The sequence below is a fragment of the Streptomyces sp. NPDC030798 genome, assembly GCF_055572275.1.
The window spans coordinates 1-57,671 of sequence record NZ_JBVIDR010000025.1 but is presented as its reverse complement, the minus strand read 5'-3'; the positions used below and the strand labels follow the sequence as shown (position 1 = coordinate 57,671).

50 protein-coding genes and 1 rRNA gene (1 of these 51 running past the window's edge) are annotated in these 57,671 nt (G+C 72.7%); 13 read left to right on the top strand and 38 right to left on the bottom strand.

The genetic code is table 11. The features are described from left to right. The 4 genes from ACZ404_RS36065 to ACZ404_RS36050 form a co-directional block, all read right to left on the bottom strand. Positions 1–2,223 carry the 5' portion of a DNA polymerase III subunit alpha gene (locus ACZ404_RS36065; RefSeq protein WP_468447475.1) on the bottom strand. It extends 1,281 nt beyond the left edge of the window, so only the first 2,223 of its 3,504 coding nucleotides appear in the window; the start codon lies at positions 2,221–2,223; its stop codon lies beyond the left edge, outside the window. A gap of 193 nt (positions 2,224–2,416) precedes the next feature. Beyond that, positions 2,417–3,499: a S1 family peptidase gene (locus tag ACZ404_RS36060; RefSeq protein ID WP_468447473.1), complete on the bottom strand. Its 1,083-nt coding sequence runs from the start codon at positions 3,497–3,499 to the stop codon at positions 2,417–2,419. Positions 3,500–3,865: 366 nt separating this feature from the next. After that, the gene (locus tag ACZ404_RS36055; RefSeq protein WP_468447471.1) at positions 3,866–4,765 is read right to left on the bottom strand and encodes a S1 family peptidase; all 900 of its coding nucleotides are present in this window, start codon (positions 4,763–4,765) and stop codon (positions 3,866–3,868) included. 238 nt (positions 4,766–5,003) lie between these two features. After that, the gene (locus ACZ404_RS36050) at positions 5,004–6,179 is read right to left on the bottom strand and encodes a DUF5685 family protein (RefSeq protein WP_468447493.1); all 1,176 of its coding nucleotides are present in this window, start codon (positions 6,177–6,179) and stop codon (positions 5,004–5,006) included. Between the two features lie 252 nt (positions 6,180–6,431). Between ACZ404_RS36050 and ACZ404_RS36045 the strand changes: the two genes are divergently transcribed. Further along, the gene (locus ACZ404_RS36045; protein ID WP_468447469.1) at positions 6,432–6,869 is read left to right on the top strand and encodes a cell division protein SepF; all 438 of its coding nucleotides are present in this window, start codon (positions 6,432–6,434) and stop codon (positions 6,867–6,869) included. A gap of 37 nt (positions 6,870–6,906) precedes the next feature. Here ACZ404_RS36045 and ACZ404_RS36040 read toward each other — a convergent pair whose 3' ends face one another. Continuing rightward, the gene (locus ACZ404_RS36040) at positions 6,907–8,097 is read right to left on the bottom strand and encodes an acyl-CoA dehydrogenase family protein (RefSeq protein ID WP_468447467.1); all 1,191 of its coding nucleotides are present in this window, start codon (positions 8,095–8,097) and stop codon (positions 6,907–6,909) included. Between the two features lie 118 nt (positions 8,098–8,215). Beyond that, positions 8,216–9,823: an MFS transporter gene (locus ACZ404_RS36035; protein WP_468447465.1), complete on the bottom strand. Its 1,608-nt coding sequence runs from the start codon at positions 9,821–9,823 to the stop codon at positions 8,216–8,218. Between the two features lie 260 nt (positions 9,824–10,083). Between ACZ404_RS36035 and ACZ404_RS36030 the strand changes: the two genes are divergently transcribed. Together ACZ404_RS36030 and ACZ404_RS36025 are read left to right on the top strand one after the other, a co-directional pair. Beyond that, entirely contained in the window at positions 10,084–11,361 is a 1,278-nt protein-coding gene (locus ACZ404_RS36030) for a glycosyltransferase family 39 protein (protein WP_468447463.1), read from the top strand. A gap of 249 nt (positions 11,362–11,610) precedes the next feature. Next, complete coding sequence (locus ACZ404_RS36025) at positions 11,611–12,633, top strand: phosphatase PAP2 family protein (protein WP_468447461.1); 1,023 nt, start codon at positions 11,611–11,613, stop codon at positions 12,631–12,633. Positions 12,634–12,749: 116 nt separating this feature from the next. Here the strand turns inward: ACZ404_RS36025 and ACZ404_RS36020 are convergent, their stop codons facing one another. After that, a complete protein-coding gene (locus ACZ404_RS36020; protein WP_468447459.1) occupies positions 12,750–12,965 on the bottom strand; it encodes an I78 family peptidase inhibitor in 216 nt (71 codons plus the stop codon). 427 nt (positions 12,966–13,392) lie between these two features. Here ACZ404_RS36020 and ctaD point away from each other — a divergent pair, with 427 nt between their 5' ends. Continuing rightward, a complete protein-coding gene (ctaD, locus tag ACZ404_RS36015; RefSeq protein ID WP_468447457.1) occupies positions 13,393–15,087 on the top strand; it encodes an aa3-type cytochrome oxidase subunit I in 1,695 nt (564 codons plus the stop codon). Here the strand turns inward: ctaD and ACZ404_RS36010 are convergent. After that, positions 14,969–16,009 (bottom strand): helix-turn-helix transcriptional regulator, encoded by a 1,041-nt coding sequence (locus tag ACZ404_RS36010; protein WP_468447455.1) that lies wholly within the window; start codon positions 16,007–16,009, stop codon positions 14,969–14,971. The two genes, ctaD and ACZ404_RS36010, sit on opposite strands and share 119 nt — an antisense overlap. 80 nt (positions 16,010–16,089) lie before the next feature. Further along, positions 16,090–16,755: a transglycosylase family protein gene (locus tag ACZ404_RS36005; protein WP_468447453.1), complete on the bottom strand. Its 666-nt coding sequence runs from the start codon at positions 16,753–16,755 to the stop codon at positions 16,090–16,092. Positions 16,756–17,295: 540 nt separating this feature from the next. Here ACZ404_RS36005 and ACZ404_RS36000 point away from each other — a divergent pair. Together ACZ404_RS36000 and ACZ404_RS35995 are read left to right on the top strand one after the other, a co-directional pair. Further along, entirely contained in the window at positions 17,296–18,081 is a 786-nt protein-coding gene (locus tag ACZ404_RS36000) for a hypothetical protein (protein ID WP_468447451.1), read from the top strand. Between the two features lie 73 nt (positions 18,082–18,154). Continuing rightward, positions 18,155–18,550, top strand: coding sequence for a hypothetical protein (locus tag ACZ404_RS35995; protein ID WP_468447449.1), 396 nt, complete (start codon positions 18,155–18,157; stop codon positions 18,548–18,550). 51 nt (positions 18,551–18,601) lie between these two features. On the opposite strand, the gene der is transcribed toward ACZ404_RS35995, so the two are convergent. From der to aroH, 5 genes are all read right to left on the bottom strand, one after another. Then, positions 18,602–20,083 (bottom strand): ribosome biogenesis GTPase Der, encoded by a 1,482-nt coding sequence (der, locus tag ACZ404_RS35990; protein ID WP_468447447.1) that lies wholly within the window; start codon positions 20,081–20,083, stop codon positions 18,602–18,604. A gap of 65 nt (positions 20,084–20,148) precedes the next feature. Next, entirely contained in the window at positions 20,149–20,748 is a 600-nt protein-coding gene (locus ACZ404_RS35985) for a lysophospholipid acyltransferase family protein (RefSeq protein WP_468447491.1), read from the bottom strand. A gap of 62 nt (positions 20,749–20,810) precedes the next feature. Next, positions 20,811–21,506, bottom strand: a complete 696-nt coding sequence (gene cmk / locus ACZ404_RS35980; RefSeq protein WP_468447445.1) for a (d)CMP kinase — start codon at positions 21,504–21,506, stop codon at positions 20,811–20,813. Positions 21,507–21,624: 118 nt separating this feature from the next. Continuing rightward, positions 21,625–22,710, bottom strand: a complete 1,086-nt coding sequence (locus ACZ404_RS35975) for a prephenate dehydrogenase (RefSeq protein WP_468447443.1) — start codon at positions 22,708–22,710, stop codon at positions 21,625–21,627. Continuing rightward, complete coding sequence (gene aroH, locus ACZ404_RS35970) at positions 22,707–23,069, bottom strand: chorismate mutase (protein ID WP_468447441.1); 363 nt, start codon at positions 23,067–23,069, stop codon at positions 22,707–22,709. The genes ACZ404_RS35975 and aroH overlap by 4 nt, the downstream gene beginning before the upstream one ends. Before the next feature lie 160 nt (positions 23,070–23,229). Between aroH and ACZ404_RS35965 the strand changes: the two genes are divergently transcribed. Next, entirely contained in the window at positions 23,230–23,658 is a 429-nt protein-coding gene (locus ACZ404_RS35965) for a Rieske (2Fe-2S) protein (protein WP_468447439.1), read from the top strand. Positions 23,659–23,680: 22 nt separating this feature from the next. Next, a complete protein-coding gene (locus ACZ404_RS35960; RefSeq protein WP_468447437.1) occupies positions 23,681–24,406 on the top strand; it encodes a nucleotidyltransferase domain-containing protein in 726 nt (241 codons plus the stop codon). A 52-nt stretch (positions 24,407–24,458) separates the two neighbouring features. Here ACZ404_RS35960 and ACZ404_RS35955 read toward each other — a convergent pair whose 3' ends face one another. From ACZ404_RS35955 to ACZ404_RS35900, 12 genes are all read right to left on the bottom strand, one after another. Further along, positions 24,459–25,205, bottom strand: coding sequence for a nucleotidyltransferase domain-containing protein (locus tag ACZ404_RS35955; RefSeq protein ID WP_468447435.1), 747 nt, complete (start codon positions 25,203–25,205; stop codon positions 24,459–24,461). A 3-nt stretch (positions 25,206–25,208) separates the two neighbouring features. Beyond that, positions 25,209–26,231: an ADP-ribosylglycohydrolase family protein gene (locus ACZ404_RS35950; protein ID WP_468447433.1), complete on the bottom strand. Its 1,023-nt coding sequence runs from the start codon at positions 26,229–26,231 to the stop codon at positions 25,209–25,211. Further along, on the bottom strand, positions 26,228–26,956 hold the full coding sequence (locus ACZ404_RS35945) for an NUDIX hydrolase (RefSeq protein ID WP_468447431.1): 729 nt from the start codon (positions 26,954–26,956) through the stop codon (positions 26,228–26,230). Before ACZ404_RS35945 ends, ACZ404_RS35950 begins: the two co-directional genes overlap by 4 nt. A 53-nt stretch (positions 26,957–27,009) precedes the next feature. Beyond that, positions 27,010–28,071 (bottom strand): pseudouridine synthase, encoded by a 1,062-nt coding sequence (locus tag ACZ404_RS35940; RefSeq protein ID WP_468447429.1) that lies wholly within the window; start codon positions 28,069–28,071, stop codon positions 27,010–27,012. A gap of 12 nt (positions 28,072–28,083) precedes the next feature. Next, positions 28,084–28,734 (bottom strand): SMC-Scp complex subunit ScpB, encoded by a 651-nt coding sequence (scpB, locus tag ACZ404_RS35935; RefSeq protein ID WP_468447427.1) that lies wholly within the window; start codon positions 28,732–28,734, stop codon positions 28,084–28,086. Positions 28,735–28,747: 13 nt separating this feature from the next. Beyond that, positions 28,748–29,914 (bottom strand): segregation and condensation protein A, encoded by a 1,167-nt coding sequence (locus ACZ404_RS35930; protein WP_468447489.1) that lies wholly within the window; start codon positions 29,912–29,914, stop codon positions 28,748–28,750. A gap of 480 nt (positions 29,915–30,394) precedes the next feature. Then, positions 30,395–30,949: a hypothetical protein gene (locus tag ACZ404_RS35925; RefSeq protein WP_468447425.1), complete on the bottom strand. Its 555-nt coding sequence runs from the start codon at positions 30,947–30,949 to the stop codon at positions 30,395–30,397. Then, positions 30,934–32,067, bottom strand: a complete 1,134-nt coding sequence (locus ACZ404_RS35920) for a ParA family protein (RefSeq protein ID WP_468447423.1) — start codon at positions 32,065–32,067, stop codon at positions 30,934–30,936. The genes ACZ404_RS35925 and ACZ404_RS35920 overlap by 16 nt, the downstream gene beginning before the upstream one ends. Positions 32,068–32,479: 412 nt before the next feature. Beyond that, positions 32,480–33,604, bottom strand: a complete 1,125-nt coding sequence (gene ald, locus ACZ404_RS35915; RefSeq protein ID WP_468447421.1) for an alanine dehydrogenase — start codon at positions 33,602–33,604, stop codon at positions 32,480–32,482. A gap of 139 nt (positions 33,605–33,743) precedes the next feature. Next, positions 33,744–35,804: a tetratricopeptide repeat protein gene (locus ACZ404_RS35910; protein ID WP_468447419.1), complete on the bottom strand. Its 2,061-nt coding sequence runs from the start codon at positions 35,802–35,804 to the stop codon at positions 33,744–33,746. 249 nt (positions 35,805–36,053) lie between these two features. Next, positions 36,054–36,680 (bottom strand): NUDIX domain-containing protein, encoded by a 627-nt coding sequence (locus tag ACZ404_RS35905; protein WP_468447417.1) that lies wholly within the window; start codon positions 36,678–36,680, stop codon positions 36,054–36,056. A gap of 135 nt (positions 36,681–36,815) precedes the next feature. After that, positions 36,816–38,483: a CTP synthase gene (locus ACZ404_RS35900; protein ID WP_468447415.1), complete on the bottom strand. Its 1,668-nt coding sequence runs from the start codon at positions 38,481–38,483 to the stop codon at positions 36,816–36,818. Between the two features lie 506 nt (positions 38,484–38,989). Between ACZ404_RS35900 and ACZ404_RS35895 the strand changes: the two genes are divergently transcribed. The 3 genes from ACZ404_RS35895 to ACZ404_RS35885 all read left to right on the top strand — a co-directional run bounded on the left by ACZ404_RS35895 (position 38,990) and on the right by ACZ404_RS35885 (position 44,283). Continuing rightward, positions 38,990–40,792 (top strand): glycoside hydrolase family 15 protein, encoded by a 1,803-nt coding sequence (locus tag ACZ404_RS35895; protein WP_468447413.1) that lies wholly within the window; start codon positions 38,990–38,992, stop codon positions 40,790–40,792. Positions 40,793–41,130: 338 nt separating this feature from the next. Continuing rightward, positions 41,131–42,513 (top strand): FAD-binding protein, encoded by a 1,383-nt coding sequence (locus tag ACZ404_RS35890; RefSeq protein WP_468447411.1) that lies wholly within the window; start codon positions 41,131–41,133, stop codon positions 42,511–42,513. 126 nt (positions 42,514–42,639) lie between these two features. Then, positions 42,640–44,283 carry a PucR family transcriptional regulator gene (locus ACZ404_RS35885; RefSeq protein WP_468447409.1) on the top strand — a complete coding sequence of 548 codons (1,644 nt, stop codon included), beginning with the start codon at positions 42,640–42,642 and terminating at the stop codon, positions 44,281–44,283. Positions 44,284–44,322: 39 nt separating this feature from the next. On the opposite strand, the gene ACZ404_RS35880 is transcribed toward ACZ404_RS35885, so the two are convergent. The 5 genes from ACZ404_RS35880 to ACZ404_RS35860 form a co-directional block, all read right to left on the bottom strand. Next, positions 44,323–45,459, bottom strand: coding sequence for a glycosyltransferase family 4 protein (locus ACZ404_RS35880; RefSeq protein WP_468447407.1), 1,137 nt, complete (start codon positions 45,457–45,459; stop codon positions 44,323–44,325). Positions 45,460–45,934: 475 nt separating this feature from the next. Then, positions 45,935–47,677 (bottom strand): DNA repair protein RecN, encoded by a 1,743-nt coding sequence (gene recN, locus ACZ404_RS35875; protein ID WP_468447405.1) that lies wholly within the window; start codon positions 47,675–47,677, stop codon positions 45,935–45,937. 39 nt (positions 47,678–47,716) lie between these two features. Further along, entirely contained in the window at positions 47,717–48,634 is a 918-nt protein-coding gene (locus ACZ404_RS35870) for an NAD kinase (RefSeq protein ID WP_468447403.1), read from the bottom strand. Next, positions 48,631–49,446, bottom strand: a complete 816-nt coding sequence (locus ACZ404_RS35865) for a TlyA family RNA methyltransferase (protein WP_468447401.1) — start codon at positions 49,444–49,446, stop codon at positions 48,631–48,633. The genes ACZ404_RS35870 and ACZ404_RS35865 overlap by 4 nt, the downstream gene beginning before the upstream one ends. A gap of 7 nt (positions 49,447–49,453) precedes the next feature. Further along, positions 49,454–49,762, bottom strand: a complete 309-nt coding sequence (locus ACZ404_RS35860; RefSeq protein ID WP_468447399.1) for a hypothetical protein — start codon at positions 49,760–49,762, stop codon at positions 49,454–49,456. 42 nt (positions 49,763–49,804) lie between these two features. Here ACZ404_RS35860 and ACZ404_RS35855 point away from each other — a divergent pair, with 42 nt between their 5' ends. Further along, positions 49,805–50,152: a sterol-binding protein gene (locus ACZ404_RS35855; RefSeq protein WP_468447397.1), complete on the top strand. Its 348-nt coding sequence runs from the start codon at positions 49,805–49,807 to the stop codon at positions 50,150–50,152. Here the strand turns inward: ACZ404_RS35855 and ACZ404_RS35850 are convergent. From ACZ404_RS35850 to ACZ404_RS35835, 4 genes are all read right to left on the bottom strand, one after another. After that, entirely contained in the window at positions 50,136–50,939 is an 804-nt protein-coding gene (locus ACZ404_RS35850; protein WP_468447395.1) for an ABC transporter ATP-binding protein, read from the bottom strand. The two genes, ACZ404_RS35855 and ACZ404_RS35850, sit on opposite strands and share 17 nt — an antisense overlap. Before the next feature lie 35 nt (positions 50,940–50,974). Beyond that, complete coding sequence (locus ACZ404_RS35845) at positions 50,975–52,021, bottom strand: FecCD family ABC transporter permease (protein ID WP_468447393.1); 1,047 nt, start codon at positions 52,019–52,021, stop codon at positions 50,975–50,977. Further along, on the bottom strand, positions 52,018–53,061 hold the full coding sequence (locus tag ACZ404_RS35840; RefSeq protein ID WP_468447391.1) for a FecCD family ABC transporter permease: 1,044 nt from the start codon (positions 53,059–53,061) through the stop codon (positions 52,018–52,020). The genes ACZ404_RS35845 and ACZ404_RS35840 overlap by 4 nt, the downstream gene beginning before the upstream one ends. 70 nt (positions 53,062–53,131) lie before the next feature. Beyond that, positions 53,132–54,160, bottom strand: a complete 1,029-nt coding sequence (locus tag ACZ404_RS35835; protein ID WP_468447389.1) for an HAD hydrolase-like protein — start codon at positions 54,158–54,160, stop codon at positions 53,132–53,134. Between the two features lie 73 nt (positions 54,161–54,233). Here ACZ404_RS35835 and ACZ404_RS35830 point away from each other — a divergent pair, with 73 nt between their 5' ends. Continuing rightward, positions 54,234–55,517 (top strand): DUF1015 domain-containing protein, encoded by a 1,284-nt coding sequence (locus ACZ404_RS35830; protein ID WP_468447387.1) that lies wholly within the window; start codon positions 54,234–54,236, stop codon positions 55,515–55,517. Positions 55,518–55,573: 56 nt separating this feature from the next. On the opposite strand, the gene ACZ404_RS35825 is transcribed toward ACZ404_RS35830, so the two are convergent. The 3 genes from ACZ404_RS35825 to rrf all read right to left on the bottom strand — a co-directional run. Then, the gene (locus tag ACZ404_RS35825) at positions 55,574–56,407 is read right to left on the bottom strand and encodes a tetratricopeptide repeat protein (RefSeq protein WP_468447487.1); all 834 of its coding nucleotides are present in this window, start codon (positions 56,405–56,407) and stop codon (positions 55,574–55,576) included. Then, positions 56,299–57,408 carry a hypothetical protein gene (locus tag ACZ404_RS35820; RefSeq protein WP_468447485.1) on the bottom strand — a complete coding sequence of 370 codons (1,110 nt, stop codon included), beginning with the start codon at positions 57,406–57,408 and terminating at the stop codon, positions 56,299–56,301. The genes ACZ404_RS35825 and ACZ404_RS35820 overlap by 109 nt, the downstream gene beginning before the upstream one ends. Positions 57,409–57,566: 158 nt before the next feature. Further along, positions 57,567–57,671, bottom strand: a 5S ribosomal RNA gene (rrf, locus tag ACZ404_RS35815); the annotation flags it as partial.

Here is a 57,671-nt window from a genome sequence, read left to right as displayed (position 1 = left end):
GTTCGCCGCCGCGGCCTGCGCGAACCACACCTTGATCCGACCCTGGGACTCCGGGTCGGACAGCCCCCGCCGCACCCGGTCCGCCTCGCCGCGCCCGCAGCCGGTCAGGACGGCGACGATGTCGATGACCTGCTCGTGGAAGACGACGACCCCGTACGTCTCCTTCAACGGCCGCTCCAGGTCCGGGTGCGGGTAGCGGACGGGTGCCCGCCCGTGCCGGGCCTCGATGAATGGTCGCACCATGTCGGCGGCGACCGGCCCGGGACGGAACAGGGAGATGTCGACGACCAGGTCGTGGAAGGTGCTCGGCTGCAGCCGCCCCACCAGGTCCCGCTGGCCCGGCGACTCGATCTGGAAGCAGCCCAGCGTCTCGGCGGACCGGATGAGCCGGTACGTCGCCGGGTCGCCCGGCGCCACCGCGTCCAGGTCGACCCGCTCCCCCGTCACCCGCTCCACCTCGGCGACCGCGTGCGCCATCGCCGACTGCATCCGCACGCCCAGCACGTCCAGTTTGAGCAGCCCGAGGTCCTCCACGTCCTCCTTGTCGAACTGCGACATCGGCAGCCCCTCGCCGCTGGTCGGCACCACCGGCGTACGGGCGAGCAGCGAGGCGTCCGACAGCAGCACCCCGCACGGGTGCATGGCGACGCCGCGCGGCAGCGCGTCGAGCGCCTCGACCAGCTCCCAGAGCCTGCCGTACTTCTCCTTCTCCCCGGCGAGCCGCCTCAGCTCGGGCAGCTCCTCCAGCGCGGCGCGGGCGTCCCGGGCCCGGATGTGCGGGAAGGACTTGGCCACGCGGTCGATCTCGGCCGGGTCCATGGACAGGGCGGCGCCCACGTCCCGCACGGCGTGCCGGACCCGGTAGGTCTCGGGCATGGAGACGGTGGCCACCCGCTCGGTGCCGAACCGGTCGATGATCGCCCGGTAGACCTCGAGGCGGCGCGCGGACTCCACGTCGATGTCGATGTCCGGCAGCACCACCCGCTCCTTGGACAGGAACCGCTCCATCAGCAGCCCGTGCTCGATCGGGTCGGCGTGCGCGATGCCGAGGAGGTGGTTGACCAGCGACCCGGCGCCGGACCCGCGGGCGGCCACCCGGATGCCCATCTTCCGTACGTCGTCGACGACCTGGGCGACGGTCAGGAAGTACGAGGCGAAGCCGTGGTGGGCGATGATGTCCAGCTCGTGGTGCATCCGCTCCCAGTAGGCGCGCCGGCCGCCGTGGCCGAGCCGCACCATCCCCGCCGCGGCCCGCGAGGCGAGTGCCCGCTGGGCGGTGCGGCGGCCCGCGCCGACGAGGTGCGCCTCGGGGAAGTGGACCGTGCCGATGCCGAGGTCGTCCTCGGGGTCGACCAGGCACTCGGCGGCCGTGGCCCCGGTCTGCTCCAGCAGCCGGTGGGCGGTGTCGCGCCGGTAGCCGGCCGCCTCCACGATCCGCTCGGCGACCCGCAGCATGGCCTGGGCGTCCTTCAGCCAGGCCTCGCCGGAGTCCAGTTCCTTGCGCGGGTCGATCGGCACCAGCCGGCGGGCGGCGTCCAGGACGTCGGCGACCGGACCCTGGCCCGGGTCGGCGTAGCGGACGGCGTTGCTGAGCACCGGCCGGACGCACTGCTCGGCGGCGAAGCCGACGGTGCGGGCGGCCAGCCGCAGGGAGCCGGGGCCCGTGCCCTCGCGCCCGTGCCAGACGGCCTCCAGCCGCAGCGCGTCGCCGTAGACCTCGCGCCAGGGGGCGAGCAGCTTCGCGGCCCGGTCGGGGCGCCCCGCGGCGAGGGCGCGCCCCACGTCGGACCCCGGCCCGAGCAGTACGGTCAGGCCGTCGCCGCTGTTGCCGGACCAGGGAAGCAGGGGCGGGCCCTCGCCCGCGTGCGCCGCCGTGACGAGCCGGCACAGATCGGCCCAGCCCCGGGCGCCGTCCCGGGCGAGGAAGGTCACCCGGGGGGTCGACTCGTCGACGAAGGCACCGCCGCGCACCGGGGTGCGGCGCCTCTCACGGTGCGGCAGCTCCGCCTCCGCCACCGCCAGGTCCACCCCGAACAGCGGACGGACGCCGGACCCGGCGCAGGCCTTGGCGAAGCGGACGGCGCCGGCGAGGGTGTCGCGGTCGGTCAGGGCCAGGGCGTCCATGCCCCGCTCGGAGGCGCGCTCGGCCAGCCGCTCCGGGTGCGAGGCGCCGTACCTCAGGGAGAACCCGGAGACGGTGTGCAGATGCGCGAAGCCCGGCAACGCACCTCCCGTTCTCGTGAGCCCCGACCGGCTCTCGAACATCAGTTCCCAATTTCCCCACCCCCACCATACCCCCATTCTCGAACATCCGTACGACACCCGCGCGGCAGTCACTGACCTGCGCAAACACCGGAAAGCCCCGCCCCTGGGACCCGGGGCGGGGCTTCCTTGTGCGAAGGGCGGAGCCGGAGACTCAGCCGATCTGCGTACCTGTGGCCGACAGCGCCTCGGTGACCGGCTGGAAGAAGGTCTCCCCGCCCAAGGTGCAGTCGCCACTGCCACCGGAGGTCAGGCCGACGGCCTGGTCGCCCGAGAAGAGCGAGCCGCCGCTGTCGCCGGGCTCGGCGCACACATCGGTCTGGATCAGTCCGCTGACCGTGCCCTCCGAGTAGTTCACGGTGGCGTTCAGACCGGTGACCGTGCCGTCGTGCACCCGGGTGGTGGAGCCGCTGCGGGTGACCTTCATGCCGACCGTGGCCTCGGTCGCACCGGTGATCTTCTGGGCGGAGCCGTTGTAGAGGTCGACCTCGCTCGGGTGGGCGGTGTCGCCGGTGTACTTCACCAGGCCGAAGTCGTTGCCCGGGAAGCTGGACTGCTCGTTCCTGCCGATGACGCCGCCCGAGGAGTCCGACCAGGTGGAGATGGCCTGGGTGCAGTGCCCCGCGGTCAGGAAGTACGGCCGGCCGCCCTTGACCACGTTGAAGCCGAGCGAGCAGCGCCCGCCCGAGCCGGTGATGGCGTCACCGCCGGCGATGAAGGGCTTGAACTCCCCCGGGGACCGCTTCAGTTCGGCCTTGCCGCCGAGCCCGTCGACGACCTTGCTCAGCCTGCTCCACTCGTTCCCGGACACCGTCCGGTCGGCGGTGACGACGACCTTGTCGGTGACCGGATCGGTCGCCCACGAGGTGCCGGGGATGGTGGCGTCCTGCTTCAGCGTCGTGCGGGCGCTGTCGAGTTCGGCGAGCGAGTGGGCGACGACTCTCGCCTTCGCTCCGGCCGCCTCGACGGTCCTCGCGGCGGTGGCGTCGAGCACGTTCACGACGAGGCTTCTGGCCCGGGCGTCGTAGTAGCTGCCGGCCGCGTCCGGACCGAGGCTCTCGATGAGCGTCGAGGCGAGCTTTCCGGCCGCCGGGGCGGACAGGACCCGCGGCTGGGCCGTGCTCGCGCCGGGCTCGCTGGCGTTCGCATTCTGCAAGGTGACCCCCGCGGCGACCAGCGCGGCGATTCCCGCGCCGGCCACGGCGACCCGGCGCCGGGGTATGCGTCGGTGCTTCAACTCACGTCCTCCTGTGGGGGGTCGGCCCGCGAGTTGTGGGGACTGCGCGGACCGGAAGGCTGGTTGACGGGCGCCCACTCTTCCGAACCGCACAGGGAGCACACAAGGTCGACTTCAGGACGCGCGTGGAGAGGGCTTGCGCGCTCCTTCCGCGCCCCTCCCCTCTTGACCGTTCGCAGTCATCCCAGGGAATTCGCACCGCAAATACTACGGGCGAGTAGCCTTCTGCGGACGGTGACGGCGTCCGCTGGCTTGATCTCGCCCCTGACGCCCCGCCAGAACTCTTTCGCACCAGGGGCGGCGGAAGGCCCCCGCACGCAGCTCGCGTGCGGGGGCCCCGCTCATGCGTCGCCCGGAAGGGAGATCTCAGCCGACGCTCACGCCGTACGCGCTCAGCGCCTCGGTGACCGGCTGGAAGAACGTCGTACCGCCGCTGCTGCAGTTGCCGCTGCCGCCGGAGGTCAGGCCGTAGGCCGTGGTGCCGGAGTACAGCGGGCCGCCGCTGTCGCCGCCCTCGGCGCAGACGGTGGTCTGGATCAGGCCGTAGACGATGTCACCGCCGCCGTAGTTGACGGTGGCGTTCAGCGCGGTGACCCGGCCACTGTGCGTGCCCGTGGTGGAGCCGCGGCGGTAGACGGTCGTGCCCACGGACGGGGTGGCGGCCCGGGTGATGGTCTGGCTGCCGACCGCGCTCGGGTGCGCGACGGAGGAGTTGGTGTACCGCACCAGGGCGTAGTCGTTGCCCGGGAAGCTGTAGCTGACGTTCGTGCCCAGCACGGTGGTGTGGTTGGAATTGCTGTACCACGTGGAGGCCACCTGGCCGCAGTGGCCGGCGGTCAGGAAGTAGTACGTGCTGCCGCTGTGCACGTTGAAGCCGAGCGAGCAGCGGTACTGGCCGCCGTAGATGGCGTCGCCGCCGGTGATCAGCTTGTTGAACTTGCCGGGGGTGTGCTTGATGGTGAGCGCGCCGGCGGTGGTGCCGGCCTGCTGCTTGATCCGGGCGATCTCGGCCTTGGAGACCGTGCTGTCGACGGTGACGACGACCCGGTTCGTCCGGCTGTCCACGGCCCAGGCCGTGCCGGGTACGTCGGCCTTCAGGACGGAGTCGCTGGCCCTGGTGAGCTGGTTGGCGCTGAACGCGGCGCCGTCGCTCGCGTTCGCGGTGGGGGCGGCGAACGCTGCCGCGGCGAGGAATCCGGTGGCCACGGCGATCAGCCGGGTCCGTCTTGCGGTGCCGCTGCGGGGAGTGGTGCGCTTGATCCTCACTTTTCGTTCCCTCCCAGGGGAAGTCGGGGGCCCGCGTGGGGTCGGGGCCCGTGAGGCGCAGCCAGGGAACGCGCCGGGGATTCCCGAACACTCATGCCCCTGACAAGCGCTGAGGGGGAGTATTCGGCCGAACGGCCGGTCGGCACAAGGGCGCCTTTCGGCCGTCAAGCTTTGAACCACCCGGACGCAGCAGCGCCTGACACCGGATCAGGCACTCGCGCGTGACGGCGGGAGCCGCTCAGCAGCCGTCGCACGGACAGCAGCAGCAGTCGCAGCCGTCGCAGCCGTCGCACGGACAGTCGCAGTCGCAGTCGGAGCAGCAGCCCTCCCGCTTCTTCCGGGACCACGGGCCCTCGTACTCGTCCGCGCAGCACATCCGGCACGTGCAGCACAGCGCGAGGAACGCCCCGCAGCCGGCCAGGAACCCGCGCGGCGCCTTGGGCTTCTGCGGCGCGTACGGCCCGTACGGGCCACTCGGTCCGTAGGGGCCCGGCGCCTGGGGTCCCGTTCCGTACAGCCCCGGCTCCTGGGGCCCCGGCCGGTGCGCCGCGCACGTCGGCAGGGTGCCGAACGCCCGGTCCACCGAGCGCCGCAGTTCGTGCGCGAGCAGCAGATGGACCAGCCGGCCGTCGGCGAACTCCGCCTCGCGCAGCGCGAGCCGGATGCCGTGCAGGGCGTCGTCGGCGAGCCGGCGGGCCTCGGTGAGCGGGGTGCCCGTGGCGGTGAGGGGGTTCCAGGCTCCCGAGAGCGCGTCGGCGTGCCGGTCCTCCACGGCGTCCAGGAGGTGCGCGAGGCGCCCGAAGAGGCGGCCGGCCTCCGCGAGCGGTTCGGCGTTGTCCGGCCGCCCGGCCAGCACCGCCGTGTGCGCGAACGCGGCCGCGGTGGCCGTCTCGGTCGGCTCGGTGACGGTCAGCAGCGGGGTGCCCGGTCCGGCCAGGGCCTCGATGCCGGTCTGCCGGTCGACGGCGTCGACGAGGACACCGGTGTCGAAGCCGACGGCGGAGCCGCTGTGCGCGCCGGCCCGCCCCCAGCCCGCCGCGACCCGGCGCGCCGCGGCGGCCACCGGCCGGCGGGCCATCAGTCCGTCGCGGTCGGCGACATGGTCGCGCACCTTGGCGGAGGCGAGGACCAGGGAGACGGCGGCGGCGAGCCGGGCGCCCTCACCCTGGGCGACGGACGCCGTCCGCATCCCGCGCAGGGCGCACGGCCCGGCGGTGCGCCGGGCTCCGCCCACCATGCCCGCCTGAGCCTCCGTCAATACCGATATGAGAAGTCCGTCGTAATTCGTTACGATACGAGCGAACTGTCCGTGATCCCGGCGCAGGGCGAGACACAGCCCGCACAAGTGGGCCATCCACTGGGCTTTGAGGCTCTCCCCGAGCCGATGACCGCACGGTCTGACGATTCCGAACACGTCGATCCCCCGTGGCGGATTCACCCGGACGCCCCGTGCGTCACCCATCCGCCGATGACTATCATATTTCACTCTCAGTCAGCAGCTGTATGAGTTGCGGCCCTTGGGGCACAAGGACTCTCGACGGATCGGCTGTGCACCAGTACCGTCACAAACCCCCCGCGCGGCGTCTATTCACTTGGCGCGCCGTCCGCATCATGGATGACCATAGGGATGCGGAAGCAAGAAAGACCGCTGTGAGAGGAGGCGTCCATGGGATCGGTACGCAAGGCGAGTGCGTGGCTCGGCCTCGTCGACGACAACGATGACGAGCGCTACTACGACGACGACTACTCCGAGGGCACCGAGTCCGGGGACGCCTGGGTCACGGACCCCCGGGTGAAGGTGGCCACGGACACCGCCGAGGAGAAGGGCCGCCGGATCGGCACGGTCACCCCGGACAGCTTCCGGGACGCCCGCGCGATCGGCGAGCTGTTCCGGGACGGCGTCCCGGTCATCGTGAACCTCACGGCGATGGAGCCCGCCGACGCCAAGCGCGTCGTGGACTTCGCGGCCGGACTGACCTTCGGCCTGCGCGGCACGATCGAGCGGGTCGCGAACCGGGTCTTCCTGCTGACGCCGTCCAACACGGAGATCGTGAGCGGCGAGCCCGCCTCCCGCCGCGAGGACGGCTTCTTCAACCAGAGCTGAGGCAGGGCCGCGCACCGGCCCTGCCTTCGCCCGGTGCTCACCGGAAGGCGTCGAGCCCGGTGAGCGCCTTGCCCAGCACGAGCTGGTGCATCTCGACGGTGCCCTCGTAGGTGAGCACCGACTCGAGGTTGGTCGCGTGCCGCATCACGGGGTATTCGAGGGAGATCCCGTTGGCACCGAGGATCGTCCGCGCCGTACGGCAGATCTCGATCGCCTCGCGGACGTTGTTGAGCTTGCCGAAGCTGACCTGCTCGGGACGCAGGCGGCCGGCGTCCATCCGCCGCCCCAGATGATGGGCGAGCAGGATTCCCTTGTGCAGTTCGACCGCCATGTCGGCGAGCTTGGCCTGGGTGAGCTGGAAGCCGCCGATGGGCCGCCCGAACTGCTCCCTGGTCCTCGCGTAGTCCAGCGCCGCCTCGAAGCTGCTGCGCGCGGCACCCATCGCGCCCCAGACGATGCCGTAGCGGGCGTGCGAGAGACAGCTCAGCGGTCCGCGCAGGCCGGCGCCCTCCGGCAGGACGGCGGTGGCGGGCAGCCGTACGTCGTCCAGGACCAGCTCGCTGGTGACGGAGGCGCGCAGCGACCACTTGTGCTTGATCTCGGGGGCCGAGAACCCGGGGCTGTCGGTGGGGACGACGAAGCCGCGAATCCCCTCCTCCGTCTGCGCCCAGACGACGGCCACCCCGGCGACCGATCCATTGGTGATCCACATCTTGCGGCCGTTCAGCACCCAGTCGTCGCCGTCGCGCTTGGCGTGGGTGCGCATGGAGGCGGGGTCGGAGCCGTGGTCGGGCTCGGTGAGGCCGAAGCAGCCGATCACCTCGCCGGCGGCCATGCGCGGCAGCCACTGCTGCTTCTGCTCCTCGCTGCCGAACCGGTGGATCGCGTACATGGCGAGGGATCCCTGCACCGAGACGAGCGAGCGGATGCCCGAGTCGGCGGCCTCCAGCTCCAGACAGGCCAGGCCGTACTGCACGGCCGTGGCGCCCGCGCAGCCGTACCCGGTGAGCGACATGCCGAGGGCACCGATGCCGCCGAGCTCCCGCGCGAGGTCCCTGATGCCGGGCAGCTCGCCCTTCTCGTACCAGTCGGCGACGTACGGCAGCACGCGGTCGGCAGCCCAGCCGCGGACCGTGTCCCGGATCGCCAGGTCCTCCGCATCCAGCAGGTCGTCGAGCCCGAGCGGGTCGGCGGCGTCGAACGGGGGCAACTTCGCGGACGCGGACATGGAACACCCTCCGGAACACGGCTACTGGCGTTGCGGGCGCCGCCAATAAATTAGCAGCGCTAGTTACGATTCTGCGGCCGACGTTACGGTGCGGTGCGCCGCACGTCCAGAGCGGGGGTCAGGCCGAGACCCTCGGCTTCTCGGCCTCGCGCGGGGAGGGCACGCCCACCTCGAGGGGCTCCTCGCCGCAGCTCATGACCCGGGGCAGCCGCAGTGCCATCGCCGCGCCCAGCAGCAACAGGCCGGCGCTCACCAGCAGGGTCACGTGCAGCCCGTGCACGAAGGACTCACGGGCGGCCCGGCGCAGTGCGGCGCCGGGGGCTCCGCCCAGCCGCCCGGCGACCTCGTAGGCCTCGCCGAGCGAGTGGCCCGCCGCCGCCGACGCGCCCGAGGGGACGCCCGGCACCCCGGCGAGACCCGGCGCGTAGGCCGCGTTCATCACACTGCCGAGCAGCGCGATCCCGATCCCGGCGCCGAGCTGGTACGAGGTCTCGCCGATCGCCGCCGCCCCGCCGGCCTGGCCCGCGGGGGCCTCGCTCAGCATCGACTCGTAGGCCCCGAAGAGGGTGGTCTCCAGGCCGAAGCCGAGCAGCACGAAGCCGGCGAGCAGCAGGGGCGGGTCGTCGGCAGCGCCCATCGCGGTCAGCGTGACGACCGCCGCGGCGGTGAGGCAGAAGCCGAAGCAGACCATGCGGCGCGGCCCGAACCGGCGCAGCATCCGCGCGCCCGCGAGGCCCGCCGCCATCGCCGCGATGGTCAGGGGCAGCAGTCTGAGGCCCGTCTCCAGCGGGGAGAGTCCGAGGACGAGCTGCAGGTACTGCGCGGCGATCAGTTCCAGGCCCACCAGCGCGAGCATCGCCAGCACGATGCAGCCCACCGAGGTGCTGAACGCCGGCCGGCGGAACATGCTCAGGTCCACCAGGGGGTGCGGGCGCCCGCCCTGCCGCCGGACGAAGAGGACGAGCAGTGCCGCGCCCACCAGCAGCGGAACCAGGGTCAGCGGGCTCGCCACCGGCTCGGCCCCGCCGAGCCGCTTCACCCCGAAGACCACGCCGAACAGGCCGCCGGCCGCCATCAGCGCACCGGCCACGTCCCAGGGACCGTCGCCCTCGCCCCGCGACTCGGGCAGCAGCATCCGCCCGACCGGCAGGCTGACCAGCATCAGCGGGATGTTGACGAGGAAGACCGCGCCCCACCAGAAGTGCTCCAGAAGGAAGCCGCCGAGCAGTGGCCCGACCGCGGCGCCCACGGCGGCGACGGCGCTCCAGATCCCGATGGCCAGCGCGCGCTCGCGCCGGTCGGGGAAGACCTGGCGGAGGATGGACAGGGTCGCCGGCATGATCATCGCACCGCCGACGCCGAGCAGCGCGCGGGCGAAGATCAGCATCTCGGCGGACTGCGCGAAGGCGGCCACGGCGGAGGCGACGCCGAAGAGCGCGTACCCGAGCAGCAGGATGCGTCTGCGGCCGACCCGGTCGCCGAGCGTGCCGAAGAGGATCAGCAGCGAGGCGCAGACCAGCGGGTAGGTGTCGACGATCCAGAGCAGTTCTATGGCGCCGGGCCGGAGGTCCTCCGTGACGGCGGGGACCGCCACGTGCAGCACGGTCGCGTCGACGGCGACGAGCAGCAGGCTGACGCACAGGACGACGAGCACGACCCAGCGGTTGGCACCGGCCCCGGCCGCCCGACGGCGCAGCCGAACGGCAGCCGTGGTCGTCCCGGACATGTACGTACCTCCCAGATGATCCCTCGCGTGCGGCGGATCGGCGGGGTGGGGACTCCCCGTCGTACGGCCGGAGAGGAGCGGCGTCTCCGGCCCGCGCAAACCCACGCGGGTGACTCGTCAGCGTACGCGAGTTCGCCGCGCGGACGCGTGGCGGACCTCTCACACGCGGGACCGAACCCGTGTGGCGTACGCCACTTCGTCCGTCCTCGACCACGCCCCGGCGACCTGCCCGGTTCCCGCTCCTGTCGATAATCGAGCCCGTGACCGACCTTGCGACGCGCGTGGCAGCACCCCGCGCCCCCCTTCTGCGCCGGGCGGCCCCGGCCCTTCTCGGGTACGCGGCCGTCCGTGCGCTGGGCCTGGCCGTGCTGGCCGTGTGGAGCGCCGCGCGCGGCAAGAGCGCGTACACGCTGCTGACCGCGCGGTGGGACTCCCTCTGGTATGCGCGCGTCGCCGGCCCGGGCTATGGCTACGAGGTGCGGCTGCCGAACGGCGACGTCCATTCCGACCTGGCCTTCTTTCCGCTGCTGCCGTGGCTGGAGCGGCTGCTGCACGCGGTCGCGCCGCTGTCGTACGCGGACGCCGGCTTCGTCGTCAGCCTGCTCGCCTCGCTCGCGGCGGCCGGGGGGATCTTCGCGGTCGCGGAGCGGCTGTACGGGCACCGGACGGGCCTGTTCGCGGTACTGCTCTGGGCGGCGCTGCCGGTGGGGATCGTGCAGTCGATGGCCTACAGCGAGTCCTTGTTCACGGCGCTGGCCGCGTGGTCGCTGTACGCGGTGCTGAGCGGCCGGTGGCTCGGCGCGGGACTGCTGGCGGCCCTGGCGGGACTGACCCGGCCCGTGGGGCTCGCGGTGGTCGCGGCGGTGGGGGTGACGGGCGTGCTCTCTTTCGTGCACGACCGACGCACGCAGGGCGCGGAGGGCGCTCACGAGCCAACTGGCGCCCCCGAGTCGCCCGATGGCGCCCCCCTAGCCTCATCGGCCTCAGGCGCCCTTTTGTCATCACGCGCCCCAGAAGCGAACAGCGCGCCGGGTGCCCCCGCTTGGCGCCGGGCGCTCGGGCTGCTGCTCGCTCCCCTGGGCGCGGCCGGCTATGTGCTGTGGGTCGGGTGGCACACGGGCAGGGGGCCGCTGGGATATCTGGACGTGCAGGCCGGATGGCGCAACGGGTTCGACGGCGGGTACGCCTTCGCCCGCTTCGTGGCCGCCATGTTCACGTCCTTTCCGTCGGCTCTCGCCGGCGCCGGCCTGATCCTCGGCGTGGCGCTGCTGATCCGGCTGTACGTCACCGGAGTACGGCAGCGTCAGCCTCTGGCGCTGCTGGTGTACACGGGTGTCGTCCTCGCCCTCGCCCTGTGCGCGTCGAGTTACTTCGGCTCGAAACCGCGGCTGCTGATGCCGGCCTTCCCGGTGCTCTTCCCGCTCGCCCGCGCCCTGGCCCGGCTGCGGACGCCGCGATCGGCGCTGGTCACCGCGGGTGTGGCGGTGGCGTCGGCGGTGTACGGGGCGTTCTGGCTGAACGGCTCCGGGCCGCCGTGAGCCGCGCCGTCGGCCGCTCCCACGGCCGATGACGCTCCGGATAATTCCAACCCATGCACCGGTGAACGCATTCATAAGGCCGATATAAACAACACCCGGCATGATCAAAGGAATTGCATCAAGCAGCTTCACAGGATTGTGGAATCCCGGTAATTCTGGCCACTCCTGAGAGGTTTCCCACATCACATCGTCATCACAAAGCCGCTGTTTCGACCGGGAACTGAGCTCACTCGCTGTAACGTCGATTGGGTGCGTACCGAACGAAACCTCACCCGGCGTCTGGACCGGGTGTTCGCCAGACTGGACCGTGAGCCGGAACGACCGGCTCACATCGATGTGCCCAGGATGAGCCGGCACCGGGTCGTGCTGTTCACCGCGACCCTCGCCTTCTACCTGGCGATCGTGTGGGCCGTGGTGATCACCTCCTGGCTGGTCCGGCTCGACTGGCAGGTCATGTTCTTCCGGCCGTACCAGCAGTGGCCGCAGATCCACGCCTTCCTCGACTACTACGTGGTGCTGGGCCAGCGCGGCCCCACCGCCGTGATGGTCGCGGCCTGGCTCGGCTGGCGCTCCTGGCGGCAGCACACCCTGCGTCCCCTGCTGACCCTGGCCGCCTCGCTGCTGCTGCTGAACATCACGGTCGGTGCCGCCAAGTACGGCATGGGACGGCTCGGTCCGCACTACGCGACGGCGATCGGCTCGAACGAGATGGGGATGGGCGGGGATATATTTCCCAGCGGCCACACCGCCAACGCCGTGGTGACCTGGGGGATTCTGGCGTATCTGGCCTCCACCCCGCGGGCCCGCCGCTGGCTGTCCGCGATCTCGGCGGTCACCTCGCTCGGCGTCGGCCTCACCACCGTCTACCTCGGTACGCACTGGCTGAGCGACGTGCTGCTGGGCTGGGCCGCGGGCCTGCTGATCCTGCTCGCCCTGCCCTGGTGCGAGCCACTGATCGCCAGGGCCGAGACCGCGCTGTTCGACCTGCGCGACCGCTGGCGCTCCCGCCGCGGCCGTACGGTGCCGGCGCCGGCCGTGCCCGTCACCCCGGTGGTCCTCAAGCCCCGCGCGGTGCCCGCCGAGCAGCGGCACACCCCGGCGCGCGAGCCGGTGTCGCCGGGGCGCGGCACCCGGGCACCGGTCCATCTGGCGCCCGGTTCGCGCGCGGTCCGTTCCGAGCGCACCCCGGTCACCCCGGTGGGCAGCCGCCGCCCGCCGCACGCCGACCGGCTGCCCCGCGGCGCCTCCCAGCCGGCCCGTCCACTGACCTGACGGTCCGCCACCGGACGGGGCCCCGGTACGCACATCCCGGCCCCCGCAGTCCGAAGGCCCCGCATCCCGGTCCAGGGAGCGGGGCCTTCGGACTGCACGGAGCCGATCCGCCGGGGTCAGCCCTTCCAGGCGCGGGCCACCCGGCCGTCCCGTACCTCGAAGTTGAGCCGCCCCACCCGGTATTCCATGGTGATGATCGCGCCCGGTGGCAGCGACCGTACCGTCGACCACCCGCGCTCCCGGGCGAGCCGCTCGGCATGCGGGGCGTCGAGGCCGACGTACCCCTCCGGACTGTCCTTCGGCTCCGCTGACGGAGTGGGAATGGGTGCCATGCGGCCACGCTAGGCGCAGGCGGGCGACGACGGAAGCCGGACCCTGCGGCGCACCCGCCGGGTTCCTCTCCGGTCACACTTCTGTCACAGGTTCCCGACACGCGAGGGCACCGAACTCCTCACTCGCTCGTGGGTTTCCGGACGACTCGCCGGGGTAATCGAACAGAATTCCCGCGGGTCGGAGCACCCCTTCGAATTTCTGGCCGGAAAACGCGCCCCAGGAGAGCCGGTGGTCGGATTCCGCGCGGAATCCGGAGCGCCCCCGGGCCGGCTGACGCCGCATGGGAAATTCACCGATTCAGCACACAATCGCCGTATCCCCCTGGTGCGCCGCGCGCCCCGGCGCGCATCATGGGCGTCAGCTCGCGGGTACGCGTGCCGCGGGCTGCAGCGGGCCCGGGGCGCGAGGTGCGAAGGGCGGCGAGCGATGGGGACCGAGACCGTACGGGCGACGTCAGCGGGAGTCCACGGCGGGCGGCGGGTCGGCCGGCTGGTGGTGGTATGGCTCACCACCACGGACCACAAGAAGATCGGCCACCTGTATCTGATCACCTCTTTCGCCTTCTTCCTTGCGGGCGGAATCATGGCGCTGCTGATGCGCGCCGAACTCGCCCGGCCGGGGCTGCAGATCATCAGCAACAACCAGTTCAACCAGTTGTTCACGCTGCACGGCACGATCATGCTGCTGCTCTTCGCCACCCCGAGTTTCGCGGGGTTCGCCAACGAGCTGATGCCGCTGCAGATCGGCGCCCCGGACGTGGCCTTCCCGCGGCTGAACATGCTGTCGTACTGGCTGTTCCTGTTCGGCGGGCTGATCGTGCTGGGCTCGCTGCTCACGCCCGACGGCCCGGCCGCCTTCGGCTGGTTCGCCTACGCGCCGCTCAACAACACCGCGCACTCCCCCGGCATCGGCCCCGACCTGTGGATCATGGGGCTCGCGCTGTCCGGCTTCGGGACGATCCTCGGCGCGGTCAACTTCGTCACCACGATCATCGGCATGCGCGCGCCGGGCATGACGATGTTCCGGATGCCGATCTTCACCTGGAACACCCTGTTCACCTCGATCCTCATCCTGCTGGCGTTCCCGGTGCTGGCGGCGGCGCTGCTGGTGCTGGAGGCGGACCGGCGGCTCGGCTCGCAGGTGTTCGAGGCGGCCAACGGCGGGGCGCTGCTGTGGCAGCACCTGTTCTGGTTCTTCGGGCATCCCGAGGTGTACATCATCGCGCTGCCGTTCTTCGGGATCATCACGGAGATCATCCCGGTGTTCAGCCGCAAGCCGATCTTCGGTTATCTGACCCTGGTCGGCGCGACGATGGCGATCACGGGACTGTCGATGGTGGTGTGGGCGCACCACATGTTCGCCACCGGAGCGGTGCTGCTGCCGTTCTTCTCCTTCATGTCGTTCCTGATCGCGGTACCGACGGGCGTGAAGTTCTTCAACTGGACCGGGACGATGATCAGGGGCTCGCTGTCGTTCGAGACGCCGATGCTGTGGTCGACGGGCTTCCTGGTGACGTTCCTGTTCGGCGGTCTGACCGGGGTGATCCTGGCCTCGCCGCCGCTGGACTTCCACGTCACGGACACCTACTTCGTCGTCGCCCACTTCCACTACGTCGTCTTCGGCACCGTGGTCTTCGCGGTCTTCGCCGGCTTCTACTTCTGGTGGCCGAAGTTCACCGGGAGGATGCTGGACGAGCGGATCGGCAAGATCCACTTCTGGACGCTGTTCGTCGGCTTCCACACCACGTTCCTGGTGCAGCACTGGCTGGGCGCCGAGGGCATGCCCCGCCGGTACGCCGACTATCTCGCCGCCGACGGGTTCACCGCGCTCAACACCGTCTCCACCATCGGCGCCTTCCTGCTCGGGCTGTCGACCCTGCCGTTCCTCTACAACGTCTGGAAGACCGCGCACCACGGCGCGAAGGTCGAGGTGGACGACCCCTGGGGCTACGGCCGCTCCCTGGAGTGGGCGACCTCCTGCCCACCGCCCCGGCACAACTTCGTCACCCTGCCCCGGATCCGCTCCGAGGCGCCGGCGTTCGACCTGCACCACCCGAAGTACGCGGCGCAGGTGCCGCAGCCCGAGCCAAAGCGGCATCAAGCCGGTCCCGAACGGTCCTGATCGTCTCGGTCAGCTCGACGGGCTCCAGCACCTCGAACGGGAAGCCCATCATCATGATGTGCACGACCATCACCTCGAGGTTCCCGGCGCCGCTGCGCAGGACGCACGCGTGGTCGCCGTCGGCCTCGAGCGTCCCGGCGGAGGGTGAGACGCGCTCGGCGGCCTCGTGCAGCGGCACCAGCAGGCGGACGGCGGAGTGCGTGGCGTACGCCTGCGTGGAGACGCCCTTCGAGACATAAGCGGCCAGGTCCTCGGCGGGCGGCTCGCGCGGGGTGAAGCGGGGGCCGTGCGGCGGCCTGGGCGTGATGCGGTCGACGCGGAACGTGCGCCAGTCCTCCCGGTCCACGTCCCAGGCGACCAGGTACCAGCGCCGCTCGGTGCACACCAGCCGGTGCGGTTCGACGGTACGGCGGCTCTCCGTGCCCTCGTGGCTCCGGTACGCGAAGCGCAGCCGCTCGGCGTCCCGGCACAGGTGGGCGAGTTCGGTGAGCAGGGCCGGGTCGACGGCGCCGGCCGGCGGACCGCCGCGCAGCATCGGCACGGTGAAGGCGTTGAGGGCGCCCACCCGGCGGCGCAGCCGGTCCGGCAGCACCTGCTCCAGCTTGGCGAGGGCCCGTACGGAGGTCTCGCCGATGCCCTCGATGCCCTGTCCGGCGGCGGTGCGCAGGCCCACGGCGACGGCGACGGCCTCGTCGTCGTCCAGCAGCAGCGGGGGCAGTTCGGCGCCCGCGCCCAGCTGGTAGCCGCCACCGGTGCCGGGGCTGGCGTTGACCGGGTAGCCGAGCTCGCGCAGCCGGTCCACGTCCCGCCGTACGGTGCGCGGGGTGACGCCGAGCCGCTCGGCGAGTTCGGAGCCGGACCACTCGCGGTGGGCCTGGAGCAGCGAGAGCAGACGCAGCAGACGTGCCGAGGTCTCCAACATGGGGCGAGTCTGCCAGGGGATGCGGACAGCCGCTGTCCTGAACTGCGGACAGCGGCTGTCGCCGGCGCGAGGGCCGTCGCTCAGAGCGCGAGACGCTGGCCGGGCACGATCAGGTTCGGGTCGTCGCCGATGACCTTCTTGTTGGCGGCGTAGATCCGCTGCCAGGTGGTGCCGTGCCGGGCGGCGACGAGGCTCAGGGTGTCGCCCTCGCGGACGGTGTAGTCGCCGCGGGTGGCGCTGCGGTTGGTGTGGGTCGCCGGGCGTTCCGGCGCCTTGGGCGCGGACTTCGCCGGGGCGGACTTCGTCGTCGCGCCGCTCTTGGCCGCCGTGCCGGAGGCATCGGCCGCGGGCGCGGCCCCGGTGGCTCCGGCGCGGGCCGAGCAGACCGGCCAGGCGCCCCAGCCCTGGGCGCGCTGGACCTTGGTGGCGACGGCGATCTGGGCGCCGCGCGAGGCCTGGTCGGCCGTCGGGGCGTAGGCGGTGCCGCCGTACGCGCGCCAGGTGCCGGCGGAGAACTGGAGCCCGCCGTAGTAGCCGTTGCCGGTGTTGATGTGCCAGTTGCCGCCGCTCTCGCACTGGGCGATGCGGTCCCACACCCCGGTGTCCGCCGCGGCGGCGTTGCCGGTCGCGGCCAGCAGCCCCAGCGGGGCCAGCAGCGCGGCTCCGGCGAGGACGGCCGTCGTACGGCCCTTGCGGGCGCTGTCGTCGGACGGGGTGCTGCGGGTGGTATCGGCACACTCGGACATGTAGTTCCCTCTCCACGAACCCGGGCTCCCCCGGACGGGACGCGCCTTCCCACGCAGGCCGTGGTGCGGTCGCGCCCGCCCCGTCCGCCGCGGCCGGTGCGGCGATCGTGCGATGCCTGTGCCGGCCGGCGGACGTACCCGAGCGGTGCTCGTTGCACACGGCGGAGGAATCTAGGGAGGTGGGGCGTCCGGCAGCAACCAACTGCCCGTCGCTCCAGGCCAGTTCGCGGTTACCTCAGGTATCGGCGATTTTCGGCCAGCCTTTTCATGCCCTGATTTCACGATTTTTCGACCACTCGTCCGGCCGATCTGTGACTCACTTCACCCATTCAAGTTCCTTGACTGCGCGCGTACTTGACCGTGAGTGGCCGATTCCGCACCGATCGTGACCCTGTGCGGTGGATGGTTCGATTCCGTTCGCCTCGGGGCGTGACCCCCACCACAGGACGTCCGTTGTCTTCTTCATGAGCCCGAAAACCCGGGGGCTCATCGGCCGGGAGCCACCCGGCCGATCCAGCACCGCATTCCGAGGGAGCCACCGTGCCGCGCATGCTCGACGTCAGTGACGCCGTACGCGCCGAGATCGGCGACGAAGAAGCCGACCGGCTGCTCGCCGGAGAGAACGCCCCGGGCAGTTACGACTGCACGTCCTGCCGCACCCCGGGCGACTCCGAGCAGGAGCGCACCAGCACCGTTCTGTTCGTCGGCGACGAGACGGCCGTCCTCGCCTTCGCCCACGCCGGCTGTCTGCCCTCGCAGGTCGTGCAGGTCACCGAGGAGCAACTGCAGGGCGCCGTCCGCTCGATCGGCGGTGACGTGGCCGGTGCCGGCGGGGCGCGGGGCGCCGTGCCCGAGCAGGCCGTGCTCGGCGTGACCAGCGGACTCGTGCTGATCGAGGGCGAGTTGCACCCGGCGCTCGTGGTCGAGCCGACCGCGCCGATCGTGCGCCCCGGCTCCACCGGGGCCGGCGACGACTTCCTGCCGCTGCTCATCGAGCAGGGCTTCATGCCGGTGACCGAGCTGGTGTCCGTGCCGTCGGTGCTGCACGGCTGGTCGGTGCTGCTCGCCGTGGGGCAGCTGCACGCGGTGCTCCAGCCCGGGGCCGACGGGGGGCAGCCGGTGGCCTGGTGGCAGGCGCACCAGCCACTGCAGGTGACCGACAGCTGGCGGGCCGCCGCCAACAAGCACCAGCAGGTGCTGATGTTCGCGGCGCCGGTGGGCTCGATCGGCCGCCAGCCGCGCGAGGACCTGCTCCGGGAGGCACTGGACAAGGCGGCGGCGAACGGCAAGCTGGTCGCGGCGGCGCTGCCGCTCGCGGGGACGTGATTCACGCCGCTCCCCGCGCCCCCAAAAGCGTCGTCGGCCGCATCTCTTCCGCGCTGCCGTCGTTTGGACATACGTGCACACATACGACACTCCTCCTCCCCGCCGGCCCGCCTTCTCCCCCATCCCGTCCGCCCGGACGGGGCAGGAGGCGACCGCGGGGCCATCGGCCACGCCGATCTACGACTCGCTCTACGCGGAGTGGGTCAAGAGCTTCCGTACGCTGCCCGGGGACCGCAGCGGTGAGGAGGAGCTGGGGTTCAGTCCCTTCGGGATCGCCCCGCACAGCAGCGGCTCGTACCGCTCGAGCTCGTACAGCGCCTACAGCGCCGGGGCGTACAGCGCCCGCCACAGCGGCGGCCAGCAGCAGCCGCAGTGGCAGCGCATCGGCACACTCGGGCGGCAGCACGACACCGGCATGCACTACGTCCCGGCGGCAGCGCTGCCGCCGGCCCCGCGCCGCGGCACGTGAGACACGGCGAAGGGCGCCCCTTGGACCACAAGGGGCGCCCTTCGCGTCGTCCTACTTCTTCTTCGCGCCGCGCTTCTCGCGCACCCGTACCGAGATGTGGATCGGGGTGCCCTCGAAGCCGAACTCCTCGCGCAGACGGCGCTCGATGAAGCGCCGGTAGCCCGCCTCGATGAAGCCGGAGGCGAAGAGCACGAACCGCGGGGGCTTGGTGCCGGCCTGGGTGCCGAACAGGATGCGCGGCTGCTTGCCGCCCCGGACGGGGTGCGGGTGGGCCGAGACCAGCTCGCCGAGGAAGGCGTTCAGACGGCCGGTCGGCACACGCGTCTCCCAGCCGGCCAGCGCGGTCTCGATCGCCGGGACCAGCTTCTCCATGTGCCGGCCGGTGCGGGCCGAGACGTTGACGCGCGGGGCCCAGGCCACCTGGCCCAGCTCGGTCTCGATCTCCCGCTCCAGGTAGTAGCGGCGCTCCTCGTCCAGCGTGTCCCACTTGTTGAAGGCGAGGACGACCGCGCGGCCCGCCTCGACGGCCATGGTGACGATCCGCTGGTCCTGCACCGAGATGTTCTCGGAGGCGTCGATCAGGATGACCGCGACCTCGGCCTTCTCGACGGCGGCGGCGGTGCGCAGCGAGGCGTAGTAGTCGGCGCCCTGCTGGAGGTGGACGCGCTTGCGGATGCCCGCCGTGTCCACGAACTTCCAGGTCACGCCGCCCAGTTCGATCAGCTCGTCGACCGGGTCGCGGGTGGTGCCCGCCAGCTCGTTGACGACGACGCGCTCCTCGCCGGCCACCTTGTTCAGCAGCGAGGACTTGCCGACGTTCGGGCGGCCGATGAGCGCGATGCGGCGGGGGCCGCCGACGGCGGTGCCGAAGCTCTGCTCGGGCGCCTCGGGCAGCGCCTCCAGAACGGCGTCCAGCATGTCGCCGGTGCCGCGGCCGTGCAGCGCGGAGACCGGGTGCGGCTCGCCGAGGCCCAGGTTCCACAGGTAGGCGGCGTCGGCCTCGCCGCTCGGCCCGTCGACCTTGTTGGCGCACAGCACGACCGGCTTGCCGGCCTTGCGCAGCAGCCGTACGACCGCCTCGTCGGTGTCGGTGGCGCCGACCTTGGCGTCCACGACGAAGACGACCGCGTCGGCCGCGTCGATCGCGTACTCGGCCTGCGCGGCCACGGAGGCGTCGATGCCGAGGACGTCCTGCTCCCAGCCGCCGGTGTCGACGACCTTGAAGCGGCGGCCCGCCCACTCCGCCTCGTAGGTGACGCGGTCGCGGGTGACGCCGGGCCGGTCCTCGACGACCGCCTCGCGGCGGCCGATGATCCGGTTGACGAGGGTCGACTTGCCGACATTCGGGCGGCCGACGACGGCGAGCACGGGCAGCGGGCCGTGGCCCGCCGCCTCGATGGCGCCCTCGACGTCCTCGATGTCGAAGCCCTCTTCCGCGGCGAGCTCCATGAACTCCGCGTACTCGGCGTCGCCGAGAGCCCCGTGGTCGTACTCGTGCTCAGCCGAGTCGCCGGGCTGGATCTGGTCGTTCATGAAGTCCGTACCTCGTCGTTCATCGTGGTGATCGGTGGAGCGGCCCCGGTGGGCTGATCCACTACTCAAGTGTCGCTCTCGCGCCCGGTCAGGCGCCTGGCGTTTTCCAGGTGGGCGGTGAGCTGCTTCTGGATGCGCTCGGTCGCCTCGTCGAGCGCCCTGCGGGTGCGCCGGCCGCTGCCGTCGCCCGCTTCGAACGGGTCGCCGAAGACGACGTCGACGCGGGAGCGCAGCGGGGGCAGCGCCTTTATCAACCGGCCCCGCCGCTCGGAGCTTCCCAGGACGGCGACGGGCACGATCGGCGCCCCGCCGCGTACGGCGAAGTAGGCCAGCCCGGCGCGCAGCGAGGCGAAGTCGCCCTCGCCCCGGGTGCCCTCCGGGAAGATGCCCAGCACACCGCCGGCCTCCAGCACGCCGAGCGCCTGGGTGATCGCCGTGCGGTCGGCGGCGGCGCGGTCCACCTTGAGCTGGCCGATCCCGGTCAGGAACGGGTTCAGCGGGCCGGTGAACGCCTCCTTCTTGATCAGGAAGTGCGTCGGCCGGGGCGCCACGCCCATGACCATCGGGCCGTCGATGTTGTGGGAGTGGTTCACCGCGAAGATGACCGGCCCGGTGGCGGGCACCTTCCAGGCACCCAGCACACGCGGCCGCCACAGCCCGTACATCAGGCCGACGCCGATGCGCCGCCCGACCTCGGCGCCCCGCTCGGACGCGGCCGGCGGTCGGTTCACTTCCCGGCCCGCTTCTCCTCGACCAGGGTGACGACGCACTCGATGACCTGGGCGAGGGTGAGCTCGGTGGTGTCCACCTCGACCGCGTCGCCGGCCTTGGCGAGCGGCGAGGTCTTGCGGCCGGCGTCGGCCGCGTCCCGCTTGATCAGCGCCTCGCGGGTGGCATGCACGTCGGCGCCCTTGAGCTCGCCGCTGCGGCGGGCGGCGCGGGCCTCCGGGGAGGCGGTGAGGAACACCTTCAGGTCCGCGTCCGGCAGCACGGTCGTCCCGATGTCCCGGCCCTCGACCACGATGCCGTGCTCCGCGCCGGCGGCGAGGGAGCGCTGCAGCTCGGTGATCCGGGTGCGCACCTCGGGCACCGCGCTGACCGCGCTGACCTTGGCGGACACCTCCTGGGTGCGGATCGGTCCGGAGACGTCGACGCCGTCGACCGTGATGGTCGGGGCCGCCGGGTCGGTGCCGGAGACGATCTCCGGCTTGCCGGCGACGGCCGCGATGGCGGTCGGGTCCTCCAGGTCGATGCCGTTGTTCACCATCCACCAGGTGATCGCCCGGTACTGGGCTCCGGTGTCCAGGTAGCTCAGGCCGAGCTGGGCGGCCACGGCCTTCGACGTGCTCGACTTGCCCGTACCGGCGGGACCGTCGATCGCGACGATCACGGGCTTGGCGGTCGGGGCGGCGCCGTTTTCCACGGGAGGACACCTTCCTGGTGCGGTGCGGTGAGCGGGGTGCGGGGAGCGAGAGCGCCCCGCACAAGGTTACTGGGTACGAGTGACCCGAACGGACGACCGCCGTGTGACGTGCGGTGCCCTACTGCCGCAGCGCCCACCCGCGCTCCCGCAGCGCGGCGGTCAGCACCGGCACCGCCTTGGGCTCGACCATGAGCTGGACGAGACCGGCCTGCTGTCCGGTGGCGTGCTCGATGCGGACGTCCTCGATGTTGACCCCGGCCTGTCCCGCGTCGGCGAAGATCCGCGCCAGCTGCCCGGGCTGGTCGTCGATGAGCACCGCCACGGTCTCGTAGACACGCGGGGCGGAGCCGTGCTTGCCGGGGACGCGGACCTGGCCGGCGTTGCCGCGTCGCAGCACGTCCTCGATACCGGCCGCGCCCTCGCGGCGCTTGGCCTCGTCGGAGGACTGCAGGGAGCGCAGGGCCTCGACCGTCTCCTCCAGGTCGCCGGCGACGTCGGAGAGCAGGTCGGCGACGGGGCCGGGGTTGGCCGAGAGGATGTCGATCCACATCCGGGGGTCGGAGGCGGCGATCCGGGTCACATCGCGGATGCCCTGCCCGCACAGCCGTACGGCCGCCTCCTCGGCGTGCTCCAGGCGGGCGGCGACCATGCTGGAGACCAGGTGGGGCATGTGGGAGACGAGGGCGACGGCCCGGTCGTGGGCGTCGGCGTCCATGACGACCGGCACGGCCCGGCAGTGCGAGACCAGCTCCAGGGCGAGGTTGAGCACCTCGGTGTCGGTGTCCCGGGTCGGGGTGAGCACCCAGGGGCGGCCCTCGAAGAGGTCGCCGGTCGCGGCCAGCGGGCCGGACTTCTCCCGGCCGGACATGGGGTGGGTGCCGATGTAGGAGGCGAGATCCAGGCCCAGCGCCTCCAGCTCGCGGCGCGGGCCGCCCTTGACGCTGGCCACGTCGACGTAGCCGCGGGCCACGCCCCGGCCCATGGCGTCGGCGAGGACGGCGGCGACGTGGGCGGGCGGGGCGGCGACGAGCGCGAGGTCCACCGGGCCCTCGGGCGCCTGGTCGGTTCCGGCGCCCAGCGCGGCGGCCGTACGGGCCTGCTCGGGGTCGTGGTCGACGAGGTGGACGACGACACCCCGCTGGGTCAGGGCGAGCGCGGCTGAGGTACCGATGAGCCCGGTACCGATGACGAGTGCGGTCCTCACTGGGCGATGTCCTTGCGCAGGGCGGCGGCGGCGCCGAGGTAGACATGGGCGATCTCGGCGCGGGGCCGGTCGGACTCGATGTGCGCGAGGACCCGGACGACCCGGGGCATGGCACCCTCGATGTCCAGCTCCTGGGCACAGATCAGGGGGACGTCCACGATGCCGAGCTTGCGGGCGGCGGCCGCCGGGAAGTCGCTGTGCAGGTCGGGGGTGGCCGTGAACCAGATGCTGATCAGGTCGTCGGCGCTCAGGGCGTTGCGCTCCAGGATGGCGGTGAGCAGCGTCCCGACCCGCTCGTCCATGTGACCGGCGTCGTCCCGCTCCAGTTGGACGGCTCCACGGACCGCTCGTACCGCCACGGCGCTGCTCCTCGCTGACATGCGTGTCTGGTCTTGGTCCGTCCAGCGTAGTCAGCCCGCGTGGGCGGGGCGTGCGGCGACCGATCACTGAGACGATGCGGGCAGTCCGGTATGCACCGGTTTGAACAGCCGACCCCTAGTCTCTGTACGGAGTGGTGACATGACCCAGCCCGCGACGCGGCGCACGGTACTCGCGACGGGCGCTGGGGCGCTCGCCCTGGGATGCGCGGGATGCGGCGGCAACGGAGGCGGCGGCACCTCGGCGCCGGCCTCCCCGTCCGGCAAGGCGGCCTCGCCCGCCGGGAAGGAGCTGGGCCAGGTCGCCGACGTCCCGGAGGGCGGCGGCAAGATCTTCAAGGCGGAGAAGGTGGTGGTCACCCAGCCGAGCAAGGGGGACTACAAGGCCTTCTCGGCCATCTGCACCCACGAGGGCTGCACGGTGTCGAAGGTGGCGGACGGCACGATCGACTGTCCCTGTCACGGCAGCCGGTTCCACATCGCCGACGGCTCGGTGGCGCACGGCCCGGCGTCCAGGCCGCTGCCGCCGAAGACGATCAAGGTGGAGGGACATTCGATCCGCCTGATGTGAGGCGCCGCGTACGCTCCTGGGCATGCAGCCCGAGGACCTGGTGCGTCACCACACGATCTACTCCTGTGTCATGGGGTCGCGGGCCTTCGGCCTGGCCACGGGGGACAGCGACACCGACCGGCGGGGTGTCTTCCTCGCCCCCACTCCCCTGTTCTGGCGGTTCGAGAAGCCGCCGACGCATGTGGAGGGGCCGGGCGAGGAGCAGTTCTCCTGGGAACTGGAGCGGTTCTGCGAGCTGGCGCTGCGCGGCAACCCGAACATCCTGGAGTGCCTGCACTCACCGCTGGTGGAGCACGTGGACGACACCGGCCGCGAACTGCTGGCGCTGCGCGGGGCCTTCCTCTCCCGGCGCGTGCACGACACCTTCACCCGCTACGCCCTCGGCCAGCGCCGCAAGCTGGACGCGGATGTGCGGACGACGGGCGCCCCGCGCTGGAAGCACGCGATGCATCTGCTGCGGCTGCTGGCGAGCGCCCGCGACCTGCTGCGCACCGGGGAGCTGCGCGTCGACGTCGGCGACCGGCGCGAGGCGCTGCTGGCGGTGAAGCGGGGCGAGGTCTCGTGGGCGGAGGTGGAGGCCCGGATGACCCGCCTGGCCGCCGAGACCGACGAGGCCCTGCGCCGCACCCCCCTCCCCGCGGAACCGGACCACGCCCGCGTGTCCGCCTTCCTGTACCGCACCCGCCGCACCTCGGCCCGGACAGCGACCGTCCACCCGACCGCGGACGCGCCGGCCTCGCACGCCTAGCGCCTCGGCCCGGTCGAGCGTCCGCCGCCGCGCTCTGCGGGCCCTGCGGGCCTCAGCCCAGTCGGACCCGGATCACGAAGTCGTGCAGGGCGTCGTGGGCCGTGGGGGCGTCCGGGAGGGGGGAGGCGGCCTGGGCCTCGTCGAGGACGGTGTGCAGGCGTTCCACGTCGGCCGCCACGCGGGCGTGGTCGATGTCGGCCGTGCCGTGCTCGCGTTCCGCCTTCGCGGCGATCAGCTCGGGCACGTAGGCCGGCGCGTCGACCTGCTCCAGCAGCGTGGGCAGATGGGCCTGCACCTCGCCGCTGCGCATCAGACGGATGCCGGTGAGCAGCACCCGGAACGTGTAGAGCAGCGGCTTGAGTTCACCGGTCTTCTCGAACAGCCGCCACTGGGTCACCGCGAACCCCCGGTAGTGGTGGGCGTGGTGGCTGGTGAGGACGCCGGGGGCGAGCGCGACCAGCTCCCGGTGTGCCTCGGTGGTGTGCGCGACCAGCGGCGAGAGCAGCTGCTCCAGCACATAGCCGTTGCGCCGGAGCATCAGCCGGACGAACTTGCGCACGTCGTGGGTGACGAGGTCCATCTCGACGCCGAACCGCACCCATGCGCGCGACCGCGTCTCCTCGGGCTCGCGCAGCCCGACCAGATCGGCGGCGGGCAGCAGATGCGCGCCGCGCAGATCGAGGTCGGAGTCGCGCGAGGGAAAACCGTACAGATGGGCTCCGGAGACGGTCGCGAACAGCAGGGGGTCGGGCTGCTCGGCGATCACCGGCGTCAGGTCCATGTCGAGGTCGTCGATCATGGCCTAAGCGTCCCAGAGCGCTCCCAGCGTCAACAGGTCGCCCCGGTACTCGATCCGGTCCGCCCACGCGCCGGGCCACACCTCCGCGCCCAGCCAGGCGCCCGCGAAGGCCCCGGTGAGGCAGGCGATCGAATCGGAGTCGCCGGAGGAGCAGGCGGCCCTGCGCAGTGCGGTGACGGGCTCGTCGGGGAAGAGCAGGAAGCACAGCAGCCCGGTCGCGAGGGCCTCCTCGGCGATCCAGCCGGCGCCGGTGGCCAGGCACGGGTCGGTCTCCGGCGAGACCGTCCGCACGGCCTCCTGGAGCCGGCCGAGGATCTCCAGGCACTCGTCCCAGCCGCGCGCGATGAAGTGCTCGGGGCTCGGGTCCTGCGCCCGGGTCCACAGGTCGCCGAGCCAGGTGTGGTGGTAGTGGGCGCGGTGGTCGTAGGCGTACGAGCGCAGCTGTCCGACGAGCCCGGCCGGGTCGGTGCCCCGGGCCAGCAGGTGGACGGCCCGCGCGGTCAGGTCGGAGGCGGCCAGCGCGGTGGGGTGGCCGTGGGTGAGCGCGGACTGCAACTGGGCGGCACCGGCGCGCTGTTCGTCGCTCAGGCCGGGGGCGAGCCCGATGGGGGCGACGCGCATGTTGGCGCCGCAGCCCTTGGATCCGATCCGGCTCGCGTCCTGCCAGGCGCGCCCCTCCTCCTTCAGCAGCGAGCAGGCGGTCAGGCAGGTGTTGCCCGGGGCGCGGTTGTTGTCCGGCGACTGGTACCAGTCCACGAACTCCTCGCGCAGCGGCCGCTCCAGGCGCTTGGGGGCCAGCACCCCGCGGTCCATGGCGGTCCGCAGCGCGCGGCCGAGGGCGAGGGTCATCTGGGTGTCGTCGGAGACGAGGGCGCGCTGCGGCAGCTCCATCTCCCGCCAGGGCCCCCACGTGGCGAGGATCGAGGGCACGTCGTTGAACTCGGTCGGGAAGCCGAGGGCGTCCCCGAGGGCGAGTCCGAGGAGGGATCCGGTGGCGGCACGCTTGCTCGTCGGCCTGGTGGTCATGCGGGGCGTCCTTCCCGGGACGGTCGGAGGAGGGGCGGATGCAGGGTGGTGGCGGTGCCGGCGCGGTACAGCGCGGCCGGTTTGCCGCGCCCCCCGGTGAGCCGGGCGGCACCGGGGACGGGTTCGACGAAGCCGGGCGTGGCGAGCACCTTGCGGCGGAAGTTGGGCCGGTCCAGCGCGAGGCCCCACACGGTCTCGTAGACCTGCTGCAGCTCGCCGAGGGTGAACTCGGCCGGGCAGAAGGCGGTGGCCGCGCAGGTGTGCTCCAGCCGGTCGCCGACGCGCGCGTGGGCGTCGGCCAGGATCCGGTCGTGGTCGAAGGCGAGGGGCCCGGCGGTGTCGTACGGCTGCCAGCGGGCCTGGGCCGCGTCCCCGCCGCCGCGCGGCTCGGGGGGTTCGGGCAGCAGCGCGGTGAAGGCGACGGAGACGACCCGCATCCGGGGGTCGCGGTCCGGCTCGCTGTAGGTGCGCAGCTGCTCCAGGTCGAGCCCCGAGAGGTCGGCGAGGCCGGTCTCCTCGGCGAGTTCGCGCCGGGCGGCCGTCTCCGCCGACTCGTCGGGCAGCAGAAAGCCTCCGGGCAGCGCCCAGTGCCCCTTGTACGGCTCCTGCCCGCGCTCGACCAGCAGCACGTGCAGGGCGCCTTCGCGGATGGTGAGGACGGCGAGGTCGACGGTGACGGCGAAGGGCTCGTAGGCGGACTTGTCGTATCCCTGCAGCACAGGCACCCCCTTTAATAGTCATCACGACTATAAAAGGGGGTGCCCGGAAGCACAAGCTCCTAGAGGTCGACCTCCTGCATGAGCATCCCGACCTCGGTGTTGGACAGGCGGCGCAGCCAGCCCGACTTCTGGTCGCCCAGGGTGATCGGGCCGAAGGCGGTGCGCACCAGCTTGTCGACCGGGAAGCCCGCCTCCGCCAGCATCCGGCGGACGATGTGCTTGCGGCCCTCGTGCAGGGTCACCTCGACGAGGTAGTTCTTGCCGGTCTGCTCGACCACCCGGAAGTGGTCCGCGCGCGCGTAGCCGTCCTCGAGCTGGATGCCGTCCTTCAGGCGCTTGCCGAGGTCGCGCGGGATCGGGCCCACGATGTGCGCGAGGTAGGTCTTCTTCACGCCGTACTTGGGGTGGGTCAGCCGGTGCGCCAGCTCGCCGTGGTTGGTGAGCAGGATGACGCCCTCGGTCTCGGTGTCGAGCCGGCCGACGTGGAAGAGCCGCGTCTCACGGTTGGTGACGTAGTCCCCGAGGCACTGGCGCCCCTCGGGGTCCTCCATCGTCGACACGACACCGGCGGGCTTGTTGAGCGAGAAGAACTGGTACGACTGCGTCGCGACCGTCAGCCCGTCGACCTTGACCTCGTCCTTCTCCGGATCCACCCGGCGTCCCTGCTCCAGGACGATCTCGCCGTTGACCTCGACCCGGGCCTGCTCGATCAGCTCCTCGCAGGCCCGCCGGGAGCCGTAGCCCGCGCGCGCGAGGACCTTCTGCAGCCGCTCGCCCTCCTGCTCCGCACCGGGGAAGGTCTTGGGCAGCTTGATGTCCTTCTTGCCCGCGTACCTCTCCCGGTTGCGCTCCTCGACCCGCGTCTCGTACTCACGCGAGCGCGCGGGGGCCGTACGGCCGCCCTGCTGGGGCTTCTTCGGGCCGCCCTTGGCACCGCCGCGGGCCGCGCCGCCGCGCCCGGCCTTCGGGCCGTCCTGGGAGGCGCCGGGGCCCACGTCGTAGCGGCGCTCCTCGGGGCGGGGCTTGCGGGGACGGCCCTGCCCCTGGCGCTCGTCCCTGTTGTTGCCGGCCCCGCGGTAGTTACCGCGTCCGCCGCTCTTGCCGCTGCCGCTGCTTCGCATCAAAGTTCCGTCTTAGTCGTCCGCATCCTGACCGCCGGGCGCGTCCGGCGCGTCCGGGTCGAACGACGGGACTCCCTCCTGGGTCTCGGCCTCGATCGCCTCCGCCTCCGGGAGGAAGGGCGCGAGCTCCGGAAGCTCGTCCAGGCCGCGCAGGCCCATCCGCTCCAGGAAGTAGTTCGTCGTCCTGTACAGGATCGCACCTGTTTCGGGTTCCGCGCCCGCCTCCTCGACCAGACCGCGCTGCAGCAGGGTGCGCATGACGCCGTCGCAGTTGACCCCGCGCACGGCGGAGACCCGGCTGCGGCTGACCGGCTGGCGGTAGGCGACGACCGCGAGGGTCTCCAGGGCGGCCTGGGTGAGCCGGGCGGTCTGGCCGTCCAGCACCAGCCGCTCCACGGCCGGCGCGTACTGCGCGCGTGTGTAGAAACGCCAGCCGCCGGCGACGTACCGCAGCTCGAAGCCGCGGCCCTGCACGGTGTACTCGTCGGCCAGCTCGCGCAGCGCGTCCCCGATCTGCCGCTTGGGGCGTTCGAGGATCCGGGCGAGATGCTCCTCGGTGGCGGGCTCGTCCACGACCATGAGGACGGCCTCCAGGGCGGGCTTGAGGTCGAGACCGGACACGGACCGCAGCCCGGCCGGCACCTCGGTGGTCGGCTCACTCACGGCTTCTTCTCCGTCACGGCTTCTCCTTCTCGGGCTCCTGAGGCGGCCGGTCGAACTCGTCGGTGACCCGCGGCGTCGCGTCGCCGTCCCCGCCGGTCCAGCGCACGAGCAGCTCGCCGAGCGCGGCCTCCTGCTCCAGGGCGACGGCCTTCTCCCGGTACAGCTCCAGCAGCGCGAGGAACCGGGCCACGACCGTCAGGGTGTCGTCGGTGTCCTCGATGAGCGAGCGGAAGCTGGCCTCGCCGAGTTCCCGCAGCCGCGCGACCACGATCCCCGCCTGTTCCTGCACGCTGACCAGCGGGGCGTGGATGTGGTCGACGTACACCTGCGGCTTGGGCTTCGGCTGCATCGCCTTGACCGCGAGCCTGGCGAACCCCTCCGGGCCGATGCTGATGACGACCTCGGGGAGCAGCTCGGCGTGCTCGGGTTCGAGGCCGACGGTACGGGGGTGGCGGCGGGCCTCGTCGTCCAGACGGCTGCTGAAGATGTCGGCGATCTGCTTGTACGCGCGGTACTGCAGGAGCCGGGCGAACAGCAGGTCCCGGGCCTCCAGCAGCGCGAGGTCGGCCTCGTCCTCCACCTCGGCGGTGGGCAGCAGCCGGGCCGCCTTGAGGTCGAGCAGGGTGGCGGCGACGACCAGGAACTCCGTCGTCTGGTCCAGGTCCCAGTCCGGCCCCATGGCCCGGATGTGCGCCATGAACTCGTCGGTCACCTTCGACAGGGCGACCTCGGTGACGTCCAGCTTGTGCTTGGAGATCAGCTGGAGGAGAAGGTCGAAGGGGCCCTCGAAATTGGCGAGACGGACCTTGAAGACACCGTCGCGGGCCTCTGCGGCTCCGGCGTCGGCCGCTTCCCCGGCCACGGCGCCTGCGGGCTCTTCCCGCACGCCGCCTGCGGAAGCCTCAGGAACGGCCCGCCCGGGCGCCTCTCCGGGAACGGCGAGTCCCGGCACCTCTCCTGGGACGGCGAGTCCGGGCACCCTCTGCCGCACGGCGGCCTGCGGAGCCCTTCCCGGTACGGCGACTGCCGGTGCGTCTTCGGAGCCGGCGACTGCCGGTGCCTCTTGCGGCACGGCGAGTCCGGGCGCCTCTTCCGGCACGGTGGCTTCCGGAGCCACTTCCGGTGCAGCGACTGCCGCTGCCGATTGCGGTACCGCAACGCCGGGCGCCTCTTCCGGCACGGTGGCTTGCCGAGCCACTTCCGGTGCGGCGACTGCCGGTGCCTCCTGCGGTACGGCGAGCCCGGGCGCCTCCTGCGGTACGGCAACGCCGGGTGCCTCTTCCGGCATGGCGGCTTCCGGAGCTACTTCCAGTGCGGCGACTGCCGGTGCCTCCTGCGGTACGGCGAGCCCGTGCGCCTCTTCCGGCACGGCGGCTTGCGGAGCCACTTCCGGTGCGGCGACTGCCGGTGCCTCCTGCGGTACGGCGAGCCCGGGCGCCTCCTGCGGTACGGCAACGCCGGGTGCCTCTTCCGGCACGGTGGTGCCGGGTGCCTCTGTCCGTTCCGGGTTGGGGGCATCGCCGGGCTCGGCCTCGGGCGCGGGCGTGCTGTCCGCCGGAGGCGGTGCAGGCCGGGCCGCGGTCCCGGGGCCTCGCCCGAGGACCCGGCGGCGGCCGGCGGAGCCGGATTCGTTCGAGGTCATGGCCCCCGCAGGCTACCGCTACCGCCCGCGCAGCCGCCGTACGAGGATGCTCGCGTCCCCGCGGGACTCCAGGTCCGCCAGGACCACCGCCACCGCCTCTCGGACGATGCGCCCGCGGTCGACGGCCAGCCCGTGCTCGCCGCGCAGCACCAGCCGGGCGTGCTCGAGGTCCATCAGCTCTTCGGCGGAGACGTACACCGTGATCTTCTCGTCGTGCCGCTCGCGCCCGCTGGGCCGCCGGTTCGCCGCCCGGCCCCGCTTGCGCGGCGCCGCGGCGGCGGCAGAAGAACCTTCCTGCGCCGGCTGCCGTCGCGCCGGCCGGGTGCGGGACTCGCCGGTCCCGTCGCCTTCCGCCTCCGCCGCGGCGTGCTCCGCTCCCTCTCCGTCACCGCTCTGGACGGGCACCGCCTGCGGTGCGTCCTCCGCGGCGGCCACGTCGTCGCTCTCTCCCGCGGGAGCCGGCACCCGGGCCTCGCCGCCCGCCCCGCGCCGGGGCGTGGACGGCTGGAGTGCCATCCCCCCGGTCGTACGGAACAGTTCGTCGGCCCCGGGCAGACTCACTCGGCGTGACACCGGGCGAGCACCTCCCTGGCGAGCTGGCGGTAGGCGGCGGCACCGACGGAGTTGGAGGCGTACGTGGTGATCGGCTCACCGGCGACCGTGGTCTCCGGGAAGCGGACCGTGCGCCCGATGACCGTGTGATAGACGTGGTCGTCGAACGCCTCGACGACGCGCGCGAGCACCTCACGGCTGTGCACGGTGCGCGAGTCGTACATCGTGGCGAGGATGCCGTCCAGTTCGAGCTCGGGGTTGAGTCGTTCCTGGACCTTCTCGATGGTCTCGGTCAGCAGGGCCACGCCGCGCAGCGCGAAGAACTCGCACTCCAGCGGCACGATCACCTTGTGGGCGGCGGTCAGCGCGTTGACGGTGAGCAGGCCGAGCGAGGGCTGGCAGTCGATCACGATGTAGTCGTAGTCGTCCATCAGCGGCTTGAGCGCGCGCTGCAGGGTCGACTCGCGCGCGACCTCGGAGACCAGCTGGACCTCGGCGGCCGACAGGTCGATGTTGCTGGGCAGCAGGTCCATGTTCGGGACCGCCGTCTTCAGGAGCACCTCGTCGGCCGACATGCCCCGCTCCATGAGCAGGTTGTAGACAGTGAGGTCGAGCTCCATCGGGTTGACGCCGAGACCCACCGACAGCGCGCCCTGCGGGTCGAAGTCCACGAGCAGCACGCGCCGGCCGTACTCCGCGAGCGCGGCACCCAGGTTGATGGTCGACGTCGTCTTGCCGACGCCGCCCTTCTGGTTGCACATCGCGATGATCTTCGCGGGGCCGTGGTCGGTCAGCGGGCCCGGGATCGGGAAGTACGGCAGCGGGCGTCCGGTCGGGCCGATGCGCTCACGGCGCTGGCGGGCCGCGTCGGGCGCGAGCGTGGCCGCGTACTCGGGATCGGGCTCGTACTCGGCGTCGGGGTCGTAGAAGTGCCCCTCGGGCAGTTCGTCGTAGTCGGCGAAGTGGTTGTGGGGCGCGCCACTTCCGTCGCCGGCCATGGCGTTCACGTGATGGCCATCCATGCTCTGGTGTGCTGTCCGGGCGGTCTGCGGACCCGGACTCTGGTGGGCTGCGAAGGTGCGCACAGCGACGGAGCCGACAGCCTCGAATCCCGCGGGGCCCTGGCCCCGTACAGGCATTCCTGGTTGACCACCCCCGGGAGAAAATGTCGACTCATTCACAAGTCGTCTTACCTCCTTGGTGACCAGGAAACTTCTAGACAAGGTCAGCGTGGCACCATGCCGACGGTTGGCGACTCTATGGCGTGTCGGCGGTCCGCAGCAACACAATCAGCCGGACCCGGCAGGATGTGTCGGCAATGAAACATCCCGCTGTCAAGGGCGTACGGCCGTCGCACGGCAGGTTTCGCCGGTGTGCGAATCGGTCGAAGGGTTACGTTCGAGGCGAGTTGACCGAGCGTCGCAAAGTGACCATACACACATCCGGCCGGACCTTGTCGGGCAAGGTCCGGCCGGGTGCGCAGTGTTGACGAGGCATGTTGACGAATCGCCTTGTGCCTGATGGCGACTTGGTGACTCGGTCGCCGGCGGATCAGCCGAGCAGGGTCTCCAGCTCGACGTGCTCCAGGCCGTGCGCCTCGGCGACCTCCTTGTAAACGACCTTGCCGTCATGGGTGTTGAGGCCCTTGGCGAGCGCGGGGTCGCGGCGCAGCGCCTCCACCCAGCCACGGTTGGCCAGTTCGACGATGTACGGCAGCGTGGCGTTGGTCAGCGCGTAGGTGGAGGTGTTGGGCACCGCGCCGGGCATGTTGGCGACGCAGTAGAACACCGACTCGTGGACCTTGAAGGTCGGCTCGGCGTGCGTGGTCGGGTGGGAGTCCTCGAAGCAGCCGCCCTGGTCGATCGCGATGTCGACAAGGACACTTCCGGCCTTCATCCGGGACACCAGCTCGTTGGTGACCAGCTTCGGGGCCTTGGCGCCCGGGATGAGCACGGCACCGACGACGAGGTCGGCCTCGAGGCAGGCCTTCTCGAGCTCGAAGGCGTTGGAGACGACGGTCTGGATCTTCGTGCCGAAGACCTTGTCCGCCTCCTTGAGCTTGTTGATGTCCTTGTCGAGCAGCGTGACGTGGAAGCCGAGGCCGACGGCGATCTGCGCGGCGTTCCAGCCGGAGACGCCGCCGCCGATGATGACGGCCTTGCCGGCCGGCACGCCCGGGACGCCGCCGGGCAGGACACCGCGCCCGCCGTTCTTGGCCATCAGGTGGTAGGCGCCGACCTGCGGGGCCAGCCGGCCCGCGACCTCGGACATGGGGGCGAGCAGCGGCAGGGCGCGGCTGGGCAGCTCGACCGTCTCGTACGCGATCGCCGTGGTGCCGGACTCCAGCAGGGCGTCGGTGCACTCCCGGGAGGCGGCCAGGTGCAGGTAGGTGAAGAGGATCTGGTCCTTGCGGAGGCGGTGGTACTCCTCGGCGATGGGCTCCTTGACCTTCAGCAGCAGGTCGGCGGTGGCCCAGACCTCGTCGGCCGTGTCGAGGATCTCGGCGCCGGCCGCCAGGTACTCCTCGTCCGGGATCGAGGAGCCGACGCCGGCGTTCCGCTCGACGACGACCTGGTGGCCGTGGCGCACCAGCTCGTGCACACCGGCGGGGGTGATGGCCACCCGGAACTCGTTGTTCTTGACCTCGCGGGGGATGCCGACCTTCACGTCGATCACGGTCCTTGGCTCAGAGGGTATGGAGGGTGCTTTACAAGACATACCCAGGCATGCCGGGGCATACCGGGAGACACCGCAGGAGAACGAGCGGCAGAGCCAGTTTAATGAAGGCGTTCCGACTGTCTAGCCTTTCATTGCATCAATCTTCGCCGGATGGACTGCGGATTTCGCAGGCATCACTGTCCGGTTCCTGCCCTGTGTCGTCCTCCGGAGGCCTCTCGCCCAGCATGCGCTCGGCCGTCGCGCGGTGCAGCTGGGCGGCCGCGTGGTCGCCGAGCCGGTCCAGGGTGTCGGCCACCCGGAGCTGCAGCGCGGCCTGCAGCCGGACGTCCTCGGCGCGCCGCGCCCACTCCACCGCCTCCTGACAGGTACGCAGCGACTCCTCGGGCCGGCCGGCGTACTCCTGCACCCGGGCCAGCTCGCTCAACGCCCGTGCGTAGGCCGGGACATCGCCCTCCTTGCGGTACCCGGCGGCGGCCGCCCGCCAGTTCCTGAGCGCCTCGCCGTAGCGGCCCGCGTAGGTGTGCGCGGTGCCGATCCGGCCGTACAGCCGGGCGGCCTCGGCGCGCTCGCCCCGGGCCAGCCGCTCGGCCAGCGCCCGGCCGAACCAGTCGGCGGCCCGGTCGTGATCGGCGAGCTCCTGATAGGCACCGCCTACGGATTCCATCGCGCGGCCGGTCGCGTACGGGTCGTTCGCCTCCCGTCCGGCGTCCAGCGCGGCCCGGTAGCGGGCCAGCGCGGCCCGGGTCCGGCCGGTGCGCGCGTCCAGATCGGCCAGGTTCAGCAGGGCCGCGGCCTGCTCCCGGTGCAGTCCGCGCCGCTCGGCGACATCGAGCACCATGCCGTGCAACCCGTACAGATCCGGTGCCGCCGCCTGCGTGCCGAAGTGCGCGACCAGGGCCCTGACCAGCTGGGACATCAGCCGGCGGGCGAGGGTGTCCAGCTCCCCGTCGGCCACGGCCAGCCGGGCGGCGGCCAGCAGGGCGGGCCGGCGCACGCGCAGCCATTCGGCGGCGGCGCGCGGGGAGGGGAAGCGCAGTGCCGGGGGGACCTCCTGCAGCTTCTCCCGGGCCTGCGGGCTGTCCGTCTCGGTGATCGCCCGGCACGCCTGCAGCAGCCGTACGTTGCGCTCCAGCATGCGGGCCCGGGCGAGCTGCAGCTCCGCCGGGCGTTCCTGGGCCTCGGCGCGGGCACGCAGCAGCGGGTGCAGACAGCCGGGCACGTCGTACTCGGGCAGCGGGGAGTCCACCGCGCGCAGCAGCCCGAGCGCGGTGAGGTCGTCCAGGGCGGCGCGGGCGGCGCCGACCGAGCAGCCGGCCAGGGCGGAGGCGGTGTGCGGGTCGACCAGGCCGGCCGGAGCCAGGGAGAGCAGGCGCAGTATCCGGGCGGCCTGGCCGGGCAGCTGGTCGTGGACGAGCCGGAAGACGCGGGCGAGCGGGGCGATGCCGTCCTCGGTGTCCGCGTGCATCCGCTTGGCGAGGTCGGAGACGGCCGCCTGGGGCCGGGAGGCGAGCCAGCCGCCGGCCAGGGTGAGCGCGGCGGGCTGGCCCTGGCAGGCCTCGGCCAGGTTCTCCGCGGCGCGCGGATCGACGGTGATGCGGACCGAGCCGGTGTACCGGGTGAGCAGCTCGACGGCCGACTTGGTGTCGAGGCCGCCCAGGGTGCAGGGGCGGACGTCGGCGATGCCGGTGAGCGGGCCGCCGGAGACGGCGATCACCAGGCAGTCGGGGGCGTCCGGGAGCAGTGCGTCGACCTGCTCGGCGCCGGCCGCGTCGTCCAGCAGGAGCAGCGCGCGCCGGCCGGCGAGGGTCGCGCGCAGCGCCTCGCACAGCTCGTCCCCCGACGCCCCGGCGGGGCCCTGCACGTCCAGCGCGGCGAGCAGCTCGCGGGCGGTGCGCTCGAGGGGGACGGGGGTGCCGTCGGGCTCGCTGAGCCGGGCCCGCAGCACGCCGTCGGGGTAGCGGTCGGCGACCAGCCGGGCGAGTTCCCCGGCGAGGGCGGTGCGGCCGGAGCCGGGGCGGCCCGCGATGAGGAGCACGCGCGCGCGGGGGGCCTTGCGGCCGGAGAGGGTGTCCAGGCCGGCGCGCTCGATGTCGGCGCGCAGTTCCTTCAACTCCCGGGTGCGGCCCAGGAAATCGATCGTCGCGGCCCGCTGCGAGGACAGCCGCACGCCGTCTGTGTCCACCGCCTGATCCGTCACGGGCCACACTCCCGTCCCACCGCACGCGCAAGCCCGCCGGATCTTCCGGTACGGGCGTTCCAGAGCCTAGTTCACGCTCTGCGACGCCCTCGAAAGAGCGCGACGGACACGTCCCCCGATCGGATCAGGCGATCGTCACACCACCACACGGACGGCCGAGCCCGGCACGCGGCGTGGGCGAGTCCAGGAGGCGGCGACGGCCGGTGCACGGCGCGGACCGGTCGGCCCGGGTCGCGGCAGTGGGGCGGGTCAGGAGGCGAAGGGGCGGGCCGGCCACGGGGCGTCGGCCGGGCGGAGGGCGTCGAGGCCCTCCTGGGCGCGGGCCGCGACCAGGGAGAGGACGCCCACGACGAGGCAGTTGTTGTGCACGTCGCCGGCGAGCACCCGGCGCACCAGCTCGTCGACCGGCACGCGCGCGTGCTCCATGTCGGTCTCCTCGTGCTCCGCCTCGTACCGCTCCCCGTCGGCCGCCGAGAGATCACGGGCGAGGAAGATCCGCACGGCCTCGTCGCAGCCGCCCGGGGTGGTGTACACGTCGGTCAGGACCCGCCAGTCCTCCGCCTTGACGTGCGCCTCCTCGTACAGCTCCCGCTGGGCCGCGTGCAGCGGGTTCTCGCCGGGCACGTCGAGCAGGCCGGCCGGGATCTCCCACAGCTTGTGCCGCACCGGGTGCCGGTACTGGTTGATGAGCAGGACCCGGTCCTCCTCGTCCAGCGCGAGCACGGCGACCGAGCCGGGGTGCACCTGGTAGTCGCGGCGTACCACGGACCCGTCGGGCATGACCACGTCGTCCGTGCGGACGGAGGTCTTGTTCCCGGTGAACGGGGTCGCGGTCGCCCGGATCTCCCACTCCTCGGGGGTGTCCTTGATGGTCATGCCCTTTGTCCTCCCACGTGCTGTCACAACCGGCCGGCCGACGGTCCGGCCACGGAGCGGCCGACCGGCCGGCCGACGGAAACCGGGGTGCCCACCTTTGAAGGTATGCACCCCGGCAACCGTACAACTGACGTGTTACTTGGAATTCTTCCGCTCGACCGACGCCTTCACGAGCCCGGCGAACAGCGGGTGCGGACGCGTCGGACGCGAGCGCAGCTCGGGATGCGCCTGCGTGGCGACCAGGTAGGGGTGGACGTCCCGCGGGTACTCCACGTACTCGACGAGCTTGCCGTCCGGCGAGGTGCCCGAGAAGAGGATGCCGGCCTTCTTCTCCAGCTCCGCGCGGTAGGCGTTGTTCACCTCGTAGCGGTGCCGGTGCCGCTCCTCGACGTACTCCTTGCCGTCGTACACCTCGCGCACGATCGAGCCCTCGGCCAGCTTCGCCGGGTACATGCCCAGCCGCATGGTGCCGCCCATGTCGCCCTCGCCGGCGACGATGTCCATCTGCTCGGCCATGGTGGAGATGACCGGGTGGGCGGTGGCCGGGTCGAACTCGGTGGAGTTGGCGTCCGGGATGTCGGCCAGGTTGCGCGCGGCCTCGATCACGATGCACTGCAGGCCCAGGCACAGGCCCAGCAGCGGGATCCGGTTCTCCCGGGCGTAGCGGATCGCGCCGACCTTGCCGAGCACACCGCGGTCGCCGAAGCCGCCCGGAATGCAGATGCCGTCGACGTCGGCGAGCTGGGCCTTGGCGCCCGCCGGGGTCTTGCAGTCGTCCGAGGTGACCCACTTGATCTTGACGCGGGCCTTGTTCGCGAAACCGCCGGCGCGCAGCGCCTCGGTCACCGACAGGTACGCGTCGGGCAGGTCGATGTACTTGCCGACCAGCGCGAGGGTGATCTCGTGGTCGGGGTTGTGGACGCGGTCGAGCAGGTCGTCCCAGGTCGTCCAGTCGACGTCCCGGAAGGGCAGGTCCAGCTTGCGGACGACATAGGCGTCCAGGCCCTCGCCGTGCACGGTCTTCGGGATGTCGTAGATCGAGCGGGCGTCCGGGCAGGCGACCACGGCGGCCTCGTCCACGTCGCACATCAGCGAGATCTTGCGCTTGATGGCGGTGGGCACCTCGCGGTCGCAGCGCAGCACGATCGCGTCGGGCTGGATGCCGATGTTGCGCAGCGCGGCGACGGAGTGCTGGGTCGGCTTGGTCTTCAGCTCGCCGGAGGGGCCGATGTAGGGCAGCAGCGAGATGTGGACGACGAAGACGTTGTCCCGGCCGACCTCGTGGCGGACCTGGCGGACGGTCTCCAGGAACGGCAGCGACTCGATGTCGCCGACGGTGCCGCCGACCTCGGTGATGACGACGTCCACCTCGTCGGTGGCCATGCGGCGGATGCGGTGCTTGATCTCGTTGGTGATGTGCGGGATGACCTGCACGGTGTCGCCCAGGTACTCGCCGCGCCGCTCCTTGGCGATCACCGTCGAGTAGACCTGGCCTGTAGTGACATTGGCGGTGCCGTCCAGGTCACGGTCGAGGAAGCGCTCGTAGTGTCCGATGTCCAGGTCGGTCTCGGCGCCGTCGTTGGTGACGAACACCTCACCGTGCTGGAAGGGGTTCATCGTGCCCGGGTCGACGTTCAGGTACGGATCGAGCTTCTGCATCACCACGCGCAGACCGCGGGCCTTGAGCAGCATGCCCAGGCTGGAGGCGGTGAGGCCCTTGCCGAGCGAGGAGGCGACACCCCCGGTGACGAAGATGTGCTTGGTCGTCGTGGCTGCACTGTTCCGAAAAGCAGGGGGCGGCATGGCCAAGAGGGGGCTCCCGTGGTCGCTGTCTGTGATGCGGGGCGGCTTCCGGACCGGAAACTTCCGGGGGTGCCGTCGCTGCGGTTCGGGGGTTCGTCTCCCACCGGTCCACGGGCTACCAGCGTATCAGCGCCTCGACGAGATGGCTTCCGGTCACGTTCCGTGCACGGCCCTGCACCGACCCGTACGGTGCACAGAGTCTCCCTCGTGTGCTCACTCGATCGGCTCACACGGGTTGCCCGGAGCAGCACGCGGATCATGTACCTGCGTCGTATCCTGCTCGGACACTCGCTGCCGAGCCCGGCCGGAAACGACGGCACACCCCCGCCACCATCACCCGGAACAACGAGAGCGCGGCAGTTCGTTGAGCAAAGACTGTCGTTTTGCCTCAGGGCTCGGCGGGCTGCTTTGCTTCACCGCTCAACGACGCACAACAACGACCCCTTGACCGCACTAGCGACAGCCCCCTGCGCGGGGGTGACGTGGCCGTTCGACTGGAGTTGCACGTGGCCGGGCGCATCGAAGACTACGCACTCATCGGAGACATGCAGACCGCTGCCCTGGTCTGCCGGGACGGCACGGTGGACTGGCTGTGCCTGCCCCGCTTCGACTCGCATGCCATCTTCGCCGGCCTGCTGGGCACCGAGGAGCACGGCTTCTGGCGGCTCGGCCCGGCCCACGCCGCCGACTCCCAGCCGCCCACCGCGGCCCGGCGCAGCTACCGCGGCGACTCGCTGATCCTGGAGTCGGAGTGGGACACCCCGCGCGGCACGGTCCGCGTGACCGATTTCATGCCCCCGCGCGACGGCGCCCCGCAGCTGATCCGGATCGTGGAAGGCGTCACCGGCCGGGTCCCGATGCGTTCGGCCCTCCGGATGCGCTTCTCCTACGGCCGGGTGGTGCCCTGGGTGCACAAGCACGAGGGCCGCACGGTGGCGGTCGCGGGGCCCGACTCGGTGTGGTTCGACACCGAGGCGGAGACCTACGGCAAGTCGCTGACGACCTACGCGGACTTCACGGTCGCCCCGGGTGACCGGATTGCGTTCACCATCTCGTGGGAGCCGTCGCACAAGGAACCGCCGGCCCTGCCCGAGCCGGAGCAGTCGCTGGTGGCGACGGAGGACTTCTGGCGCGAGTGGGTGGAGCACTGTACGTACCACGGTCCGTACCGCGAGGCGGTGGTCCGCTCGCTGATCACCCTGAAGGCCCTGACGTACGCCCCGACCGGCGGCATCGTCGCCGCGCCGACGACGTCCCTGCCCGAGGACATCGGCGGCGTCCGCAACTGGGACTACCGCTACACGTGGCTGCGGGACGCGGCGATCACCCTGTCCTCGCTGCTGCGCACCGGCTACCGCGAGGAAGCCCGTGCCTGGCGCGAGTGGCTGCTGCGCGCGGTGGCCGGCGACCCGGAGAACCTGCAGATCATGTACGGCCTCGCGGGCGAGCGCGAGCTGGGCGAGGCCGAGCTGGACTGGCTGCCGGGCTACGAGAACTCCGCCCCGGTCCGGGTCGGCAACGGTGCGGCGCACCAGCTCCAGCTGGACGTGTACGGCGAGGTCACCGAGGCCCTGCACCTGGCCCACATGACGGGCCTGGCGCGGCACGACTACGCGTCGCTGCTCCAGCTGAAGCTGATCCGCTACCTGGAGGACCACTGGCAGGAGCCGGACGAGGGCATCTGGGAGGTGCGCGGCCCGCGCCGGCACTTCGTGCACTCCAAGGTGATGGCCTGGGTGGCGGTGGACCGCACGATCAAGCTGATCGAGTCCGGGGACGCGGACGGTCCGCTGGAGCGCTGGAAGGAGTTGCGCGACGACATCCACCGGGACGTGTGCGAGAAGGGCTACGACAAGGAGCGCAACACCTTCACCCAGTCCTACGGCTCGCAGGAGCTGGACGCGTCGCTGCTGCTGATTCCGCAGATGGGCTTCCTGCCGCCGGACGACAAGCGGGTGATCGGCACCATCGAGGCGATCCAGCGCGAGCTGTCCACCCCGGACGGGTTCATCCTGCGCTACCCGACGGAGGGCGAGGACGAGGGCGTGGACGGCCTGCCCGGTGACGAGGGGGCCTTCCTGGCGTGCTCGTTCTGGATGGCGGACGACCTGGCGATGATCGGCCGGGTGGACGAGGCCCGCAAGCTGTTCGAGAAGCTCCTCGCGCTGCGCAACGACCTCGGCCTGCTCGCCGAGGAGTGGGACCCGCGCCTGCAGCGCCAGGTGGGCAACTTCCCGCAGGCCTTCAGCCACGTGCCGCTGATCGACACCGCCCTGCGTCTGACGGCGTCGGGCGCCTACGGCGGCTGACGGCCACTCCCCCGCCGGCCGCGCCGGCGGAGCCGTCCCGGGCCGCCTGCCGGCGCTCGCACCACCGCATGAGAAGCCGTGCGGGCGCCACCGGTGCCGGGCGCTCGGTGCCGCCCACGGCGGCCCGTTGGTCGCCGGTGCCCCACTCGGACCGTGCCCTCCCCGAGCGGGGACCCGGCGAGCCCGGCCACCACGACGGCGTTCAGCAGATCGGCTCGCGGGGCGGTCGGAGCACGCCACCCGGGCCGCCTCGACCCCTCGCAGGGAGGACGCGCCGCGCCGCGGGTCCCGTACCTAGGCTGGAACCGGACAACTGCCCCTTTCCGGAAGGGGACGCCATGGCTTCCCTCTCGAAGGCGGGCGCGGCCCTCTCCGCGCTCCGCGACGATCTGGTCGGCGACGTGTTCGCCCCGGAGGACCCGGGCTACGACGAGGCCCGCACCGTCTTCAACGCCATGATCGACCGGCGCCCGGCGGTGATCGCCCAGTGCGCGGACGCGGCCGACGTGGTCCGTGCCGTGCGCTTCGGGCGGGAGCTGGATCTGCCGATCGCGGTCCGGGGCGGCGGGCACAGCGTCGCCGGGACGGCCCTGGGCGACAACGCGCTCGTGGTGGACCTGCGCCGGATGCACCGGGTGACGGTGGACCCGGCCGGCGAGGCGGTCCGGGTGGAGGGCGGCGCCACGATGAGCCACCTGGACCGGGCCACCCAGCCCCACGGCCTCGCCACCACCGGCGGCCGGGCCTCGACCACCGGTGTCGGCGGCTTCGTGCTGGGCGGTGGCACCGGCTGGCTGGACCGCACGTTCGGCCTGGCCGTGGACAACCTCATCGGCGTGGAGCTGGTGACCGCCGACGCCGAGCAGGTGCACGCCAACGCCGACGAGAACCCCGAGCTGTTCTGGGCCCTGCACGGCGGCGGCGGCAACTTCGGCGTCGCCACCGCGCTGACCCTGTGCCTGCACGAGATGCCGGAGTTCTCCATCGCCTTCCTGCTCTACCTTCCGCAGTACGGCCCCGACGTGGTGCGCACCTTCCGCGAGGTCCTGAGCTCCGCGCCCGACGAGCTGAGCGGCGCAGTGCTGTATCTGACCGGGCCGCCCGAGGAGTTCGTCCCCGAGCACATGGTGGGCACGCTGGTGTGCGCGGCGCTGCTGACGTACGCGGGCGGCGAGGAGGACATGCGCAAGCTGGCGGAGCCGCTGCTGGCGCTGCCGCACGAGGTGGAGCTGGCCGGCGACATGCCGTACGTCGATGTGCAGTGCATGCTCGACGACCCGCCCGGGCTGCGCAACTACTGGTCGGCGGAGTATCTGACCGGGCTGCCGGACAAGCTGGTGGACGTCTTCTGCGCCCGCGCGGAGAGCATGCCGGTGCCGACGAACACCCAGCACCTGCTGTTCCCGCAGGGCGGGGCCATCGCCGCCGGCCCGCAGGACTGGCCGGTGCCGTACCGGGACGCCGCCTGGGCGGCGCACCCGTTCGCCATCTGGGAGGACCCGGCCGACGACGAACGGGCCGTCGCCTGGGTGCGGGACGTGCGCGCCGGCGTCCGGCCGTGGAGCACGGGTGCCGTCTACCTCAACTTCATCGGCGACGAGGGCCCCGAGCGGGTCCGGGCAGGCCTGGGCGCGGGGAACACCCTGCGCCTGGAGAAGGTGAAGCGCCGCTACGACCCCGACAACGTCTTCCGCTTCAACCACAACATCCGGCCGGTCTAGGGGCCTTTCGTTCGGATCAGGCCGGATCAGGGAGCGGTGCCAGGGCCCGCGAGCCCGGCATGATCCGGACGAGAGGCCCTGGCCCGGGGATGTCGTCGGGGCGTTCTCGCAGGTAGCGTCCGCTGCATGGACAGCGGTACGGAGAGCGGGATCGCCACCGAGGGCGCCGGGATCACGGTCCGGCGGGCGCTGGAGCTGCCGGGGCTGCGCAGCGGGCTCCCGGAGATCCTGGCGGGCGCCGACCGGCTGGGGCGCACCGTGCGCTGGGTGCACGCGGGCGAGGTGCCGAACATCGCCTCGCTGCTCAAGGGCGGCGAGCTGCTGCTGACCACGGGCTACGGCGTCGGCACCCGCCCCGCCGAACAGCGGGCGTTCGTGCGCACGCTGGCGGAGCGGGGCATCGCCGCCCTCGTCGTGGAGCTGGGCCCGCGCTTCACGCGGCTGCCGGCGGCGCTGGTGGACACGGCCCGGGCGGCCGGTCTGCCGCTGGTCCAGCTGCACCGTGAGGTGCCGTTCGTGACCGTGACCGAGGAGATCCACACCGAGATCGTCAACGGGCACTACGCGCTGCTCCAGCGCGCGGAGGAGGTGCACCGGCGGTGCACCGAGGCACTGCTCGGCGGGGGCGGGGTGCCGCAGGTGCTGGGCATCCTGGCGGACTTCAGCGGCAACCCGGTGTTCCTGGAGACGACGGACGGCCGGCTGCTGTACGCCGCCGGGGCCGGGCCCGAGGGCGCGGATCCGCTGCAGGTGTGGGAGGGGCTGCGCGGCCCGCAGAAGGACGCGCCGCCGCCGGCCGGTTCGGTGCTGGTGGACGTGCCCGGCGGCGGGCCCGGGGCGGGCTCGGTACGCGCCCGCCTGGTACTGCTGCCGGTCCGCTCCCCGCTGGCTCCGGTGCACCGGATGGCCGCCGAGCGGGCCGCGGGCATCCTGGCGGTGGTGCTGATGCAGGCCCGGCAGGAGGAGGAGCTGGCCGCACGCGGGCGGGGCGACTTCCTCACCGACCTCGCCGAGGGCCGCATCACCCCGGAGGACGCTCCCGCGCAGGCCCGCGTGCTCGGCTTCAAGCCCGGCGCCGGCCCGCTGCTGCCGGTGGTGATGCGGATCGGCGACTCCCTCTCGCCCGGCGGTGGCTGGGCGGTGCTGGCGCGCGCGGTCTCCGAGGAGCTGGCCTCGGTGGGGGTTCCGGTGCTGCTGGGTGTGCGGCCGGTGGAGGGCCGGGTGCTGGTGCTGCTCGGGCTGCGCTCGGAGTCGGAGCGGCCGGCGGTCGCGGACCGGGTCGCGGCGGCGCTGCGGGCGGGCGTGGAACGGGCCGGGATGCTGCGGCCGGGGTCTTTGCCGCCGGTCGTGGTGGTCGGGGTGGCCGGCGGCTGGGCGGCCGCGTCGGCGGGGCTCCGGCACGCGGCGGAGACGGCGGCGGCGGCACAGGGGCTGACCGACCGTCCCTGGTACGACGCCCGCCGCCTCGACATCGACCTGCTGCTGTGGCGACTGCGGGACCACCCGGACCTGGCGGCGTTCGTGGACCGTGCCATCGGTCCGCTGCGGGACCACGACCACCGGTCCAGGCCGCCGCTGCTGCCGACCCTGGAGACCTATCTGGCCCACGCCGGGCGCAAGGCGGAGACCGCCCGCGAACTGCACCTCAACCGCCAGACCCTGTACAACCGCCTCGCCCGCATCGGCGAACTCCTCGGCACCGACCTCGACGACCCCCAAACGGTCCTGGCCCTGAGTCTGGCGCTCCGAGCCCGCCGCCACGTCCCCTGACAGCCCACGGGGCTGCTGGGCAGGCCTCTGCGCGCGGACCTAGGGCAGTGGTCTCGGTTGGGTCAGTTCGTCGTAGATGCTGAGCACTTGCGCCACCGTCTCGTCCTCCGTCGGCCAGGTGGCCGCCTGGAGGCTGCCGCGGTCGCGGAGCGCCTCGCGGCGGGAGGGGTTGGCGAGGAGCTGGACGACGGCGTCGGCGAGGGCCTCGGGGTCGTCGGGCGGGACGAGTTCGGCGGCGTCGCCGACGAGGTCCGGGATGCCGCCGACGCACGTCGCGACGAGGGGCACGCGCGCGTGGAGCGCCTCCTGGGCGAGGACGGAGCGCGACTCCCACCGGCTGGGCAGCAGCGCCAGATCCGCGGCCGCCAGGAGCTCGGCCACGTCCTCGCGCCGCCCGACGAGCCGTACGGGCAGCTCCTCGTCCTCGATCCGCCGCTGCAGCTCCGGCCTGAGCGGCCCCTCCCCCGCCACGACCACCAGCGGCACGGGGTCGAGGTCCCGCCACCGCGCCGCCGCGTCCAGCAGGACGTCGTAACCGCGCTGCCGGTCCAGCGAGCCGACGGCGATGAGCAACGGACGCCCGATGGCACCGAGTTCCGCGCGCGTCTTGGGCCGCAGCCGGTCGGGGTCGTCGTCGCGGTCGACGGGCCGGCGCCGCCCGGGCAGCGGCACGGCGGCGAGCCGGGCGTCCCGCGCACCCGTCCGCCGCGCCCGGTCCACCAGGTCGGAGGTGGTGCCGAGGACCACGGCGGCCGTCCTGACCACGCGCCGCTCCAGCAGCCGCAGCAGATGCGCCCGCGCGCCCTCCGCCTCGGCCCGGTTGTGCCAGGTGACCACCAGCGGGGTGCGCCGCCCGCTGAGCGCGAGCACGGCCCGGAAGGAGGCGTGCAGTCCGTGCGCGTGGACCAGGTCGGCGTCCGTGCAGGCCGCCCGGAGTGCGGCCACGGAGCCCGGGTCGCTGCTGCGCGGCACGTGCACATGGTCGGCGCCGACCCCGGTGAAGTCGTAGGCGCGGTCGGCGTCGACGGGGGCGCACACCGTGACCCGCACGCCCCGGGCGACAAGCCCCTCCGCCAGCGAGCGGACGTGCGCGCTGCTGCCGGCGTTGCCTCCGCCCAGCACCTGCACGGTGCGCAGCGGCGACTGACCGGGCGGTGCGTTGCTGCTCGGGCTCACGGGGCCGGGGCTCCTGGTTCGGCGCGGGGCGGTCACGAGGAAACGTACAGAAAGTAGCGGGCGGAGGAGGGCGGAAGGACGTACCGCGCGCCTCCGGGGCGGACCGCGCCCGCCCCGCGTTCCCTGCCAAGCATGCCAGGGCATACGGCCGTTCCGGGAAATCGGGGGAGGGCGCACAGCGCGGCGGGACGGAGCAATGCGCCGGAGCACGTCACCCACACGGGTGAGGACAGCGCCGACCCGGACGAACGGGCGCCCAGCCCGTATCCCGAGGTCAGCCCGTCACAGCGAGCGCCCCCGGGCGCTCGCACCGTCCCCGTACACCGCGGCCGCCACCACGCCGGCGGCGTGCGCCGGCAACCCCGCGCGCCGGTGGCACGCGACCACAGCGACACCGGGCGCCGCCCTCAGGGCGTGTGCGCGGCGGTGAGCAGGAACGAGCGGGACCCTGGAGTGCGGGGTCATGGTCCCGGCGTCACAGATCCGCGCGGGCCGTCGCCAGCAACTCCTCCGCGTGGGCCCGGGCCGTCTCCGAGTCCTCCTGGCCCGCCAGCATCCGGGACAGCTCCCGGACGCGCTCCTCGCCCTCCAGGACCTTCACGCCGGAGCGGGTGACCGAGCCGTCGTTGGTCTTCTCGACCAGCAGCTGCCGGTCGGCGAAGGCGGCGACCTGCGGCAGGTGCGTGACGACGACGACCTGCGCGGTCCTGGCCAGCTTCGCCAGGCGCCGCCCGATCTCGACCGCGGCCTTGCCGCCGACACCGGCGTCCACCTCGTCGAAGAGGTACGTCGGCACCGGGTCGGTCCCCGCGAACACCACCTCCACGGCCAGCATCACGCGCGACAGCTCACCGCCGGAGGCGCCCTTGGCGATGGGCCGCGGCGGGGCGCCCGGGTGCGGCGCGAGCAGCAGTTCGACCTCGTCCACGCCCGCGGGGCCGTACCCGACCGTGCGCCCGCCGACCTCGACGCCCTCCGGGTCCTCGGTCTGCCGGATGTCGAAGGACACGCGCGCGTGGGGCATCGCCAGCGAGGCCAGCTCGGCGGTCACGGCGGCCGCGAACCGCTCGGCGGCCTCGGTCCGCGCGTCCGTCAGGGCCTGCGCCAACCCGCCCAGTTCGGTCCGCAGCGCGTCCCGCTCGGCGGTCAGCTCCTCGATCCGCTCGTCGTCGCCGTCGAGTTCGGTGAGCCGCGCGGCACTCGCCTCCGCCCAGGCCAGGACGGCGTTGACGTCATGACCGTACTTGCGGGTGAGGCTCGTGAGCGCGGCCCGGCGCTCCTCCACCGCGGCCAGCCGCAGCGGATCGGCGTCCAGGTCGTCGGCGTACCCCGCCAGCTCCCCGGCGACGTCACCGAGCAGGATCCCGATCTCTCCGATCCGGTCGGCGAGCGAGGCCAGCGCCGGATCGTGCGACCGCACGGCCTCCAGCGCCCGGTGGGCGCCCGCGACGAGGGTGGAGGCGTCGATCCCCTCGGGGTCCTCCGGATTGCCCGCGAGAGCGGCGTGTGCGGCCGTCGCGGCGGACGACAGCGCCTCGGCGTGCCCCAGCCGCTCCGCCTCCTCCGCCAGCTCCGCGTCCTCCCCGGCCCGGGGCTCGACGGCGGCGATCTCCTCGAGCCCGTAGCGCAGCATGTCGGCTTCCTGGGCCCGCTCACGCGCGCGCGTGACGATCTCCTCCAGCTCGGTGGAGACGGCCCGCAGCCGCCGGTAGGCCTCGGTGTACTTGGCGAGCGGCACGGCGACCGCGTCCCCGGCGTACCGGTCGAGCGCCTGCCGCTGCCGGGACAGCTTGAGCAGCCCCTGCTGGTCGGTCTGCCCGTGCACGGCCACCAGGTCGTCGGCCAGCTCGGCGAGCAGCCCCACGGGCACGCTGCGCCCGCCCAGGTGCGCCCGGGAGCGCCCCTCGGCGGAAACGGTACGGCTGATCAGCAGGGCACCGTCGTCCAGCTCGGCCCCGGCCTCCTCGGCGCGTACGACGGCGGTGGCGTCCGCGGGTACGGCGATCCGCCCCTCCACGACCGCCTTGTCGGCCCCGATCCGCACGAGCGCCGGGTCCGCCCGCCCGCCGAGCAGCAGCCCGAGGCTGGTGACCACCATGGTCTTGCCCGCACCCGTCTCACCGGTGACGGCGGTGAACCCCGGCGACAGCTCGACGACGGCATCGTCGATGACCCCGAGCGACCGTATCCGCATCTCCTCCAACACGGAGAAGACCATACGAGGTCCGGGCCGGGGAGTGCACACGGCCCGCCATTGTCACTCCGCCGAGTGGTGCGGCGCCCCCCGCCACCCGGTGGTCGGCAACGCGAACTTCGCCACCAGCCGATCCGTGAACGACGAGTGATGCAGCCGGGCCAACCGCACCGGCACCGCCCCCCGCCGCACCTCCACCCGCGCCCCCGGCGGCAACTCGACCGTCCGCCGCCCGTCGCACCACAGCACGCCCGGCGGGATGTGCGGCAGAACCTCCACGGCAAGCACCGAATCCGGCGACGTGACCAGCGGCTTCGCGAACAGCGCGTGCGCGCTGATCGGCACCATCAGCAGCGCCTCCACCTCGGGCCACACCACGGGCCCGCCGGCGGAGAACGCATAGGCGGTGGACCCCGTGGGCGTCGACAGGACCACACCGTCGCACCCGAACCCGGTCACCGGCCGCCCGTCGATCTCCAGCACGACTTCCAGCAGCTTCTCGGCGCCCGCCTTCTGCACGGCCGCCTCGTTCAGCGCCCAGTCCGTGTGCACGATGTCCCCGTTGCGGTGCACGACGACATCGACGGTCATCCGCTCCTCGACCTCGTACGACCGCGCCACCACCCGGTCGACCACCCGGTCGAGGTCGTCCCGCTCGGCCTCCGCGAGGAACCCGACCCGCCCGAGGTTGACGCCGAGCATCGGCACCCCGGAGGCACGCGCGAACTCGGCGCCGCGCAGCAGCGTGCCGTCACCGCCGAGGACGATCAGCAGCTCGCACCCGTCGAGGCACTGCGCGGTCGCCTCCTTGACCAGCTCCACCTCGTCCGGGAGCGGCAGGTCGCGCGCCTCCTCCTCCAGCACCCGCACGCCGATGCCGTGCCGCAGCAGGCCCTTGACGACGAGTTCCGCGCTGCGGATCGCCGCCGGCCGCCCGGTGTGCGCCAGCAGGAAAACAGTACGCGCCAGGTTCTGTGTCAACGCGGCCCCTCCGCCACTGCACGGTCGACGTCGGCCGGGTCCACCTGGGGTGCCCCCGACCGCAGCCAGAGAAAGTACTCGACGTTCCCGGACGGCCCGGGCAGCGGACTCGCGGTGACCCCCTGCACCCCGAGCCCCAGCTCCCAGGCCTTCTCGGCCACTCCCCGCACGGCCTCCGCCCGCAGCTGCGGACTCCGTACGACACCCCCGCTGCCGAGCCTTTCCTTCCCCACCTCGAACTGCGGCTTGACCATCATCACCAGGTCGGCGTCCGGCTTCACGCACCGCTGCAGGGCGGGCAGCACCAGCCCGAGCGGGATGAAGGACAGATCACCCACGACTAGATCCACAGGTTCCCCATCGATCGCCTCAAGCGTCAACTCGCGTACGTTCGTACGGTCCTTGACGGTGACGCGTTCATCATTCTGCAGAGACCACGCGAGTTGGCCGTATCCCACGTCCACCGCGACGACGTGCGCGGCGCCCGCGCGCAGCAGGACGTCGGTGAAGCCGCCGGTGGACGCGCCGGCGTCCAGTGCGCGCCGGCCCTCGACCACGAGGCCCTGAGGGACGAACACCGTCAGCGCGCCGGCGAGCTTGTGGCCGCCGCGGGAGACGTAGTCGGGATCGCTCGCGTCGGCGGCGACCACGATCGCCGCGGCGGTCTCGACCTGCGTGGCCGGCTTGGTCGCGACGGTCTTGCCGACGGTGACCCGCCGGGCGGCGATGAGCTGGCCGGCGTGCTCGCGCGAGCGCGCGAGCTTCCGGCGGACCAGCTCCGCGTCCAGACGGCGGCGTGCGACTCCTGCCACGTTCGGTTCAGCTCCTGCTCTGGTGGTACGGCGGTGAAGGCGCCTTCGGGTACGAAGGTGAGGGCGCCGGAGGTCCCGGGCGGGCGTCGAGCGCGGTGAGCGCGTCGCGCAGCCCCCGGTGCACATCCTCGTACACCTCCAGATGCCCGTCGGTGGCGAGGTGGTCGGCGTCGCCCAGCCGCTCCAGCTGCGCGTCGACCTCGGCGTCGCCGGTGGCGGTGCGGGGGACGCCGAGGGGGGCCGGGGCGGCGGGGTCGTACTCGGGTTCGGCCTCCGCCACGGCTGCGTCGGGGGCCTCGGACACGGACTCGCTCATGCCCCGACGCTACCGCGAACGGCTGGGGTACCGTCGGTGGCGATGGCCACGATCGAGGAGTGCCGCGCCGCACTGGGGAAGCTTTCGGACAACATGCAGGGGGCCGAGGGCGAGGTCCGTGCGGCCGCCGCCCTGGACCGCTCGGTGAGCTGCCACATCACCGACCTCGACGTCACCTTCGTGGGCCGGATGACCGGCGGCCGCATCGTGGTCGACACGACCCACCCCGGGCCGCCGCGCGAGCGGGCCCAGCTCCGGCTCGCGATGGCCGGGGACGATCTGGTGGCGCTGGTGGGCGGCGAGCTGAACTTCGCGACGGCCTGGGGCCGGGGCCGGGTGCGGCTGGAGGCGAGCCTGCTGGACCTGTTCCGGCTCAGGAAGCTGCTGTGAGCCGTGCCTTCCGGGACGCCGGCACCACCAGCGGGGTCCCGGTCTCGGGGTCGTCGATGACCTGGCAGCGCAGCCCGAAGACCTCTTCGACCAGCTCGGCCGTGACGATGTCGTTCGGGGCGCCCTCGGCGACCACCGTGCCGCCGCGCAGGGCGACGAGGTGGGTGGCGTAGCGGGCGGCGTGGTTGAGGTCGTGCAGGACGGCCACCAGGGTGCGGCCCTGGATCTCGTGCAGCTCGGCGCACAGGTCGAGGACGTCGATCTGGTGCTGGATGTCCAGGTACGTCGTCGGCTCGTCCAGGAGCAGCAGCGGGGTCTGCTGGGCGAGTGCCATGGCGATCCACACGCGCTGGCGCTGCCCGCCGGACAGCTCGTCGACGTAGCGGTCGGCCAGCTCGGCGACCCCGGTCTGCCGCATCGCCTCCTGGACCACCCGCTCGTCCTCGGCGGACCACTGGCGCAGCAGTCCCTGGTGCGGGTAGCGGCCGCGGCCGACGAGGTCGGCGACCGTGATGCCGTCGGGGGCGACGGACGACTGGGGCAGCAGCCCGAGGGTGCGGGCGACCTTCTTGGCGGGCATCGACTGGATCGCCTGCCCGTCCAGCAGCACCCGCCCCTGGCTGGGCCGGAGCATCCGCGACAGCGCCCGCAGCAGCGTCGACTTGCCGCACGCGTTGGGGCCGACGATCACCGTGAAGGAGTGGTCGGGGATCTCCACCGACAGCTGCTCGGCGATGACGCGCTGGTCGTAGGCGAGGGTGACGTTCTCGGCGGACAGGCGGTTCATGGTGCTCCTGGGAGGAGGGACGGGGTGCGCGGCGCTCATATCCGGCCCGCTCTGCGCTCGGTGACCAGCAGCCACAGCAGATAGCCGCCGCCGAGGACGCCGGTGACCACGCCCACGGGCAGCTGGTCGGCGCCGAAGGCGCGCTGCGAGGCCCAGTCGGCGGCGACGAGCAGGGCGGCGCCCATGCAGAGGGAGGGCACCAGGTTGGGGCCGGGTGAGCGGGTCAGGCGCCGGGCGAGCTGGGGCGCGGTGAGGGCGACGAAGCCGACGGGTCCGGCGGCGGCGGTCGCGGCGGCGGTGAGCAGGACGGCGCAGACCATCAGCACCAGCCGTACCCGCTGCACGCGCACCCCGAGGGCACCGGCGACGTCGTCGCCCATCTCCATCATCCGCAGGCCCCGCGCGTGGAGGAGGACCAGCGGGACGAGGACGGCGCACAGCCACAGCAGCGGCCACACCTGCGTCCAGTCCCGGCCGTTGAGAGACCCGGTCATCCACACCACCGCCCGGGCCGCGTCGACCAGGTCGGCCTTGGTGAGCAGATAGCCGTTGACCGCGGTGACGACGGCCGAGACGCCGATGCCGACCAGCACCAGCCGGTAGCCGTGCACGCCCTGCTTCCAGGCGAGCAGGTGGATGGCGAGCCCGGTCACCAGGCCGCCGGCCAGCGCGCCCGCGGTGACCTGGGCTGCGTTGCCGGACAGCAGCACGATCACGACCAGCGCGCCCGCCGTGGAGCCCTGGGACAGTCCGAGGACGTCCGGGCTGCCGAGCGGGTTGCGCGAGACCGCTTGGAACAGCGCGCCGCCCAAACCGAGACAGGCGCCGACCAGCAGGCCGACCAGGACGCGCGGCAGGCGCAGTTCGGTGACGATGAAGTCCTGGTACGCGGTGCCGTTGCCGGCCAGGGCCCGCAGGACGTCGGCGGCCGGGATCCGGGCGTCGCCGGTGCCGATCAGCGCCACGCCCGCCGCGAGCGCCGCGGCCAGGAGCAGGACGACGACGGTCAGAGCGCGGACGTCCAGGCGCAGCGACAGCCCGCCGGGGGTGCGCACGGCACGGCTCCTGCGTCGGGTCTTCACAGCTGGGCCGTCCTTCGCCGTCGTACGAGCAGGATGAAGACCGGACCGCCGAGGATCGCGGTGACGATGCCCACCTGGAGCTCCGCCGGGCGGACGACGATCCGGCCGATGACGTCGGCGCCGAGCAGCAGCACGGGCGACAGGATCGTGGCGTACGGCAGGATCCAGCGCAGGTCGGGGCCGGTGAAGGAGCGCACGGCGTGCGGAATCATGAGGCCGACGAACACGATCGGACCGCAGGCGGCGGTCGCGGCACCGCTCAGCACGGTCGCGGCCAGCATGGCGAGCGCGCGGGTGCGGTTGAGGTGGGCGCCCAGGGCCCGGGCGGTGTCGTCGCCCATCGCCACGGCGTTCAGCGGCCGGGCGAGGCCGAGCGCGAGGAGGGTGCCGGCGGCGAGGAACGGCAGCACCTGGGTGATGGTGGAGTCGGTCGCGGAGGCCAGCGAACCGACCGTCCAGAAGCGCATCTTGCCCAGCGCCGCGTCGTCCATGATCATCACAGCCTGGAGATAGCCGTAGAGCGCGGCGCTGATCGCCGTACCGGCGAGCGCGAGCCGTACCGGGGTGGCGCCCCGGCTGCCGCCGAGGAACCACACCAGCGCGCCGACCGCCGCCGCACCGCCGAAGGCGAACCACACATAGCCGGTGAGGCTGGTGACGCCGCAGTAGGTGACGGCGGTGACGACGGCGGCGGAGGCACCGGCGTTGATGCCGAGCAGCCCCGGATCGGCCAGCGGGTTGCGGGTGAGCGCCTGCAGCACCGCACCGGCCAGCCCGAGGGCGGCACCGGCCAGCAGGCCGAGGACGGTCCGGGAGAGCCGCTCGTCGACGACCACGTCGCCGTACGTCCCCGTGTCGTGGAACAGGCCGTGCCAGACCTGGTCCGGCGACAGCCCTTTCGCCCCGACCGCGATGCTCGCCAGAGCGACGAGCACCAGGACCGCGACGCAGAGCAGGAGCCCAAGGGCCCTTGCCGCCCGACGGGTTGGGGGCGCGGGGGCGGTCTCCGCGCGCTGTTCCGGAGGACTGTCGACCAACACGAGGTTAGGTTAGCCTACCCTCGCCTGCGACTTCGATCCCGCCGAGGACGACCCCCGCTGCGACCGGCGGTCACAGGCCCAGCCGGGCCAGCGCCTTGCCTCCGTCCAGCGCGCAGGAACCGTCACCGGCCGCCGTCCAGGCCGCCGCGCACAGGGCTCGCAGGCCGTCCAGGCTCTCGCCGTCTCCCTCCAGCTCCAGCCGGTCCGCCCCGGCCCTCGCCGTCCACCCCGCGCACCGGAATCCCTCACCCTCCCGGGTGATCTCCGGCTGGCCCGTCAGCAACCCGCGCAGATCGGCGTCCACGAACGTCGGCCGGTGCTGCGGCGGCGCGGCCAGCAGCCGGGGGCCGTCCGTCACCCCGGTCAGCACCAGCAGCGAGTCCACCCCGCCGTTGAACGCCCCCTCGATGTCCGTGTCCAGCCGGTCCCCGACCACCAACGGCCGCTTCGCGCCCGTACGCAGGATCGTCTCCCGGTGCATCGGCGGCAGCGGCTTGCCCGCCACCTGCGGATCGGCCCCGGTCGCGATCCGGACGACCTCCACGGCCGCGCCGTTGCCCGGCGCGATGCCCCGGCCGCTGGGGATCGTCAGGTCGGTGTTGGAAGCGAACCACGGCACCCCGCGCGCGACGGCGTAAGCGGCCTCCGCGAAACGCCCCCACGGCAGCTCGAGCCCGCCGTACCCCTGCACCACCGCCGCCGGGTCGTCGTCCGCCGACTCCACCGGCGTCAGACCCCGCTCCCGCAGCGCCACCCGGAGCCCCTCACCGCCGATCACCAGCACCCGCGCCCCGGCCGGCACCTGCTCGCTGATCAGCCGCGCCACCGCCTGCGCCGAGGTGATGACCTCGTCCGCCCCCGTCGGTATCCCCAGCTCCGTCAGGTGCCCGGCCACCGCGTCCGGCGTGCGCAGCGCGTTGTTGGTGACGTAGGCCAGCCGCATCCCGCCGTCGCGCGCCGCCGCCAGCGACTCGACCGCGTGGACGATCGCATGACCGCCCGCGTACACCACCCCGTCCAGGTCGAGCAGCGCCGTGTCGTACGCCTCGCTCAGGGGCCGCCCACTGCCCTCGGGCCTCGTCCTGACGCCCTGGCTCATTCCACATCGCTCCTCGTTCGACCGTGTTTCCCCCGATCATCCCCCACGCCACTGACACACGTACGATGCCGGGATGAACACTGCAGGTCCCTCGGAAGCAACGGCGCGCCGAGGCCTCGAACTCACCCCGTTCCGAGGCCTGCGCTACGACCCCGACCGGGTCGGCAGCCTGGCCTCCGTCACCTCCCCGCCGTACGACGTCGTGGTACGCCCCGACGGGGTGCACCACCTCCAGTCGGCGGACCCGCACAACATCGTCCGGCTGATCCTTCCTCAGGCCGGCACGCCGAGCGCCCGCACCGAACAGGCGGCCGACACCCTGCGCCGCTGGCTCGCCGAGGGCATCCTGACCGCCGATCCCGACCCCGCCCTGTACGTGTACGAGCAGCGCGACGGAAACGGCATGATCCAGCGCGGCGTCATCGGCGCCCTGGAGGTCTCCGATCCGTCCGACGGCGTGGTGCTGCCGCACGAGGACGTCATGCCCCCGGTCGTCGCCGACCGCGCGGCCCTGATGCGTGCCACGCGCGCGAACCTCGAACCGCTGCTGCTGACCTACCACGGCAACGGCACGGCGGCCGAGGTCGTCGAGCGCACGGCCCGGCGTGCCCCGCTGCTGGACACCACCACCGAGGACGGCTTCCACCACCGCCTGTGGTCGGTCACCGACCCCGCCGACCTGGCCCGCATCCGGTCCGACCTGGCCCACCAGCAGGCCCTCATCGCCGACGGCCACCACCGCTGGGCCACCTACCGGCAGCTGCGCGCGGAGAACCCCTCCCCCAGCCCCTGGGACCACGGCCTGGTCCTGCTCGTGGACACCGCCCGGTACCCGCTGCGCGTGCGCGCCATCCACCGTCTGCTGCACGGCCTGCCGGTCTCGGACGCCCTCGCGGCCGTCGAGGGCCTGTTCCGGGTGCGGCACCTCGAGACGCGCCTGTCCGAGGCGCTGGAGACGCTCGCGGACGCGGCCTGCGCCGGCAACGCCTTCCTGCTGGCCGGCGACGGCGCCTTTCACCTCATCGACCGCCCGGACCCCGGCCTCCTGGCCCGCACGGTCCCGGCGGACCGCCCGGCCGCCTGGCGCTCCCTGGACGCGACCGTCCTGCACTCCACTCTCCTCGAGCACGTGTGGCACATCCCCGAGGACTCCCCGGCCCACATCGCCTACATACACGACACGGCCGCCACGGTGGCGAAGGCCGAACGGGACGGCGGTACGGCTGTCCTGATGCACCCGGTCCGCGAGGATGTGGTCCGCGACCTGGCCCGCCAGGGCGTGACCATGCCCCGCAAGTCGACGTCGTTCGGCCCGAAGCCGGCGTCGGGACTGGTGCTCCGGGCGCTGGAGCTCTGAGCCAGTACGCGAAAGGGCGGGCCCTGGTGGGGCCCGCCCTTTCGTTGCGTGGGACGTCAGTCCTGGTCGTGGTCGTCCTCGGTGGAGGCGTCCTCAGTGAGGGCGGGCTCCGTGCGGGCGCCCTTGACGACGTCGGTCTCGGCCTCGGCCTCGGCCTCGGTGACCGTCTCGGTCACCGTCTCCGTCTCGGTCTCCGGTTCGCTCTCGCTCTCGTCGAGAGCGTCGACGAACTCCACTCCGTCCAGCTCGGCAAGCCGGTCGGAGGCGTCCGTGCTGCCGTCCCGGTCGGCCTCGACCGCCTTCGCGAACCACTCCCGCGCCTCCTTCTCCCGGCCGACGGCCAGGAGGGCGTCGGCGTAGGCGTACCGCAGGCGCGCGGTCCACGGCTGGACCGAGTTGGAGGCCAGCTCGGGGCTCTGCAGGGTCACGATGGCCGCGTCCAGCTGCCCCATGTCCCGCCGGGCACCGGCCGCGACGAGCCGCATCTCGACCTGTCCGGCCTTGTCCAGCTTGTGCACCTCGGGGGCGCCGGCCATGTCCAGCGCCTTCTCCGGCCGGCCGAGGCCGCGCTCGCAGTCGGCCATGACGGGCCACAGCTCGGCGCTGCCGGTCATCCGCCGCGCGGCCCGGAACTCCGCGAGGGCCTCGCCGTACTTCTGGCTGGCGTAGGCGGCGAACCCGGCGGCCTCGCGGACGGCGGCCACGCGGGACGCCAGGCGCAGGGCCACCCGGGAGTAGCCGTACGCGCCCTCGGGGTCCTCGTCGATGAGGCGCGCGACCATCACCAGGTTCTTGGCGACGTCTTCCGCGAGCGTCTTGGGCAGGCTCTGCAGCTCCTGCCGGACGTCCTTGTCGATCTCCTCGCCGGTGACGTCCTCGGGGATCGGCAGCCGCTTGATCGGCTCGCGGTCCCTGTCCCGGAAGCGGTCGTCCCGGGAGCGGTCGTCGCGGAACCGGCCACCGCCACCGCGCCGTTCGTCACGCCCGTCGCGTCCATCGCGCCCGTCGCGCCCGTCGCGACCCCGGAAGCCACCGGGTCGCCCGCCGCGGTCGTCCCGACGGGGGCCGCGGCTGCTGCCCCGGTCGTCCCGGCCGCGGAAACCGCCACGGTCCCGGTTGTCGTCCCGGCGGCCGTATCCGCCACGGTCGTCGCGGCGGTCGTAACCGCCACGGTCGTCGCTCCGGCGGTCGTCGCGCCTGTCGTCCCGGCGATCGTCCCGTCGGTCGTCGCGCCGGTCGTCCCGTCGGCCATGGCCACCGCGGTGGTCGTCGCGCCGGCCGTAGCCACCTCGGTCGTCGTCGCGGCGGAAGGAGGGGCGGTCGTCGCGACGGAAGCCGCGGTCGCCGCCACGGTCATCCCGGCGGTCGTCGCGACGGGGCCCGCGGTCGCGATCGTCACGCTGGAAGGACGAACGAGGCCCTCGGTCGCCCTCGCGACGATCGTCCCGGCGGCCGTAACCGCCACGGTCTCCACGGTCCCGATCCCCGTAGCCGCCGCGCCTGTCGTCACGACGGTCGTCCCGGCGGTCGTCCCTGCGGTCGTCGCGACGGAACCCGCCGCGGTCGCCCCGCTCGCTGCGGTCACCACGGACACGGTCGTCACGACGGTCGTTGTCGCGCCGGCCATAGCCACCACGGTTGTCATCGCGGCGGAACGAGGGGCGGTCGCCGCCGCGGTCGTCCCGGCGGAAGCCACGGTCCCCACGGTCGTCACGGTCGTCCCGGCGGCCGTAACCGCCCCGCCTGTCGTCACGCCTGTCGTCACGACGGTCGTCGCGACGGTCGTCGCGGCGATCGTCCCTGCGGTCGTCGCGACGGAACCCGCCGCGGTCGCCCCGCTCACCACGGTCACGGTCGTCTCGGCGGTTGTACTCGCGACGGAAGCCGCCACGGTCACCACTGTCCCGTCGCCGCTGGTCGCGCTCCGGTCGATCGTCGGGAGAGTTGGTGGACATGGTGACTCCTGTCTTAGGTACCGCAAGCATTGTAAAAACGAAAGGACCCCTGGTCCCAGCGCTGAACGCTGGGACCAGGGGTCCTCCAAAGATTGTTCGGCGGCGTCCTACTCTCCCACAGGGTCCCCCCTGCAGTACCATCGGCGCTGTGAGGCTTAGCTTCCGGGTTCGGAATGTAACCGGGCGTTTCCCTCACGCT

Bases quoted from the DNA above. Each gene is read 5' to 3' on its own strand.
- ACZ404_RS35985 (WP_468447491.1), bottom strand. From the start codon at position 20,748: ATGTACGGGCTGTGGCGGCCGCGTGTGCTGGGTGCCTGGAAGGTGCCC.
- ACZ404_RS35955 (WP_468447435.1), bottom strand. From the start codon at position 25,205: ATGATCGACGACCTCGACATGGACCTGACGCCGGTGATCGCCGAGCAG.
- ACZ404_RS35900 (WP_468447415.1), bottom strand. From the start codon at position 38,483: ATGCCGCCCCCTGCTTTTCGGAACAGTGCAGCCACGACGACCAAGCAC.
- ACZ404_RS35965 (WP_468447439.1), top strand. From the start codon at position 23,230: ATGACCCAGCCCGCGACGCGGCGCACGGTACTCGCGACGGGCGCTGGG.
- ACZ404_RS35920 (WP_468447423.1), bottom strand. From the start codon at position 32,067: ATGCCTGTACGGGGCCAGGGCCCCGCGGGATTCGAGGCTGTCGGCTCC.
- ACZ404_RS35830 (WP_468447387.1), top strand. From the start codon at position 54,234: ATGAACACTGCAGGTCCCTCGGAAGCAACGGCGCGCCGAGGCCTCGAA.
- ACZ404_RS35950 (WP_468447433.1), bottom strand. From the start codon at position 26,231: ATGACCACCAGGCCGACGAGCAAGCGTGCCGCCACCGGATCCCTCCTC.
- ctaD (WP_468447457.1), top strand. From the start codon at position 13,393: ATGGGGACCGAGACCGTACGGGCGACGTCAGCGGGAGTCCACGGCGGG.
- ACZ404_RS36005 (WP_468447453.1), bottom strand. From the start codon at position 16,755: ATGTCCGAGTGTGCCGATACCACCCGCAGCACCCCGTCCGACGACAGC.
- ACZ404_RS36045 (WP_468447469.1), top strand. From the start codon at position 6,432: ATGGGATCGGTACGCAAGGCGAGTGCGTGGCTCGGCCTCGTCGACGAC.
- ACZ404_RS35860 (WP_468447399.1), bottom strand. From the start codon at position 49,762: ATGAGCGAGTCCGTGTCCGAGGCCCCCGACGCAGCCGTGGCGGAGGCC.
- ACZ404_RS35905 (WP_468447417.1), bottom strand. From the start codon at position 36,680: ATGACCATCAAGGACACCCCCGAGGAGTGGGAGATCCGGGCGACCGCG.
- ACZ404_RS36035 (WP_468447465.1), bottom strand. From the start codon at position 9,823: ATGTCCGGGACGACCACGGCTGCCGTTCGGCTGCGCCGTCGGGCGGCC.
- ACZ404_RS35855 (WP_468447397.1), top strand. From the start codon at position 49,805: ATGGCCACGATCGAGGAGTGCCGCGCCGCACTGGGGAAGCTTTCGGAC.
- ACZ404_RS35890 (WP_468447411.1), top strand. From the start codon at position 41,131: ATGGCTTCCCTCTCGAAGGCGGGCGCGGCCCTCTCCGCGCTCCGCGAC.
- recN (WP_468447405.1), bottom strand. From the start codon at position 47,677: ATGGTCTTCTCCGTGTTGGAGGAGATGCGGATACGGTCGCTCGGGGTC.
- ACZ404_RS35960 (WP_468447437.1), top strand. From the start codon at position 23,681: ATGCAGCCCGAGGACCTGGTGCGTCACCACACGATCTACTCCTGTGTC.
- ACZ404_RS36020 (WP_468447459.1), bottom strand. From the start codon at position 12,965: ATGGCACCCATTCCCACTCCGTCAGCGGAGCCGAAGGACAGTCCGGAG.
- ACZ404_RS36010 (WP_468447455.1), bottom strand. From the start codon at position 16,009: ATGTTGGAGACCTCGGCACGTCTGCTGCGTCTGCTCTCGCTGCTCCAG.
- ACZ404_RS36040 (WP_468447467.1), bottom strand. From the start codon at position 8,097: ATGTCCGCGTCCGCGAAGTTGCCCCCGTTCGACGCCGCCGACCCGCTC.
- ACZ404_RS35885 (WP_468447409.1), top strand. From the start codon at position 42,640: ATGGACAGCGGTACGGAGAGCGGGATCGCCACCGAGGGCGCCGGGATC.
- ACZ404_RS35835 (WP_468447389.1), bottom strand. From the start codon at position 54,160: ATGAGCCAGGGCGTCAGGACGAGGCCCGAGGGCAGTGGGCGGCCCCTG.
- der (WP_468447447.1), bottom strand. From the start codon at position 20,083: ATGAACGACCAGATCCAGCCCGGCGACTCGGCTGAGCACGAGTACGAC.
- ACZ404_RS35940 (WP_468447429.1), bottom strand. From the start codon at position 28,071: ATGCGAAGCAGCGGCAGCGGCAAGAGCGGCGGACGCGGTAACTACCGC.
- ACZ404_RS35850 (WP_468447395.1), bottom strand. From the start codon at position 50,939: ATGAACCGCCTGTCCGCCGAGAACGTCACCCTCGCCTACGACCAGCGC.